This is a genomic window from Edwardsiella ictaluri ATCC 33202 (assembly GCF_000264785.1).
GTDB lineage: Bacteria > Pseudomonadota > Gammaproteobacteria > Enterobacterales > Enterobacteriaceae > Edwardsiella > Edwardsiella ictaluri.
On record NZ_AFJI01000031.1, the window covers coordinates 1 to 41,652 of the forward strand.

The 41,652-nt window shown below is 58.1% G+C and carries 40 protein-coding genes and 4 pseudogenes; 29 read left to right on the top strand and 15 right to left on the bottom strand.

The window, feature by feature from the left end:
* Positions 1-106: 106 nt before the first annotated feature.
* The 4 genes and pseudogenes from tdcC to EIEH_RS20065 all read right to left on the bottom strand — a co-directional run.
* A complete protein-coding gene (tdcC, locus tag EIEH_RS03785) occupies positions 107-1,438 on the bottom strand; it encodes a threonine/serine transporter TdcC (protein ID WP_015870370.1) in 1,332 nt (443 codons plus the stop codon).
* 21 nt (positions 1,439-1,459) lie between these two features.
* Positions 1,460-2,358 (bottom strand): annotated as a pseudogene (locus EIEH_RS03790) (pyridoxal-phosphate dependent enzyme); the annotation flags it as partial.
* A gap of 237 nt (positions 2,359-2,595) precedes the next feature.
* A pseudogene (locus tag EIEH_RS20060) lies at positions 2,596-2,775 on the bottom strand (IS5/IS1182 family transposase); the annotation flags it as partial.
* Positions 2,773-2,900: pseudogene (locus tag EIEH_RS20065) on the bottom strand (IS5/IS1182 family transposase); the annotation flags it as partial. The pseudogenes EIEH_RS20065 and EIEH_RS20060, both read right to left, overlap by 3 nt.
* A gap of 900 nt (positions 2,901-3,800) precedes the next feature.
* Between EIEH_RS20065 and katG the strand changes: the two are divergent.
* Positions 3,801-5,975, top strand: a complete 2,175-nt coding sequence (gene katG, locus EIEH_RS03800; RefSeq protein WP_015870368.1) for a catalase/peroxidase HPI — start codon at positions 3,801-3,803, stop codon at positions 5,973-5,975.
* Positions 5,976-6,101: 126 nt separating this feature from the next.
* On the opposite strand, the gene eseJ is transcribed toward katG, so the two are convergent.
* Both eseJ and EIEH_RS19605 read right to left on the bottom strand, forming a co-directional pair.
* Positions 6,102-10,070: a type III secretion system effector EseJ gene (gene eseJ / locus EIEH_RS03805; RefSeq protein WP_015870367.1), complete on the bottom strand. Its 3,969-nt coding sequence runs from the start codon at positions 10,068-10,070 to the stop codon at positions 6,102-6,104.
* 573 nt (positions 10,071-10,643) lie between these two features.
* A pseudogene (locus EIEH_RS19605) lies at positions 10,644-11,442 on the bottom strand (transposase); the annotation flags it as partial.
* A 449-nt stretch (positions 11,443-11,891) separates the two neighbouring features.
* Between EIEH_RS19605 and EIEH_RS03820 the strand changes: the two are divergent.
* Complete coding sequence (locus EIEH_RS03820; protein ID WP_197541348.1) at positions 11,892-12,521, top strand: two component system response regulator; 630 nt, start codon at positions 11,892-11,894, stop codon at positions 12,519-12,521.
* On the opposite strand, the gene EIEH_RS03825 is transcribed toward EIEH_RS03820, so the two are convergent.
* The 6 genes from EIEH_RS03825 to sctR are packed head-to-tail and all read right to left on the bottom strand — an operon-like array spanning position 12,518 to position 18,678.
* Entirely contained in the window at positions 12,518-15,250 is a 2,733-nt protein-coding gene (locus tag EIEH_RS03825) for a two component system sensor kinase (protein WP_035608748.1), read from the bottom strand. The two genes, EIEH_RS03820 and EIEH_RS03825, sit on opposite strands and share 4 nt — an antisense overlap.
* An 11-nt stretch (positions 15,251-15,261) precedes the next feature.
* The gene (locus EIEH_RS03830; RefSeq protein WP_226092388.1) at positions 15,262-15,921 is read right to left on the bottom strand and encodes a lytic transglycosylase domain-containing protein; all 660 of its coding nucleotides are present in this window, start codon (positions 15,919-15,921) and stop codon (positions 15,262-15,264) included.
* Positions 15,911-16,966 carry an EscU/YscU/HrcU family type III secretion system export apparatus switch protein gene (locus EIEH_RS03835; RefSeq protein WP_015870360.1) on the bottom strand — a complete coding sequence of 352 codons (1,056 nt, stop codon included), beginning with the start codon at positions 16,964-16,966 and terminating at the stop codon, positions 15,911-15,913. The genes EIEH_RS03830 and EIEH_RS03835 overlap by 11 nt, the downstream gene beginning before the upstream one ends.
* A complete protein-coding gene (gene sctT, locus EIEH_RS03840) occupies positions 16,963-17,742 on the bottom strand; it encodes a type III secretion system export apparatus subunit SctT (protein WP_015870359.1) in 780 nt (259 codons plus the stop codon). Before sctT ends, EIEH_RS03835 begins: the two co-directional genes overlap by 4 nt.
* 2 nt (positions 17,743-17,744) lie before the next feature.
* On the bottom strand, positions 17,745-18,014 hold the full coding sequence (gene sctS / locus EIEH_RS03845) for a type III secretion system export apparatus subunit SctS (protein WP_015870358.1): 270 nt from the start codon (positions 18,012-18,014) through the stop codon (positions 17,745-17,747).
* Between the two features lie 16 nt (positions 18,015-18,030).
* The gene (gene sctR / locus EIEH_RS03850; RefSeq protein ID WP_015870357.1) at positions 18,031-18,678 is read right to left on the bottom strand and encodes a type III secretion system export apparatus subunit SctR; all 648 of its coding nucleotides are present in this window, start codon (positions 18,676-18,678) and stop codon (positions 18,031-18,033) included.
* Between the two features lie 179 nt (positions 18,679-18,857).
* Between sctR and EIEH_RS03855 the strand changes: the two genes are divergently transcribed.
* The 27 genes from EIEH_RS03855 (at position 18,858) to guaD (ending at position 39,532) form a co-directional block, all read left to right on the top strand.
* Entirely contained in the window at positions 18,858-19,238 is a 381-nt protein-coding gene (locus EIEH_RS03855) for a type III secretion protein (RefSeq protein WP_015870356.1), read from the top strand.
* Positions 19,222-21,279, top strand: a complete 2,058-nt coding sequence (locus tag EIEH_RS03860) for an EscV/YscV/HrcV family type III secretion system export apparatus protein (protein WP_015870355.1) — start codon at positions 19,222-19,224, stop codon at positions 21,277-21,279. The genes EIEH_RS03855 and EIEH_RS03860 overlap by 17 nt, the downstream gene beginning before the upstream one ends.
* Positions 21,266-22,582, top strand: coding sequence for a FliI/YscN family ATPase (locus EIEH_RS03865; protein ID WP_015870354.1), 1,317 nt, complete (start codon positions 21,266-21,268; stop codon positions 22,580-22,582). Before EIEH_RS03860 ends, EIEH_RS03865 begins: the two co-directional genes overlap by 14 nt.
* On the top strand, positions 22,576-22,944 hold the full coding sequence (locus EIEH_RS03870) for a hypothetical protein (RefSeq protein ID WP_015870353.1): 369 nt from the start codon (positions 22,576-22,578) through the stop codon (positions 22,942-22,944). Before EIEH_RS03865 ends, EIEH_RS03870 begins: the two co-directional genes overlap by 7 nt.
* Positions 22,941-23,420 carry a hypothetical protein gene (locus tag EIEH_RS03875; protein ID WP_015870352.1) on the top strand — a complete coding sequence of 160 codons (480 nt, stop codon included), beginning with the start codon at positions 22,941-22,943 and terminating at the stop codon, positions 23,418-23,420. Before EIEH_RS03870 ends, EIEH_RS03875 begins: the two co-directional genes overlap by 4 nt.
* On the top strand, positions 23,398-24,312 hold the full coding sequence (locus EIEH_RS03880; RefSeq protein ID WP_015870351.1) for a hypothetical protein: 915 nt from the start codon (positions 23,398-23,400) through the stop codon (positions 24,310-24,312). Before EIEH_RS03875 ends, EIEH_RS03880 begins: the two co-directional genes overlap by 23 nt.
* A 303-nt stretch (positions 24,313-24,615) precedes the next feature.
* Positions 24,616-24,963: a hypothetical protein gene (locus EIEH_RS03885; protein ID WP_015870350.1), complete on the top strand. Its 348-nt coding sequence runs from the start codon at positions 24,616-24,618 to the stop codon at positions 24,961-24,963.
* 24 nt (positions 24,964-24,987) lie between these two features.
* The gene (sseB, locus tag EIEH_RS03890; RefSeq protein WP_015870349.1) at positions 24,988-25,584 is read left to right on the top strand and encodes a type III secretion system translocon protein SseB; all 597 of its coding nucleotides are present in this window, start codon (positions 24,988-24,990) and stop codon (positions 25,582-25,584) included.
* 10 nt (positions 25,585-25,594) lie between these two features.
* On the top strand, positions 25,595-26,062 hold the full coding sequence (locus tag EIEH_RS03895) for a SycD/LcrH family type III secretion system chaperone (protein WP_015870348.1): 468 nt from the start codon (positions 25,595-25,597) through the stop codon (positions 26,060-26,062).
* Positions 26,059-27,501: a type III secretion system translocon protein gene (locus EIEH_RS03900; protein ID WP_015870347.1), complete on the top strand. Its 1,443-nt coding sequence runs from the start codon at positions 26,059-26,061 to the stop codon at positions 27,499-27,501. Before EIEH_RS03895 ends, EIEH_RS03900 begins: the two co-directional genes overlap by 4 nt.
* Positions 27,502-27,516: 15 nt before the next feature.
* A complete protein-coding gene (gene sseD / locus EIEH_RS03905; protein WP_015870346.1) occupies positions 27,517-28,098 on the top strand; it encodes a type III secretion system translocon protein SseD in 582 nt (193 codons plus the stop codon).
* Positions 28,099-28,111: 13 nt separating this feature from the next.
* The gene (gene sseE, locus EIEH_RS03910; RefSeq protein ID WP_015870345.1) at positions 28,112-28,495 is read left to right on the top strand and encodes a type III secretion system effector protein SseE; all 384 of its coding nucleotides are present in this window, start codon (positions 28,112-28,114) and stop codon (positions 28,493-28,495) included.
* Positions 28,496-28,651: 156 nt separating this feature from the next.
* A complete protein-coding gene (locus tag EIEH_RS03915) occupies positions 28,652-29,143 on the top strand; it encodes a tetratricopeptide repeat protein (RefSeq protein ID WP_015870343.1) in 492 nt (163 codons plus the stop codon).
* 18 nt (positions 29,144-29,161) lie between these two features.
* A complete protein-coding gene (locus tag EIEH_RS03920) occupies positions 29,162-30,064 on the top strand; it encodes a hypothetical protein (protein ID WP_015870342.1) in 903 nt (300 codons plus the stop codon).
* 48 nt (positions 30,065-30,112) lie between these two features.
* Positions 30,113-30,592, top strand: a complete 480-nt coding sequence (locus EIEH_RS03925; protein ID WP_239642626.1) for a protein EsaB — start codon at positions 30,113-30,115, stop codon at positions 30,590-30,592.
* Positions 30,589-32,073, top strand: a complete 1,485-nt coding sequence (locus tag EIEH_RS03930; protein ID WP_015870340.1) for an EscC/YscC/HrcC family type III secretion system outer membrane ring protein — start codon at positions 30,589-30,591, stop codon at positions 32,071-32,073. Before EIEH_RS03925 ends, EIEH_RS03930 begins: the two co-directional genes overlap by 4 nt.
* A gap of 7 nt (positions 32,074-32,080) precedes the next feature.
* Complete coding sequence (gene sctD, locus EIEH_RS03935) at positions 32,081-33,280, top strand: type III secretion system inner membrane ring subunit SctD (protein ID WP_015870339.1); 1,200 nt, start codon at positions 32,081-32,083, stop codon at positions 33,278-33,280.
* Between the two features lie 10 nt (positions 33,281-33,290).
* Positions 33,291-33,515 carry an EscE/YscE/SsaE family type III secretion system needle protein co-chaperone gene (locus EIEH_RS03940; protein WP_015870338.1) on the top strand — a complete coding sequence of 75 codons (225 nt, stop codon included), beginning with the start codon at positions 33,291-33,293 and terminating at the stop codon, positions 33,513-33,515.
* Between the two features lie 85 nt (positions 33,516-33,600).
* Positions 33,601-34,293: a helix-turn-helix domain-containing protein gene (locus EIEH_RS03945; RefSeq protein ID WP_035608757.1), complete on the top strand. Its 693-nt coding sequence runs from the start codon at positions 33,601-33,603 to the stop codon at positions 34,291-34,293.
* Positions 34,294-34,317: 24 nt separating this feature from the next.
* On the top strand, positions 34,318-34,539 hold the full coding sequence (gene sctF, locus EIEH_RS03950; protein WP_015870336.1) for a type III secretion system needle filament subunit SctF: 222 nt from the start codon (positions 34,318-34,320) through the stop codon (positions 34,537-34,539).
* A gap of 4 nt (positions 34,540-34,543) precedes the next feature.
* Positions 34,544-34,810, top strand: coding sequence for an EscG/YscG/SsaH family type III secretion system needle protein co-chaperone (locus tag EIEH_RS03955; RefSeq protein ID WP_015870335.1), 267 nt, complete (start codon positions 34,544-34,546; stop codon positions 34,808-34,810).
* Complete coding sequence (gene sctI / locus EIEH_RS03960) at positions 34,807-35,058, top strand: type III secretion system inner rod subunit SctI (protein ID WP_015870334.1); 252 nt, start codon at positions 34,807-34,809, stop codon at positions 35,056-35,058. Before EIEH_RS03955 ends, sctI begins: the two co-directional genes overlap by 4 nt.
* Positions 35,055-35,786, top strand: a complete 732-nt coding sequence (gene sctJ / locus EIEH_RS03965) for a type III secretion system inner membrane ring lipoprotein SctJ (RefSeq protein WP_015870333.1) — start codon at positions 35,055-35,057, stop codon at positions 35,784-35,786. Before sctI ends, sctJ begins: the two co-directional genes overlap by 4 nt.
* Positions 35,783-36,337, top strand: coding sequence for a type III secretion system domain-containing protein (locus tag EIEH_RS03970; protein ID WP_015870332.1), 555 nt, complete (start codon positions 35,783-35,785; stop codon positions 36,335-36,337). Before sctJ ends, EIEH_RS03970 begins: the two co-directional genes overlap by 4 nt.
* Positions 36,334-36,987, top strand: a complete 654-nt coding sequence (locus EIEH_RS03975) for a FliH/SctL family protein (protein ID WP_015870331.1) — start codon at positions 36,334-36,336, stop codon at positions 36,985-36,987. The genes EIEH_RS03970 and EIEH_RS03975 overlap by 4 nt, the downstream gene beginning before the upstream one ends.
* Complete coding sequence (locus tag EIEH_RS03980) at positions 36,980-38,005, top strand: HrpJ domain-containing protein (RefSeq protein WP_015870330.1); 1,026 nt, start codon at positions 36,980-36,982, stop codon at positions 38,003-38,005. Before EIEH_RS03975 ends, EIEH_RS03980 begins: the two co-directional genes overlap by 8 nt.
* A gap of 177 nt (positions 38,006-38,182) precedes the next feature.
* Complete coding sequence (gene guaD, locus EIEH_RS03985; protein WP_035608760.1) at positions 38,183-39,532, top strand: guanine deaminase; 1,350 nt, start codon at positions 38,183-38,185, stop codon at positions 39,530-39,532.
* Between the two features lie 137 nt (positions 39,533-39,669).
* Here the strand turns inward: guaD and EIEH_RS03990 are convergent, their stop codons facing one another.
* From EIEH_RS03990 to EIEH_RS04000, 3 genes are read right to left on the bottom strand one after another with little or no spacing between them, the layout of a single operon-like run.
* Positions 39,670-39,963, bottom strand: coding sequence for a pentapeptide MXKDX repeat protein (locus EIEH_RS03990; RefSeq protein ID WP_015870327.1), 294 nt, complete (start codon positions 39,961-39,963; stop codon positions 39,670-39,672).
* Positions 39,964-40,007: 44 nt separating this feature from the next.
* Complete coding sequence (locus EIEH_RS03995) at positions 40,008-40,796, bottom strand: molybdopterin-dependent oxidoreductase (RefSeq protein ID WP_015870326.1); 789 nt, start codon at positions 40,794-40,796, stop codon at positions 40,008-40,010.
* Between the two features lie 9 nt (positions 40,797-40,805).
* Positions 40,806-41,405, bottom strand: a complete 600-nt coding sequence (locus EIEH_RS04000) for a cytochrome b/b6 domain-containing protein (RefSeq protein ID WP_015870325.1) — start codon at positions 41,403-41,405, stop codon at positions 40,806-40,808.
* Between the last annotated feature and the right edge of the window lie 247 nt (positions 41,406-41,652).

Consider the following 41,652-nt stretch of genomic DNA (forward strand, 5'->3'; position numbering starts at 1 on the left):
TCTTATACGCATCCGGATGCGTATAACCGGCGTACCAGCGGGAGTCACTCTATCGGTTAACGCTGATTGGTTCAATAAAGCCACTCCCTATTATCCGATTGCCGAATTACATCAGCTGATAAACAATATTCAGGATGGTAAGCAGGCCGATAATCGTGACAAAATAGTTAGATGCCTTACCCTTATATTTTGCCAGCGCAGGAACTCGCCATACGGCGTACATCGGCAGCAAACACAGCAGCGCAGCAATAATGGGAGCACCCATAGCTCCGATCAGGTCCAGAATATTCGGGTTGATATATGTAATCACCCAGGTAGAGCCCATAATGATAATCATGCTGATCATATTAAGCTGCTTCATCGGGGCCTGCGACTTATCCCCATGGTAGCCAAATTTAATAATCAAACCATTCAACCCCTCCAGGGTTCCCAGGTAATGACCAAAGAATGATTTAAAAATGGCCACCAGAGCGATAATCGATGCGGCATACTCCAAAATGGTGGCATAGCTGGATTTACCACTGCCCAGTGAGCTGAAGTGGTTGGCCAGATAGGAGAGAATGGGAATGTTCTGTTGTTTAGCCTGCGCCATATCCTGCGGCGACAGAGTAAACAGGCAGCTAAAGGCAAAGAACATCACTACCACCACCATCAGTACGCTGGCACGCGAGATAATCTTCGCACACTTTTGCCCGGTATACTCCCGGCCAAACTCCGCCTCATACTCTTCGCGTTTGGAGACCACAAACGACGAAACGATGGGAGAAAAGTTGAAAGAGAACACCATAATTGCGATCCCCAGCCATACGGTTACCAGAATGCCATGGCTGCCAAACAGACTCAGGCTGTGCATGTCAAAATGGGTAAAGATGTCACTCGTCCAGTAGGGGATCAGCGATAGGGAGATCAACACCAGACAGGTAATGAAGGGAAAGACCAGATATCCCATTACCTTAACCATTAAATCCTTGCCGAAATAGATAAAAAACGCCATAACCAGCAGGATCGCCAGCGCCACCACACCGCGATTAATGGCCGGCAGCAGCAGTTGATGTTCCCAAAAAGCAATAAACGTATTGGTAATGGTCACGCCGTAGATCCACAGCAATGGACAGATTGCAAAAAAATACAGGAAGGTGATCACCACGCCACCGACATGACCAAAGTGCTGATCGACGGTATCGGTAATATTATCTGATACGCTGCGCCCAGACAGGCACAGACGAGCCAACGCGCGATGACAAAAAAATGCGATGGGAAAGGCAAGAATGAGCATAAAAATAATTGGCAGCAGCCCGCCGATACCGGCGCTGATCGGAAAGAACAATACGCCGGCTCCGATCGCCGTACCGAACAATCCTAAAACCCAGCGTGTATCCGTCTTGCGCCATGTGGTCACCCTGGTCTGGCCCGCAACGACACTGTCAGTACTACTCATATCTTATCCTCACATAAAAAATCAGACGCCTATCAGCCCGGTGATTTGCGAAGCGCGGGAGAGATCAATATTCCCACCGGAGATGATGCTGACACTTTTGCGCCTTTTACTATTCTGATCGCGCTTGCACTCCGCAGTACGGCAGAAGCTAAGGCAGCGGCCCCTTCGATAATCACCTTATTTTCGCTGGATCAGCGCCACCATACTGGCCCGGATCTCCTCTTCGCTGAGCAGAACCTAGCGTTAACCAGCCTACGGGCAATCTCAAAGGTCAGGTACCCAGGACCAAATCGCTGCCGCCGGCCAGCCTACCGTTCGTACGATGGGCAACAATCTCCCCGGTGTAATAGGATGCCGCCATGCCGTGTACATTTTCCGACCAAATGCCAATGATACGGATGGCCGGATTAACCAATTTAATCACAATGGTGATACCGGTAATCAGAGCAGCGCAACAGCTACAATAACATTATCGGCATCATAGAGATTTTCTAAAATCGCCAAACCGATGGTTCCCTGACCGGTAATCACCCTCGGCTCATCGTAAGCTGGAATAAATATCCACCATTCCATCTCGGCAACCTCACTCACTTTCTCAATAGTTTCGCTAAAATTATTACCGTACAGCACTCCCCTGCCACATAGTCGCTGGTCCCACAAGATTGGATGTTGGCGCGCAAATCGGCATAACGACGTTACCGCCGATCTCCTGCATGGCGCAGGAGAGTGAAGCGCCCTGTGCATGGTTCCCGGTAGAGCCGCTCCCCTTTACGTCGCTTGCGCTCCGTCAGGGCGCTGATCTAATTAAACGCACCGCGAATTTTAAACGAACTGGTACGCTGCATATGTTCAAACGTCACACACATGTCCCCCTTACAGGATTCGCTCAGATAATTATAATGCAGTATCCCTGCCTCATATCTTTCCCGGGTTGTTGCTAATCAAATAGTATCAATAGTAACGGGGAAACATATGTAATATACACGCCCTATCTCTGCAAGAGCTATTTACAATCAAATCCAACGACAACACTGTTTCTACAGGTGTTTTTAATTACCTGCATTCACTAATCCAACGGGCTACTGTTTGGCTTTGATGCTTATGGAATATTTATACTTTTGGAGACTCCCTTGGGCAATGGCGCTTAGAACATATCCCTATAGGATTTTACTCCAGACAATGAGGTCGCATTCAAAACGCAGCCTCGCCTCATCGTTTTCGACCTTCCTTTCCCATCGGGTCAGGATCCGGCAACAGCGATTCATCCCGCTATGCATTATTTCCACGTCCCGGTGATGGGCCTTGAGGTCACTGGTTTTAATTACCTTAGACTCATCTATTGCAGCAAGATTATCAACGCGTTTACGGTGTCTCCCCAACGGGTGGCTGGTTTTGTGTTCCGGGATAAGTGAGCCATTTTTTCCCGGGGTTCATCGCTGATCCGCCATTTACTGCCAGTCATATTTTCGCCTTCAGACATAATCATTGCTTATTAATGACAATTCATTTTGGGATAGGCTCTTACTCTATCAGCGCTGAAAATGAACTCTACTCAATAAGATTGTGGGGGATTTGTTATTACTCACAGCTATCAATGAGAATATTCCAAATTGATATTTAACTCATTAGTTTTATCCAAACAAATAAAAACGTGTTTTTTACGACCGCAATCAAGAAAAAAGAGAGAATAACCTAATATTAGGTCGATGATTTAAACGCAGCGAGAAAATTTATTTTTAAACCGTAACGAGGCTAAAAACACATTGATGCAGATAACTAAAAACATGCCACCAAAATATTATCGCGTCAACCCGGTGGGGATTCCCTGTCCACGCCCCATGCCAGGCGACATCCTATGATGTGGATAAAAACCATTGACAAAATAAAAAACCATAAAATACGCAACATTACAGCATTCATATCTCTCATCACCATCGGCTACGACGTCGCGTTGTCCATCGTCTTAAAAACCGCCTACCTCCTGCGGTGCAACGACTGCTTTGACACGTATTTTATCGGCTACCACCGGATAAACAGCTATATCGCCATGGGCCACGTGCAGTACGGTGCGCCACTGTGCATGTAAAACTTCCCGCCCGACGGCGTCTCCACCGGCGTTGACAATCAACAATCATTGCGTGGAGAGCGTTATTCACATGCTTAAGTAACAGAAATAAGCAATCAATTTTCAATTATAAATCGGTTGTTCCTATTTCAGAAATTGAGCATGCAGGCCAGACAAAAAATCATTAGCACGTATAATCATTGAGGATTAAAGTGAAAGCAGCGATCCATCACACAATGCGTTATCCGCAACAATGACCTGAACAGTACTCCATAAATTTACTGAAGGTGCGATAAAATGGGAAATAACAACGAATTTTCTGGCGGTAAATGCCCCGTCATGCACGGCGGTATGACCTCCGCGGGCATGGCCAGTAAGGATTGGTGGCCGAATGCCCTGAATCTGGACATTCTGCATCAGCACGATACCAAAACCAACCCGATGGGACAGCAGTTCAACTATCGGGAAGCGCTGAAGCAGCTGGATGTTCAGGCGCTGAAAGACGATCTGCGGGCGCTGATGACCGACAGCCAGCCTTGGTGGCCGGCTGACTGGGGTCACTACGGCGGCCTGATGGTACGTATGGCCTGGCACTCCGCCGGCTCCTATCGCATCGCGGATGGCCGCGGCGGTGCAGGCACCGGTAACCAGCGTTTTGCTCCCCTCAACTCCTGGCCCGATAACGTCAACCTGGATAAAGCACGCCGTCTGCTGTGGCCGATTAAAAAGAAATATGGCAACAAAATCAGCTGGGCAGACCTGATCGTACTGGCCGGGACCATGGCCTATGAGTCCATGGGACTGAAAACCTTTGGCTTTGCCTTTGGCCGTGAAGATATCTGGCATCCGGAAATCGATACCTACTGGGGTTCAGAAAAAGAGTGGCTGGCACCGAGCGGCAGCGAAGGCAGCCGCTACTCCGGTGAGCGCGATCTGGAAAACCCACTGGCCGCGGTCATGATGGGCCTGATCTACGTTAACCCGGAAGGGGTGGACGGCCATCCGGATCCGCAGAAAACCGCCAACGACGTGCGCGTCACGTTCGCCCGTATGGCGATGAACGATGAGGAAACCGTCGCCCTGACCGCCGGCGGCCACACCGTGGGTAAATGCCACGGCAACGGCAGCGCCGCCAACCTGGGCGCGGCACCGGAAGGCGCCGATCTGCAGGAACAGGGGTTAGGCTGGAACAACCACACCACCCGGGGCATTGGCCGTGATACGGTCAGCAGCGGGATTGAAGGGGCATGGACCAGCAAGCCGACCCAGTGGGATAACGGCTACTTTGAGATGCTGCTGGGCCATGAGTGGACCCTGACCAAGAGCCCGGCAGGCGCCTGGCAGTGGGTGCCGATTCAGATCGCAGAAGAGGATAAGCCGGTCGACGTGGAAGATCCCTCCATCCGCCTTCTGCCGATCATGACCGATGCCGATATGGCGATGAAGGTCGATCCGGCCTACCGCCAGATCGCCGAGCGCTTCCGTCAGGATCCCGCCTACTTCTCCGACGTCTTTGCCCGCGCCTGGTTCAAGCTGACCCATCGCGATCTGGGGCCGAAATCACGCTATTTCGGGCCGGATGTGCCGCAGGAAGCGCTGATTTGGCAGGATCCGGTTCCCGCCGGCCGCAGCGGGTATGACGTCGCTGCCGTCAAGGCGAAGATCGCCGCCAGCGGCCTGAGCATCGCCGACATGGTCAGCACTGCCTGGGACAGCGCCCGTACCTTCCGCGGCTCAGACAAACGCGGCGGGGCCAACGGCGCCCGTATCCGCCTGGCACCGCAGAACAGCTGGGAAGGCAACGAACCGGCCCGTCTGGCCAAGGTGCTGGCGGTACTTGAGCCGATTGCCGCCGAGTTTAACGTCAGCGTCGCGGATGTCATCGTCCTCGCCGGTAACCTGGGAATTGAGCAGGCCGCCAAGGCTGCCGGCATCGCGATCGAGGTGCCGTTTGCGCCGGGACGTGGTGATGCCACCCAGGCGATGACCGATGAAGCCTCTTTCGAGGTCCTGGAGCCGCTGGCTGATGGCTTCCGCAACTGGCTGAAGAAAGACTACGTAGTGACGGCTGAAGAGATGTTGCTGGATCGCGCTCAGCTGATGCGCCTGACCGCCTGCGAAATGACGGTGTTGATCGGCGGGATGCGTGTGCTGGGTGCCAACTATGGCGGCAGCAAGGTCGGGGTCTTCACCGATCGCACCGGTGTCCTGAGCAATGACTTCTTTGTCAACCTGACGGATATGTCTTACACCTGGAAACCAACCGGCAGCAATCTGTATGAAATCCGCGAGCGCGCTAACGGTGCGCTGAAGTGGACCGCCAGCCGGGTCGATCTGGTCTTTGGCTCCAACTCAATCCTGCGTGCCTATGCTGAAGTCTATGCACAGGACGACAATAAAGAGAAGTTTGTCCGCGACTTCGTCGCTGCCTGGACCAAGGTAATGAACGCCGATCGCTACGATCTGCGCTAAGCCCCGAGGCTACGCCGCCGCCGCCGGCGTGAACTACCAAACGTCCCCGGTTAGTACGGGGGCTTTTGGGGCCTTAACGCCACGAAACCATCCTGCCAAAGCACTTGCCCCCAGATATCTATCCCGCTATATCGCCGGTGCCGCAGTCTCATGCCCACTCAGCGGGCTATGCTGCCACAGCGCCTGCTCTATTTCATCGCGGATTTGTTCTGCCTGTTGCACGTTAAGTCCTGCCTGCACAATCGCTTCTGACTGCATGTTTAACGGCAGGTGTGGCACTGATTCCGACGCCGCCTGCTGCAGCGCAAGATCAAACTGCTCGCCAACCTCCTGAGGTGACAGCGAAGCAAACGTCGCCTGTTGCCGCAGATCTTCCGCCAGGGTATCCAGCCGATGCGTCAGCTGCTGATGACCCTGGCGCTGTATCTCCTCAAGCGCGGGCTGATCGTGCCCGTCGATCTGCGCCAGCGTTCTCTCCATCTGGATCCTCGCCTGCTCGCGCGCCTTTTTCAGGGCCTTCGCCAAAATATCGTTATTCCTCTCCCGCTGAACCCGCTGGGCCAGTCCGGGCATCAGCCAGGATACCATCGTGTTCCACAGGCTGCCGGTTGTCATTGCTCCACTGAGCAGAGTGGCCCCAATGGAGATAATCCCGGCGGGCAGAATGCCCAGCGGCCCCAGCGCCAAAACACCCAGCATTATGCCCCCCAGCAGCGGAGCGGCCACGCTGGCTGCAACCAGCAGCGCTCTCTGGGTGCCGCTGGCGTGTTTCCAGGTCAGGGAGATATCCTGGAACATGCGCCCTATCATGCCCCGCTTCCCCACCTCCGCAATATCGCGGCCCGTCGTGCCCGCACTGCGTAATGCCTCCCGCTGTATGACATACGACGTCATGCGCTGGATACGCTCATTGATGCTTGCCGAGGAGTCCAGCTGCATCCCGCGGAGAACCGCATTGACGAGCACGTTGGCTCGCCGATGCTCAGCCACCTTATCCGCAATCCCCTTCTCTGCCTGTGCCTGAGCCGCCCCTACCACAAACTGCAAAATGGAGGTCAGTGCCACCGTTGCCACGCCGCCGCCAAACAGAGCCCCGCCGATGCCACCGGCCACTACCCCCCCGAGATTCTGACTCAGCACGCCCTTGACGCCGCCGACGGCGTAAGGGGCCCAGTCAGCCATGCTCAACAGCATGATCAGAGCCGGCGGCATCGGCGTCGCGTCCGTCACGCCCACCACCGGTTCGCGCTTGCCAAACAGCGTATCCTGTATCACGCTGGTCGTCGTACCCCGCTGCCAGGCCGTATGAAACATATCGCCGAGGAGCGTAGACGATCCCGTCGCGACCAGCGCGTGGTAGGCATGATCCAAATTACTGGATAGATACGCGAGCTCCTGCGGATACGCACTGGCCCAGGCAAGCAGCTGGCTCGGGGTAAATCCCAGCTCCGTCAGCGCCTGAGAGGGCTCGGTCTTCAGCTTTTGCAGCGCATTCATCAAATCCCGGGAGGCTGCAAAAATCCCTTTTCCGCTCAATGCCAGCTGGTACTGCAGCAGTAAATCCCGCGGCTTGTCCATGCGCTCCCCAAGCAGCGTGGAGACCTTGTCGCCCATCTGCGCGAGCAGCCAGCTGCTCCAGTAAATATCTTTGGGATAACCGCCGCCGGCAGGGCTATCGGCTCGCTGCCGCTCCTGCTGCAACGCCAGAAGATCTACGCGAAAGGCAGCGCTGTTGCTGGCGATACGCTGCTCAAGCCGCGCCAATAGCGATGCGGCGTCGCTCCCGCTCCCCGCCTCCTGCCGCAGCGCATCACGCTGGCGCACCATTTTCTCGGTCTCCGTCGTCAGCGCTCTCAGGGCCGCACTGCGCATCTGATAGACCCGTTGATTGATATTGGCCAGCACGCCGTCAAACGGCTGCGCCGCTGCCTTTACATCCGCCGCCAGCCGGGCAGACTCAGTCGTTTGCACCGCAAGGGTATGTCCCAGCCTATCCACGGCCGCCAGCCTCTTCCCGCTGTGCAGCAGCGCCGCTATCACCCGCCGTTCGGCGTTAATCTCCGTCAACGCCCGACTCAGCATCCCGTGAGGCGCTTCGGTATCGGACAGCAGCGAAGCCAGCTCTCCAACGCGCTCCTGGTAACGCTGCAGCAGCTGATCCCGCTGTTGGAAGAATGCCAGATAGCCCTCAGGATCCGCCATAAACTGTGCCCGTAGCGTTCCCTGTGCTAATGCCTGTGGGAAGTTAACCTCCGGGTTATTATGAAATTCACTATGATAATCAATTTGATGCTCAAGCTGCAGACAGTCGGCAGCGATCAGCTGGGCCCGGGCCTGCGTGGCAGGGTCCAGACGGTGATACTCCCGCCGTACGGCGGCACTCACATCGATATCATCTTCAACGAACGTGTCGTTATCCAGCAGCAGGCGATCGCGGTTAACGGCGGCCGGACCGCTGCGGGCACAAAGATACAGCAGACCTTCCAGATCAGACTCATTTGGGATAGGCGCCGCTGCACCACCGCTATTGTCCACTCCGACGCCCCCGCCGGGCGACCAACGCTGAGAAAAATAGATCTCGAGATCATCCAGCGCCTGGCGGCGCTGTTTAAATGCGCTGAAGTAATCCGGATTATTTTTAATTCCATCCAGATCGCGTTGTAGGGTCTCCTGCGCCTGCTGATTGGCATCGCTGAGCAGCTGCAGTTGCTGCAGGGTACGATCGCGCTCCTGCAGCGTGGTGCGGCGCAGGGCGCTCAGCTGAGAATAGCGCTCCCGATCGATAAGTGGGCTATCCGTCACCGGCAGCGGCGCATCCTCCTCCCGCAGCGGCGCAGCATGGGGATAAAAGGCCGTCAGCAGGCGCTGGGCGACCGCCGTATCCGGCAGGCTCACTCCGCTTTGCATCACCCGGGCAACCGCCTGGCGTAAACGGGTCGCATCGGGGGCTCCCTCTGCTCCCAGCGCCTGCTGAACCAGCGCCAGCCACAGGCGATCGTCTTCGCCGATAGCACCGTCGGAAGACGCTGTGCCATCGCCAAGCTGAGCGCTCACCTGCGCCAGGCGAGTCCGCCATACACCCCGTTCACCCGCGGGGGATTCACTTTGTGCGACGCTATCCATCCTCTTTTCCAGCGCGGCCAGACGATCAGCCGCATACTGTACCTGTGCGCTGATGCGCTGTATCACCGGCACGGTCTCTGGCTTCTCCTCTATCCTCGCGCATTCGGTCAACACATCCTGTAACGCCTGACGGGCCGTATCCAGCATCCTCTGACCCTCAGCAACCGAATCGACAAGATCCTCTGCAGAGGCGATCAGCGTCTCACTCTGCTGCTGTACCGTGGTCAGCGTCGTACGCAGTGCCACCAGTGCATGATTCAGAACCTCAATACGTCGGGACAGCGCCTGATAGGCCGGTTCGATCGGCCCCCCGACCAGCATGTCCTTCACCCGGAACAGGAGATTGAACGTATAGCGTTGCATCTGCAGCAGCGGGCCGGTCTCTATCGGCGCGGGGAGGAGATCATCCAGTTCACCGTCCCGTAGCGGCGCCGGTGGCGGTAGCGTTACCGTCGCGCGCGGCGGTGCCAAATCGGGAATGTGCTGCTCAGCCACCGCCGGGCGCGTATCTGCCAGCGTCGGAAACTGGCGATGCGCTTCAGCCCAGACGTTATCATTAATCTTCGATAGCGGGAGGCGTAGCACCTCTTGGCCGTTGACGGTCAGGATCAGCGACGAGCTGTCATGGGGCGCCAATCGAGCACCCAGCGCCGCCGTTTGATGGGTTGAACCATGCTCTTTTAGCCAACAGAAAAACCGCAGCGGATCGCTAAACAGCGCCAAATACTGCGGGGCCAGCAGGGATGTGCCGTTCTGATTGAGCTGTTCGCGCAGACGGGTATCCCGATGGCGGCTAATGTTCTGTCCATCGATACTGAGAGTGAAATTCTGTGTCGCATCATCATAATCCACCGTCAGCGCACTTTGGCTATCCGCGCGGCACAGCTGGCGCAGCACGGCAGCGGTCTCCAGCGCCGCAAGACAGTCATCTCCCTGGTTAAGCAGCTGGCGATACTGCGCTTCTGCAGCCACACGCCTATCGGCAGGACATAACGCAGCCACCCGGCTAACGCTGTGGGAAAGGCTCTCCGTTGACCCAGATCCTGCGGTATTGCCGCAGGATCTGGGGGATAGAGCAAAAGCATTTACCATGAAGAGACCTCCCAATCGCATAGCACAAGACGCCAGCTGTCAGCTGTTCGCCGGAACATGGTGCGATTTTATCCACACCGCGATTGGGACACCTTCAGGTGTTTACCTGATATTATCACTAAATGAAAATATCAATATAGTAAATGATAACACTTAAGGAAGATAACATGGTGGATAAATTTATTATGATAATTTACCTATGACTTACCACCGCCAGATAAGACCGCCGTCTACCCGGCGGTGTCAATGGAATGGCCGCCGCCCATCTCTTATGCCACAGTGGAACGATAAATCGTCACCCATTAAACGGCACAGACATCATGAACCTTAAAACCAGTGGCATCGATTGGACAAAAGACATTTTCCCACCCCCCGGGGTTGGCAGGCAGGGTACACGGTTATTCAACCAACAGCTCAGGCCGGCACAAATGACCGCCTTTTTTTGCCAGCATCCCCACCCGGCAACGGTTTAACCCGGCATATCACCGTTGCAGCCATCGCGCGGCGGTTATCATCTGCTGTCCATTTCCAGCGGGCATAACTCCCGCTCAGCCGCTGATTCGCAACGGCACGGTTGCGGGAGAGATGGGCGCGCTGATTTTCTTGCGGCGCAGCTTATCCTGACATAGCCGGGTGTCATAAGCGCCGTCCGCTGCGGTTGCGCTGATTTTTCGATGGGTCTGCCGGGTGCCTCCGGGGAGGGCCTCGGCATCTGTGATCTTGTTTTGCGGCGAGCCAGCGCAGGCGATTCTATCGGTATCAGCGGCCAAATGTCGTTTTCGCCAGATACGACAGCGCTCTTTGCCGTGTTTCTTCACTCTCCACTCAGCTTCAGCAAAGACTTTCAGCCTGCCTGAATCCATCACCGGGTACGCAATTTCCCCCCGGAGGGGGAGGAGCGGACATTAACCGACCAGGCCCGCCTGCTGACTCTGCTGTGATCCGGAGCACACCGCGGGACATTATCAGGACAAAATGGACTCCATAAAATCCTGTGCTGCGCGCAGGATCAGGTGAAATACGCGTTTAATCATCAGAACGGTGGCGATGGCAAGGTCAGCGTCGCACCGGGGCCGTGATGAGGCCGTTGCTGACGCATGCCCGGGTGAATCGCCTCGCCATCCAGCCAGAAAGTGGCGGAGCCGCGGTTGACGGGTGCTTGGTCGTCGTTGATCCCGAGGGTCATTTTAAGATTCTGCCTTGCCACGGGATCGACTGTATTGTCAGGATGATACGTGACCTGAGCCTGCAACTCAGTAAAAATTCGATGCATTCCACAAATCCAGTTTACTATTAAAGTAGCAGGCCTCACCCCGGCAAAATGCTATCAATTGGCTCGTATTCGGCATCGTGATTCATCCCAGCGAGGGATATTTACAACGAGGAAATATTTACAGCGGGAAAGAGATTGCAGCATCGCCATAGAAACCTATAGTTATCACAATAAACACAACTGTTTTACTTGACCGTAACGCTGTTTATCCAAAATAATGCTGAAAAACCATGAAACGAACAGATTAAAACTCTCACTCCGAATTTAAATATCGACAAAGACAATACGCTAAAAGGAGTAGAAAAATCTTGGATAACCAAAAAAGCGTTCAGCGGAAGCTGTCTCGTTATTCAAATGTCCCGAGCGATCTGTATGAAGTTTTCAGGCTGCCACTGATTCGGAGTAACCTAAAGATGACTATCTCTATTTTGCCGCTGAGCATTCTGATCGTTGAAGACCATGCCTTGCTGGCCGATGGCATCCGTAATCTCCTGGACAGTCAGCCCCGCTACCGGGTCGTGGGCGCCGTATCGAATGGACTGGCCGTTTATGAGGCCTGCCAGCGCCTCTCGCCCGATCTGGTCTTGCTCGATCTGGGTCTGCCGGGCATGGACGGCGTTGATGTAATCCGTCAGCTGCGGCGCCGCTGGAACGATATGCGTATCGTCGTCGTCACCGCCTCGTCTGAGGCGCGGCGCGGCAGCGACGCCCTCGCCGCCGGCGCGCTCGCCTATGTTCTGAAGCAAAGCCCACAGCAAACCCTGCTGGCAGCAATGCAGCATGCATCACTGGGAAAAACCTTTGTCGATCCCGCCCTCAGGCTGGACTCCCTGGAGGCCTCTTCCGATATAGCTCAGGAACCGCCCCTGACCCTGCGCGAACGGCAAATACTCAAGCTGGTCGCCGAGGGTAATCGCAACCGGGATATCGCTGAGCTGCTGTCCATCAGCCTGAAAACCGTGGAGACCCATCGGCTCAACCTGATGCGCAAGCTGGATGCCCACAACGCGGCGGAGCTGAGCAATTGGGCCCGCCGACTGGGTGTGCTGGAGGTTTAATCCGCCTCAAACTCACTGTGCACCAAACGGGATAGGCTTTCCAGCGCCTTGTCCGGCACCGGCATCCCGCACTCCAGCGCCTGCTCCCAGCGTGCCGCAGCCTCATGTACCAACGTCAGGCCCCCCTGCCCGGCCAACCCCTTTAGCGTATGCAGAATCTGACGCACCTCTGGCTCATCCTGCTGCGCTACCGCCTGCGTCAGCTGCGCCAGATAGTGCAAGACATCCCCCTGAAGACGCCGCCACAGCGCGGGATCCTTCCCGATCAGCGGTATCTCGCCTGCGCTGTTAGACGACAGCTCGATTCCCCGGGTTAACTGTATATCGGCCGTATACTCCAGGGCTCTGGACAGCATCGTGGGGGTCACCGGCTTAGTGAGATACTCATTAAAACCGGCATCCTGCAGCCGCTTACGCTCTCCGGGCTGCGCATTGGCCGTCAGCGCAATGATCGGACAGTCGGGGTCGAGCACGCCATTCACGCTATCCCGCCACAGACGCAGCGTTTCGTCGCCGGACAGCCCCGGCATGCGCATATCCATCAGGACCAAATCAAATATGTGTCCGCGGCCCAGCACCAACGCCTCGGAGCCGCTGGAGGCGGTATACACCTTATGCCCCTGCTGGCGCAGCATACGCCCGACGATATCCTGATTGGTATCGACATCGTCCACAACCAGCACCTGCAGTGACCAGGGCGATACCGGCATCTTCTCCCGCTCACCGGCCACCTTTGTTTCGCCGTCCAGATGCCGCCGCAAACGGCCGGGCAAATAGCTCAGCTCAGGCGCGTCCAGATCGGGGTTATCGCCTGCCTGGGGATGGTATCCCCAGGCAGACAGCTGTGGATGCAGGCAGAGCGGCGCAACAATGCACCCCTTATCCTCCGGCGGCGCAATGGGGACGGTCCCAGTCACCTCCAGCGGCAGCTTCAGGCAAAAACTGGCGCCGATCGCGCTTTTCTCGCAGAATAGCTCCCCGCCCAGCAGATGTGACAGGCTGCGGGCGATCGACAGTCCCAGGCCACTGCCGGCAATATGGCAATCGATCTGATGAAATGCGGTAAAAATATCGTTGACCCGCGCATCATCGATGCCCGGACCGGTATCCTGCACCCGGAAACAGAGCCGATCCTGCTCGCTCCAGCCGTGCAGCACCACCTCACCATGAGAGGTAAACTTGACCGCGTTGCCCAGCAGATTGATCAGGATCTGGCGCAGGCGCAGCCCGTCGGTATACAGCGTCTGCGGAAACGACGGCGCCAACAGGCAGTACAGGGTTAATCCCTTCTCCAGCGCCGGGAGTTGCACCGTCAGCATCGCCTGATCGATCATCAACAGTGGTTCGAGGTACTCCGGGTTCACCACCATTTGCCCCGACTCTATCCGCGAGAAGTCCAGCAGGTTATTGATGATCTCCAGCAGGTGGCGCGAACACTTAAGCCCGGTATCCAGTAAGTCATGCTGCTCCTGCGTACTCTCACCGTTTTCCAGCAGCATCAGCGCACCGATAATCCCATTCAGCGGAGTGCGAATCTCATGGCTGATGCTGTTCAGATGCTCGCTCTTATTGGCGCTGGCGCGCTCGGCATGACGCCGCGCCCGTTCCAGCTCTACCGTGCGCTCGGCGACCCGCGCCTCCAGCTGCGCATACTGCGCCTTGACCGCCGACAGCAGGCGATTATAGACCTGCGCAATGCGCCCCAGCTCATCCTCTCCCGCCACCATCAGGGGCGGCAGATCGGCAACCGGCACGTTGGGCGTCAGACGTTGCATAATCCCGGCCAGCGTACGCCCCAGCGTGCGCTGCAGCACTAAGTACAAGAGTCCCACCAGCGTGACCAGCAGCAGCGCCACCGGCAGATAGCGGTGCAGCGCGGCAAACGCCGCGTCGGTAATCTGGCGGCTCGGCGTAAACAGCAGCAGCCTCCAGCCGACCGGTGCAACCTCGCGACAGATGGAGAAGACCTCATCAAAATTACCCTCCATTGCGTGCTGGCACCTCGGCAGGCTCTGACTCAACGCGGTGGACAGCGGAATTATCGGCTGCCCTTCCCGATCGAGCCAAACGATCGTTTCACCATCCGGGGTTTTCTCTACAGCGTTAAAGGAGGGATGCAGGTTTACCGTCATGCCGACCAGCGCACCGGTGAGTAAATCCCGCTTCGCCGCAATCACCCGCCAGTTTCCACTGACGCTGTGATAGGGTTTACTCCAGATGATGTGGTTGCCGACGGCCTGCTCACGCAGCGCCCGAATCTGCTCAATGTGCTGCGGGGTATCGGTCGGCTGACCACCGGCGCTGGAAAGCACCACGCCGCCGTCCAACAGGACGAAGGTATCCGCCAGATTGCCCAGACCACCGCTGCCGTAGGCTTCGACAAAGGCCTTCGCCCGGCTGAGACGCGGCGCCGGATCCGGCGGCTTGGTCATATCGGGAATGTAGCGCGCCGTCAGATAGTCAGCACCAGAGGCGACGCCGTCGTCAAGGCGCTGCCAACAGCGCATCAGCGTATCCACATCACGGCTGACATCCAACAGCTCAGAGCTCATATCATAGGCCGTGTCGGCCACAGTCGCCGTCAAACGACGCTGTAGCGATGACTTGGTCTGCTCAAAGTTCAGCAGCAGCGTCACACCGGTGCTCAGCAGCCAGAACAGGGCAATGAATCCACTGAGGATCAGCGCCAGGCGGAACGAAAGTGAAGTGCGCCAGATATGACGAGACATAGGGAACTCCTTTATGTGCCGGAGGACGCAGAAGAGTCCGTCGCGCCCGGAGGACCAGAGGTTAACAGATGCCATAGCTGACCGAGGTCACCAACCCCTCCGGACGTATGCACCTCCACTTCTGCCTGTGGCGCTGTCACTGGCGCCGGTTCCTCTGATCGCAGCTGACGATAGTATTCTAACACCCTCTGCACATAGTGCTGCGTTTCAGGATAGGGGGGGATTGTCCCTCCATAGCGCAACACGGCGCCCTCACCGGCATTATAGCCGGCCAGCGCCAAATCAAGCCGCCCATTGAAGCGGCGCAGCAGCGTACTCAGATAGCTCGTACCGGCCTCCAGATTATCACGCGGTTCCAGCAGCGCGAAATGGCCGTAGCGGGCCGCCGTTTCCGGCATCACCTGCATCAGTCCCATCGCTCCTTTTTCCGATACCGAATCATAACGATAGGAGGATTCAGCGGCCACTACCGCCTGGATCAGCTGCGGATCCAGCGCATGCTTTCCCGCCACCTGCCCAATCAGCGACGCATAGTCATCCCCCCTGGGTATCGCCGGTGGCGCCTCAGACGCGACGTGATCCTCACCGGTCACCCGATACCATTTGAGCGGGGCGCCAGCAGATTGCCAGGCCAGCAGCGCCAGCCCCAGCAGAACCCATTTACTCATCATTCTCCTCCTCCTGTGTATCGTCGCGCAGCAGACGCAGGAGCTGAGCTACCGCGGCAAACAGCTCTTCGGGAACGTAATCGCCCGGACGGGTGGTCGCAATCAGCGCGCGCGCCAGCGGAATATTTTCCACCACGGGAATGCGCAGCGCCTCCGCCAGCGTCACGATATGCTGCGCCCGCGCCCCGCGCCCATACTCCACCACCTGCGGCAGCGGCGTCTCCCCCTCGCAATAGCGCAGGCAGACGGCAATATGGGTAGGGTTACGCACCACCACCGAAGCGCTGGCAACGCTATCAGCCAGACTGCCGCTCTGGATCTCCCGGTGCAGCTCCCTGCGTCGCTGCTTGATCTCCGGGCTCCCCTCCGAGTTTTTAAACTCCTGCTTAATATCCTCACGCGACATCATCAGCTGCTTACGCAGATGGCGGTACTGCATGCTGTAGTCGACGACGGCAAACAGCGCCGTCAGCAGCAGCAAGATCCCCCACAACCAGAGGATCATTTTGCTGGTTACCCATAGACCGGCCTCGGCATCGGCGCGCACCAACTGGGCAAATGATTCGGCATAGCTACGGATAAAATAGGTAAAGGTCAGGCCGAGGATCACGATTTTCAGTATCATCTTGCCCAGTTCGAACAGCTTGAGCAGGGATACCATCTGTTTGGCGTTACTCAGTGGGCTAATCCGCTCGGCGGAGGGCATGATGGCTTTCGGTGCAAACAAAAAGCCGGTCTCCACCAATCCGGTTAAGATCAGCGTCACAATCAACAGCATAGCCAGGCCGAAGACAAAGCGAATCATCAGCGTGGCGGCCTCGCCGGTCAGCAACGTCATGGCGTCAAGCAACGGGAGGTTCACCGTGGCCAGCGTCGCATCGATGAAGCCACCGATGGCCGCATACATCCTCGGCCCCTCTGTCACCATCCAGAGCAAAATGACGGCCAGCTGTACGGTCGCACCGATATCCTGGCTCTTGGCGACCTGCCCCTCCTCACGCGCATCGCGCAGGCGTTTATCCGTAGGCTGTTCCGTCTTCTCACTCATAGCGCCTCCACTAACTGGCGCAGCAGTCCGCCGTCAAAGCCGCTGAGCAGCGCCTGCAGGCCAGCCAGGGAAAAAGGCAGGCTGATAATCAGCATCAGCAGTACTATCGCGCTCTTAATTGGCATCGACAGGGTAAATACGTTCAGCTGCTGTACCGAACGGTTAATAAATCCAAGCGCCAGGTCGACCAGAACCATCATCACCATCGCCGGCATGGAAAAGCTCAGCGCCAGGGAGTACAGCAGGTGCCACAGGTGCATAAGCAGGGGAATAAAGCCGCGTCCCCACTGCCAATACTGACCGGGTGGCAAATCACCATAGGATGAAAACAGGGCGGTCAACAGTGCATGAAACCCTCCACCTGCGATAAACAGCACGCCGACCAGCTGGGAAAACAGCACCCCCATCGGCGAGGACTGCTCCCCCAACAGCGGGTTAAACAGCACGGCGATGGAGGCGCCGCGCATGGTGTCGATAATAAAGCCCGCCATATTCAGGGCCCACAGCGGCAACGCCGCTGAAAACCCCAGCAGCAGGCCTACGACTAACTCCCCCAGCAACAGCCCCCCATAGTGCAGCGGCGCCTGCAGAGGACTGGGCAGGACCATGAGCGCCAGATGCGGCAGCGCCGGCAGCGCCGCCATCATCGCCAGCGCATTACGGATCAGGGCTCCACCGAGCATCGCGCTATTGAAGAGGGGCATGATCAGCATGATACCCAGAGGGCGCATCATGGCGATCCCCAACAGCGGCCACCAGTGGGTCAATTCAGCCATAATCAGCCCCCCATCTGTGCGATCATATCCATCGCTCTCCCGGCATAGCTAAACAACGCGCTGCCCATCCAGTGGTAGGTCAACGCCAGCGTAACGCAGGCAGCCACCAGCTTAATGGCGAAAGAGACCGTCTGATCCTGGATCTGCGTCAGCGCCTGCACCAGCCCCACCAGGACGCCGACCAACGATGCGACCAACACCACCGGTAAAGAGAGGATCAGAACCAGCCATAGCAGCTCACTGGCCAATTGTACTAGCTGTGCTGTTCCCATCGCGCCTCCCGGTATCTTAGCGGTACGAAAGCAGCAGCTGGCCCAGTATCTTGTCCCAGCCCCCGACCAAAATAAAAACCAGCAGCTTGAACGGCATGGAGATCGTCATCGGCGACACCATCATCATCCCCATCGCCAGCAGGATATTGGATACGATGAGATCGATGGCGATAAAGGGCAAAAACAGCAGCAGGCCTATCTGAAATGCCTCCACCAGCTGACTGACGGCAAACGCCGGCATCAATAACAGCAGCGAGTTATCGCTGATCTTCTCCCGGACGGAGGCGGGCCAGCTCTTGGTGGCCACCTGGCGAAAAAATTTCAGCTGCTTTGCGGAAGTATGCTGACGCAGAAACTGGCGATATGGGTCGAGCGTATTGTCAGATAACCGCGACAGCAGCGTTGTCTGTGCCTGTGCAGGCGCATCGGCCAACCGCGCCTGCACGGCGGTACCGACCGGCGTCATAATAAACAGCGTCAGGATCAGCGCCAGCCCGTAAAGCGCAAGATTCGGGGGGATCTGCTGTATTCCCAGCGCATTACGCAGCAGGGCAAACACCACAGACAGCTTTAAAAACGATGTACCCATTACGATCAGCAGCGGCAGCAGCGAGAGAGTCACCAGGAGCGCGATTAATTCGGCCGGTTGTTCTGTCAGAGACATGATGGGTTCTCCTCTAGGATCTGCCGACAGTGTTTTCCACTTCCGCCCTATCGCCCATCGGGTAAAGACCTGACCTGTATGGAAAACCGGGGACTCACGCGACATCAGGTATTCACCCTATGCCTTACTGAGTACGGCTCCGCCATGATGAATGCGCCTCACGATCGCGGAGAATATTCATGGACCTACAGTGGCAGCGGCAAACCGAACTTTGGCTACGGCTGATGGGTGCCAGCCCGCAGCCGTCGGCGAACAGCCTTACGCTGAACAGGGGTCGAGACCGTGTTTTTCTGGAGCAGGATCAGGGGCGGGCGCGCCTGACGCTGGCACGCAGCCTACCGGTACCGCAGCGGCAGCCAACGCTGCTGCGCCTGCTGCAGCTATTGCAGCCCGAAGCCGGCGGCGGGATCCCGCTGCGAACCTGGCTGGCTGGCGATGCACTGTGGATTTCAGCGGCAGCACCGCCTGACAGCGGCGCCGAGCAGTGGACTGAGCTGGCACGCCGTCAACGGCGCCTGCTCGATCGCGTGATGGAGAATCCCAATGAAAACGGTCAATAGCTGGCTACACAAAATCACTGCGCGCCAGGATATCATTCTGGCGGCCATGCTATTACTGGCCGTTTTCATGATGATCATTCCCCTGCCGACGCCCCTGATCGACATCCTGATCGCCATCAACCTCACGCTGTCGATCACCCTGCTGATGATGGCGGTCTACATCCGTGAACCCATGGAGTTCTCCGCCTTTCCCTCCGTTTTGCTCATCACGACGCTGTACCGTCTGGCGCTGACCATCAGCACCAGCCGCCTTATTCTGCTGCAGCACGATGCCGGCGAGATCGTCTATACGTTTGGCAACTTTGCCGTGGGGGGCAATCTGGCCGTCGGTCTCATCGTGTTCGCCATCATTACCGTCGTGCAGTTTATCGTGATAACCAAGGGCTCTGAACGCGTGGCTGAAGTCAGCGCCCGCTTCTCCCTCGACGCGATGCCGGGCAAACAGATGAGTATCGACGGTGACATGCGTGCCGGGATCATTGATGCGACAGAAGCCCGTCGCCAGCGGGCCCTGGTTCAAAAAGAGAGCCAGCTCTATGGCGCGATGGATGGCGCGATGAAGTTTGTCAAAGGGGATGCCATCGCCTCGATCATCGTCATACTGGTCAATATTGTCGGGGGGATCTGCGTCGGCGTATTTATGCATGAGATGAGCGCGGGCGATGCAGCGGCAACCTACGCCATTCTGTCCGTCGGCGATGGCCTGATAGCCCAGATCCCGGCGCTGCTCATTTCGATCGCCGCCGGGATCATCGTCACCCGGGTTCCTGGCGAAAACCGGCGTAACCTTGCCAGTGAGCTCACCGAACAGATCCTGCGCCAGCGCCAGGCGCTGTGGATCGTTGCCGCCGTGCTGGCCCTGTTTGCCGCACTGCCCGGCTTTCCTACCCTGATCTTTCTCAGTCTTGGCGCGGGACTGGCCGCTATCGCTTACTCGCTGAGGCGCAAAGAACAGCAACACTCCCCGCATACCGCCAGCCACAGCGCAGCCTCGCGCGACGAGAGTGGGCAGGAGGGCGCACCACTGCTTATAGGCGCAACACCGCTCGCACTGCGCCTGCCCGACGCGCTGGCCCGCGATCCCTCCCTCACCCAGGCGCTGGCCACACTGCGGGCAGAAAAGCTGGAGCAGGCGGGGCTGCCGTTACCGGAGATTCAGATCCAGACAGATAATGGCTTTGGCCCGGATCAGTTTGCCCTGTTGCTGTATCAGGAGCCGGTGCTCGCAATAACTCTTCCCCACCTTGCCCTGCTCGATATTACTGCGCCGCCGCTGCGCCAGGCTGACCACCGGGAGACGCTCCCCTTTGGCGGGATCACGCTACAGTGGCTCTCGCTGGAACAGGCCGAAAGCAGCGCCACCATCGGTGTAAACAGCTATCAGGGCAATGCCCGGATTGCCTATCTCGTCTCTCTGGCGCTGGATCGCTATGGTGCCGAGTTTATCGGCGTCCAGGAGGCCCGTTACCTGATGGATCAGATGGAGCAGCGCTACGGCGAGCTGGTCAAAGAGCTGCAGCGTCAGCTGCCGGTCGCACGGATAGCTGATGTTCTGCAGCGTCTGGTCGCGGAGAGCGTCTCCATCCGCGATCTGCGATCCATCTTTGAGGCGCTGGTCGAGTGGGCGCCGCGGGAAAAGGATCCCGTGATGCTGGCCGAGTATGCCCGGCTGGCCCTGCGCCGCCACATTGTCGGACGCCAGCGCCACGGTCAGCCCTGGGTCAAGGCCTGGCTTATCGGCAGCCATATTGAGCAGATGATGCGTGAGTCTATCCGCCAGACCTCTGCAGGATCCTACTCCGCGCTCTCTCCACAGGAGAATCAGGCGATTCTGGCCGAGATCCACGCGGCGCTGGAGCGCAGCGGCGGCGCCAATACGGCCATCGTGACCGCGATCGATATCCGTCGATTTATCCGCAAACTGATCGAACGTGAGCTGTTCACCACACCCGTACTCTCGTTTCAGGAGCTGGACGATGAGGCAGAGCTCAAGGTATTAGGACACATTGAACTGATAGGAGACACCCATGCGGCTGCCTGACACTCAAAGGATCCTCGACCTGCTCGACTGTCCCATGCTGCCGTCGGTGACGGGAGAGCACCTGGAGGGACGCCTGCTCACCATCGGTGCGACATTATTACGCGCCCATCTGCCGGGGGTTGGGCTTGGCGAACAGTGCACCCTGCCCGACGGTAGCCCGGCAGAGGTGGTCGCTATCGAGGGAGATCAGGCGTTACTCTCGCCCTACCAGCCGCCGCTGGGGCTCGCCAACGGCATGCTGGTGACCCCCCTCGGCGCGCAGGCCTGCATCGGCGTCAGCGAGGCGCTGCTGGGGCGGGTCATCGATGCGCTGGGACAACCGGCGGACGGAAAACCGCCGGCGCAGGCCACACAGTGGCGATCGCTGGATAGCCCCCCACCAGACCCCATGCAGCGGGCACCTATCGATACCCTGCTGCCGATGGGCGTTCGCGCCATCGATGCCACCCTCAGCGTCGGCGTCGGCCAGCGCCTGGGCATATTCTCTCCGGCCGGCTGCGGTAAGAGCACCCTGCTCGGCATGATGGCCACCAATAGCCAGGCCGATGTCGTCATCTTGGCACTGATCGGGGAGCGGGGGCGCGAGGTACGGGAGTTTCTCGAACAGATCATGTCCCCCGAGCTGCGCGCCCGGAGCGTTGTCATCCTGGCGACGTCGGATCGGCCGGCACTGGAGCGGATCAAGGCCGCCGATACTGCGACCGTCATCGCCGAATATTTTCGCGATCGCGGACACAACGTACTGCTGCTGGTCGATTCCCTGACCCGCTATGCCCGCGCAATCCGTGAAATCGCACTGGCCGCCGGAGAGCCGACGGTCAGCGGCGGCTATCCCCCCAGTCTCTACGCCCGCCTGCCCCGACTGCTGGAGCGGGCCGGACCCGCCGCCTGCGGTAGCATTACGGCATTCTATACCGTACTGGTTGAGCAAAAGAGTGACCCGCTGGCCGAAGAGGTCCGCTCACTGCTTGACGGGCATATCGTGCTCTCCCGCCGCCTGGCCGAAGCCAGCCACTATCCCGCCATCGATATTATGGCCAGCATCAGCCGGGTGATGTCTCAGATCGTTACGCCACAGCATCGCCAGGCGGCAAACCGCCTGCGCCACCTCATGGCGACCTGGCAGGAAATAGCGCTGCTGGTGCGGGTAGGCGAATACCGCGCGGGACAGGATACCGACGCAGATGAGGCGATAGCCCGCCGGGAGGCCATCGATAACCTGCTGTGCCAGAAAACCGATGAACACTGCCCGCTGGCCCCCACCCTCAGCGCGCTGTACAGCGCAGTAGGCCAACCATGCTGACACAGCTACGCGATATCAAGCGGCTACGCGAACGCGGCCTGCGCAGTACACTGGCCCAGCTGGCCGATGAGGCTGACAGCGTACAGCAGAGACAGCGGCAGCTCCAGGCGCGGCTATCCGCACTGCAGATCCGCTGGCACGACCTGAATCAGCAGTCGGGCTGTCTGGACCATTTGGCACTGGGACGCCTGCGCAGCGACCTGTCGGCCATGGAGAGCGAATCACAGCGGCTGCGCCATGAGCTGGACGCGCTGGCTGCAGAGCAGGGACGCATCAGCCAACTGCGCGGTGAACACGAGACGCAGTTGCGCCTCAACCTACGCGAACAGGAAAAATTGAAACTGCTGGAGGAGAGCGAATGATTACGCCATCTTATGGACCCGCTTCCGGCCCCGACCACGCCCCGGCCACGGATCGCGACAAACGCCACTCCCGGCGCAACGACGACGCCGATCGTGACGCCGAGCGTTTCCGTCAGCTGCTGGCACAGCCAACGCCCCCCCCTATACACGATGGCATCGCTGACGACGCAACGCCTCCGGAGCCGTCGGGACATAGCACATCGCGCGGCGAAATGCCGTCGGCACTCCCGCGCCCCGTAGCCCTTCCGCTCTCCGCGGAGGGGCTACAGCTGCGGGCGGCAAGCGGTCCCCTCGCCGGACTGATGGTGACGGCGGGATGGCACGGCGGACGGCTGATACTGCGTCTGTCTGCACCCTCCGGCGCCTTGCGCGATCGGCTGGCGCAGGCAGATGATACGCTCGAAGTCACGCTCACCAACCTGCTGGGGATCCCTGTAACCGTGGAGACAGTCGATGAACCTTACCGCTCCCTTTAGCAGTGAGTCGCTGTTTTTTCTCAGCCGTCTCGACGCCAGCGCTGAGATAAACGGTATACAGATCCAGGCCGATCGGCACCAACCCTCAGGATCGGGTCTGCGCCTGGAGAGTCAGTGCGACGATCTCGCTATCACACTGTGGGCCGGTGCAGAGTGGAGTGACTGGCTGGCGCCGCAGCTGGTGGTCCCCGCTCTGGAGCAAATTGAACCCGATCTCCATCCGGCGGTTGCGGGCTGGCTGCTTTCACCGCTGAATGCGTGGCTGCAAGCGGCATCACTGCCCGGATTGACATCGCCAGCGCTGCATCAGGCCGACGCGCCGGAGCGCTGCTGGCGACTCACCTTTACCCGCGCTGACGCCCGCCTGTCGCTCTATATGACGCAAATCGCACCCGATCTCCTGACACGCTGGCTGGCCGCGCTGACGCCGCCGGCACAGCGGGAGCATACGCTGCCTCTGGTCCTCGGCTGGTGCTGGCTCCCGGCAGAAGAGGCGGCCAGGATCACCCCCGGAGATGCGCTGCCGCTGCAGGGAATGGCTCCCCAGCCCGACTGCTTCTGGCTCTCCTCCCCCGATAGCCCCGAGCAGCTGCGCCTCAACGACGCAGAGAGCGGCGTCGTCGTGCGGGCAACGCTGCCGACGGTAGCGCCAACGGCACCCGACGAGATCTGTCTCCTGGCCGAGGCCGGCCGTGTCAGCCTAAAGGCGGAAAGCCTGGGACAATGGGCACCCGGACTGGAAACGTCGCTCAACGCCTGTGCCTACCCGCGCCTGCAGCTCTCCCGGCGGGGAACCCTATGGGCGGAGGGGACACTACTGCAGCTGGACGATGGCTGGGCCGTGCGTATCACCCGCCGGATACCCGCCGTCCCCACTGAGCAAGAAGGATAAATCCGGCGCACAAGACACGGCGCCGCGCAGGGAAAACGGCGCCCCGGCGCCCGCGTAAACAATCGACAGCCGTCGGCACAGGCCTGCGGCACGGGCGCTCATTTGTCCAAATCACAGAATAAAAACAACGTAACTTCAGGTTATTACCCGATATTTTCCGCACGAAACCTGCGCCAATAATAGGTCGGTACAAAAGAGTCCGTACCAAGTGGTCAAACAACAAACGTTATGCAGCTTCTCGAAAGTTCGCGCCATAACGGCGTTCTAGCATCACATTATCGGTCGTCAATAGGAGGTTTCCCTATGAGCCAACACGTCACTAATCCCCTTTTGCAAATAATGCAAGACCTACAGCAGCGTCAGCGCAAACTTGGCAAGCAGATCGATGCCTTTCACACGTTACAGCAAGAGATCGCAACGCTCCATGAACGCGCCCCCCACGACCCACTGGCCCGCCAGCGGCTTGAACGCTTCAGTCGCGCGATGCGGGAGGAGATCGCCCCACTGCGCCAGCAGCTCAACGACTGTATCAGCCGCCTGCAAACGCACTTTACCGCCCTTAACGCCACCCTGAAGCAGGGCAACCGCCCGGCGCCATCACACCCCGATGGCACCGGGCGCTCCCCGGCTATCGGGCATGACTTTATCTAACTCCATCTATCAGAGGAAAGTACTATGGCCATCAATATAGATAACCAAGGTAGTGTAAACCGCGTCGGAAACAACGGCTACGACAACGACTTGGATCGTCTGGCGGGTCAGGGCGACGGCATGATGTCCGAAGGAATCAGCGTGCTGTACAAGTTCATGAATCTATACATCTATCTGGCGCAGGGAAAATTTGAAGTGATGTCTGCAAAGGCTGACAGGGCCAGAAACTCCCAGCAGGCAGCCAATGAGATCGATTCCATCATCGCTCAACTCAAAAAAGCGGGCGACACCGGCGATCTTCCGCCTGATGTGCTCAATTATCTGCGCGAGCACAATATCAATATCACGGTACAAAATGGTGGAAAAAACAGCAATGGTGACATCGACAGTTACCTGAAAAGCATCGGCCACCCTGACGGCAAGGGGCTGGATAAAGGACAGCTTGATGTGATTAAAGGGGCGCTGGAGACCGACTCGGGGCGCTGCTCTGACTTTGTCACCCAGTCCCAGCTGCAGATCCAGAAGCAAATGCAGTCCTATGGTGTCAGCGTCAACCTGATCAACAGCATGCAGACGCTGCTGGCTGAGATGAACAAATCCATTGCCCAGAATATCCGCTAAGGAGACCACCATGACCGAACAGGATGATCTCGCTACGCTGCATGGCTTTTTCAACCAGGGCGGTACCCTGCAGGCGCTGATGGATATTGCCCCCGACGATCTCGACCATGTCTACAGCTATGCCTGCCAGCTATTCGACGCAGAGGACTATGGCGGCGCCAAACGCTTTTACCTGCTGCTGACCCGTCTCTCCCACTGGCAATACGAGTACTGGCTCTCCCTGGGACTGTGCTGTCAGCGCCTGGAGGAGCACGAGCAGGCCGTATCCTGCTTCGGTCAGGCCGGCCTGCTGCGGCTGGACGATCCCCAGCCGGCCTATCTGGCCGGCCTCAGTTATCGACAGATCGGGCAGACGGCGCTGGCCGCTAAGGCCTTCAGCGCGGCGCTGAAATGGTGCGCCGCCAGGCCGCAGCACCAGGCGATAAAGGAGGAAATATTGCGCCAGCTCACACCGCTAACCGAGGAGACACAGCCATGAACCCTATCACAGAAACCCGCTATACCACGCCGCCGCTGGGTAGCAGCGGCCAGAGCGACAGAGTACAACAGCAGGAGGAACAACCGCCGGTTGGCTCAGGCGCGCTGGATCTGCAGCACCCCCTCATTCAGCATCATCAGGGTCAGGGTCAGGACCACAGGGGCGGGTTTCAGCGCCCGCCCGCCCCCCGCCAGCCCGTGACACTGCGCCTTGCGGAGGCCGCACTGAACCGCATTCTGGCTATTTTTGGCCCCCGCGTCGACGGTCATCCGCTGACGGTCAGCGATATCGAGCGCACGCCGATGGACGCGATGGTGCTGGCCGCCTCTCTGCTGGGGGTCAAGGCGCTCGGCGACAATGCCAATCTCAAAGCGCTGGCCCTGAAGATCCGCGAACAAGGCGCCGAAAACCTGCGCCTGCGCCAGAATGAAGATCTGCGAAAACAGGTGGATAAAGCCGTCGAGGATCAGGCAAAGGCCCAGAAGGCGGGGATCTTCTCCGCCATCGTAGACTGGATTGTCTCTATCGCCGAGGTGGTCAGCGGCATTGGCAAACTATTAATCGGCGATTTTGCCGGCGGCGCCATGGACGTGGCGGCGGGATGCTCCGGACTGGTGAAAGCCGCCTGCGAAACCCTCGCGCTGATCGATAAGGACCATGCGGACAAATATCAGGCCATTGCCGACGTCGCCGGCAAGGTGCAGCTGGCCTTCGAGCTCGCCGGCATGGTCGTCGATCTGGTCAGCGTCGGGCGCGGGGTCATGGCGGGTAAGTCTATCGCCAAAGCGGCGGAAACCGCCATGGAGGGAGCGGCCGGTGAGGCGCTGCATAACGCCGTGACCGAAGGCAGCGAGGAGGCGATCAAGGCCGCAGCCAAAGAGATAGGCAAGGAGGTTGCCGGACAGGTCTCCGAAGAGGTCATCCGCAACCTGGCCGAGCAGAGCGGCCGCTTCCTGGGCCAGGGACCTCTCCTGAAGGCCTTAAGCAAAGAGGCCATTGAGAAAATGGTCACGCAGGCGGTAGAAACCGCGGTGAAAAATGCGCTCAAATCCGGCGGCGACATATCGCTCGAAGCGCTGACCAAGCAGGTCGTTAAAGAGGTACAGCGCGCGGTCATCAAAGCCATCATCGGTGCCTGTATCACCAGCGTGGCCAATAACGCGAAGTCGACCACCCGCGCCACCCTGCAGGGCACTAACGGCATCTACCAGGGGGTTATCACCAAGGAGCGGGCCGAGCTCCAGAAGGTTATCCAGCAGCTGATGAATGAGAGCAGCTTTTTGCAGTTCATGCTGGATGAGTTTGAAAAAGTCAAAAAAAATGCCCAAGAGAATATCAGCAACCTGATGGACGGAGCAGGCAAAGCCCTCTCCTCTGCGGCAGACGCCCAGCAAAAGAGCGGCGCCATGCTCAGCAGCATCGCCGCCAATATCGCATGAACCGAGGAGCAGACTATGAATACCATCGACAACGGCAGCCAGGGTGTTAACGGCATCACCTCACCGGACAACCAGGGTTACATTTCGGGGGATCGCGACAATAATGCCATCGGCCAACTGAATGAACTGATGGTTCAGCTTGGAGAGCTGTTTGGGAAGCTGCGCGATGTGCTGCGCCAATATCAACAGGCGCAGCAAAGCAACGCGTTCAAGATGCAAAAAACTGCGTTTGAGACCCGTGTGGACTCCATCGATAAAGACTTTCAGGCCAAACAGGCCCAGGCTGTCGCTCAAATCGTCGGCGGCATCGCCCAGACTGTGGGGGGGGGGTTTGGGGAACACGGGCATACCATCAGCACTGGCCTTAACAACATGACGCAGGGGATTGTCGGCGTCGGCTATGCCAATGATCTGACCCGCCAGTCGCAGGAGGAGCAGGCGCTATCCGACTATCAGCACGGTATGGCTGACCAGCTGCTGAAGCGGGCGGAGGAAACGAAGGAGAAGGCGCTCAAGGTCTCCGGCGATCTGCGCGAGATACTGGCCACCCTGACTCAGGCCCACGAACATCTTTCCAGCAGCGTACGCATATCCTGAAGGAGGTGACACGATGGATGACGTCAGCCGTTTCATGGTGGCAGAGGGGCTACACCCGGCGCCGGCGCACTTCCTGGAGAGTGAGTTTCTCATCGGGCAGCGTATCGAAACCCCGCGTTTTCACCTCACCTATCGGCAGGAGGGGGAGCGTCTGATCCTCTGTGACTTTACCGCCCGCAGTGATGATGGGCAGGCCGTGATCGCTCTTATGGGGCTCCTGCGCCGCCTGATCGGCGCACTTCCCCTGCTGAGCTATATCGATGCCATGATCCTGCCCGCGCCTCACGATCGGGCGCTGGATAAGATGCGACGACGCCTGACGGATGTGATGCTGGCGGAAGGCGCACAGCCCATACGTCTGGATGACGAGCTGTGGCTGCGCTATCGCTGCCACTAACCGCTAAATCAACGCCGGCCAGCGCTTTACCACAGGGGGAGAGTGGCCGGCTCCCCGACATGACAATGCCAAACGCCAAAACCACCCCGCTTTGCCAAAGCTTCGCAGGAAACCTCCTGATAATGTAATAACATATCAGACTCTTTGGAGATCCCCATGACGTCCGTATTGCTCTCTACCCAGGCTGAAAAAGTGGCGCGTCGCTGGCTGGCGCTGCTCGAGGGCAGGGAAACACAGCTGCCCCTTAGCGGCGCCAGCCAGGATGAAATGGAGGCCAGCTATGCGCGCGGCTGCCAGGCCCTGAACGACGGTGATATTCACGGGGCGACGGCAGCATTCGCTTATCTCTCCCTGCAGCAACCGCTGGAGCGGCGCTTTACCTTCGCATTTGCCTGCGTGCTGCAGCAGCAGCAGGAGTATCGCCAGGCGCTGACCCTCTTCAGCTACTCCCTCGCGCTGCAGGCCAACGATCCCTTTACTCCGTTTCATATGGCGGAGTGCCTGTTTGCACTGAGAGAGCCTGACGCCGCCATGGATGCATTGGATGCCACGATTGCGCTGTGCTATGGCCAGGCCGACGACAATCCACACTATACACTGCTGCGCCAGCGGGCACAGAGCCTGCTGGATACGCTTAATCAACCTTAAGACGTTAAGGAGCCCATGATGATCACTGGCGTTTTCACCGAAGCACCGCGGCCACCCGCCGCAATGCAGGGGCCTTCACCCTTACCAAACAGCAGAGATATCACCACCCCGTGCGACCAGCTGGGGATTGAGCCGCCGCGCAGCGATGCGCCAAAAGCCTCTCCTTCACTGGAGGAGCTAAAGGCACAGGCCAAGGAGGCCGAGCAAAAGGCCAAAGATTGCGGCGTCGATATGGCGAAACGCAGCTTTGTCGCCAAAGTGCTCGTGCTGGTCGCCGCCAGTGCCGTGCTGATCGCCGCCGCGCTGATCACCGGGCTCACCGCCGGCGCCGGTATCCCCCTGCTGGCGCTGGCCAGCGTCGGGTTTGCCATCGCCGTCGGCGACGTCGCCTGCGCGGCCTATGACTGGCACAACAAAAAAAATGGCGGCGAGGGGCTTCCCATGGGCAGCGACGCTATCGGCAACGCGATCTACGGTCTGGGGAAAACCTGTGGTGCCAGCGATGAAAGGGCCCGCCAGGTCGCCACCTATGGCTCACTGCTGGCGCGCAGCGCCATTACCCTCGGAACCATTGCCGTCGGCGGATTCCTCCCCGTCGCCGCTCCTCACGCCCTGCAAACTGTGATCCCGGCGCTGACCCTGGGCAGTATGGCGCTCGAGAGCGGCGCCAGCGCGGTTAGAACCAACGAGATGCGCCATGGCATCACTCGGCACGGCCATGAGATCAATGCCGGCAGGGCCAGGGGCTGCGTTGAGACAGCCGAGCACGAACACGAACGGATGGCTGAGCTCGAAGCCACAGGGCAGAGGATATCCCAACAGCGGGAGACGCTGGATAAAGCGCGCGAGTTTCTCGTCCAAACCCTCAGTCAAAACAGCGCCGGGCCTGCTCCACTGACACGACGCCACAGCTTTGCCTGAGCCAGTCTACCGCCTCATGGACATACCGGCTGCGCTATCGCGGCCGGTATGTCCGCGCTTCTCGTACTCATCAATTCAGGTATGCACCCGATACGCAAGGGGATGCCGTCGCTTTACCCTAATGTCATGAACAGAAAACTGAATCCCCGTCAGGCGCTTCAGCAGCTGGCGATGTATCTCAACCATACCGACTGGTCCGTAGGGCAGCAGAGCCTCACAGGCACCCTACAGGATCGGCATCTGAAAGGACGCTATTTTGCCAGCGGTATATGTGTGGCGATAACGATCGCATGGCCGCTGGCACAGGCAAGCCAGGCGTGTCTGCTGCTGGCGGCGAGTCCGGAAACGCTGGACGATGCGCTCTATGTTGAGCAGCAGCAGTTCTGGCTACTGCGCCGCTACCCGCCGGTACTGACGGAGGCAGAGTTCGATCTTTTACTGCAGCAGCAGCTGGCGATGGCGGGGCTGCTGACGCCCCCGGTTCGGGAGACGCATCCCGGAAGCCCGTTCATTGGGAGGTATGCATGAGAATCATCGTTCTACTGATCTTACTCTGCTGTGAATTTTCCGCCGTCAGCCTGGCTCAGCCTATCCCCTGGCGAGGTGCCCCCTTTTTCGTCTCCAGTCAGAGCGTCACACTGGCCTCAGTGCTGCGCGATCTTGGCGCCAACTCCGGCGTGCCGGTGGTGGTTAGCCCCCACATTACCGAGTCCTACGTGGGAGAGCTTCGTGATTCACCACCCGGCACGATACTGGCCGAGCTAAGCCGACTGTACCAACTGCTGCCCTACTACGATGGCAATACGCTGTATGTCTATAAGGCCCAGGAGGTGGAACAGACCACGCTGGCGCCCAGTTACCTGGCGGGATCGGTACTCAAACGCCTATTGCAGCGCAGCGGGTTGCTGGACGGCTATGCCTGCCAGGTCCGCCAGGTTGCGGCCGCCAATGCCCTACAGGTTAACGGCGTCCCCGCCTGCCTAAGCCAGGTGACGACTCTGGCCAAACAGCTGGACGAGCAGGATCTTAACCAGGAACAAAACCGTGAAACCGTCGAAGTCTTCCCGCTCAAGTATGCCAACGCCAGCGACACCAGCTACACCTACCGCAACCAGAGCGTCGTCGTCCCAGGACTGGTATCGGTACTGCGCGAGATGGCACAGGGGCACGCCATGCCGCTTCCTGACAGTAAAAGCAGCACGCCTCCCAGCAACAGTAGCGGCCTGCCCACCTTCTCGGCTGACCTGCGCCAAAACGCGGTATTAATCCGCGATCGCAAACAGAATATGGCGCTCTACCGCCAGCTGATCCAACGGCTGGACAAACGCCCGACCCTGATTGAAATCTCCGTGACCATCATCGACGTGGATGCCGGGGATATCAACCAACTGGGCATTGACTGGTCCGCCTCTGCGCGCATCGGCGGCGGCCAGGTCAGCTTCAACAACGGCGGCAGACTCAACAGCGACAGTTTCTCTTCACTGATCTCCAACTCCGGCAGCTTTATGGTGCGCCTCTCCGCCCTGGAGCAGCAGTCTAAGGCCAAGATCGTGTCACGCCCCTCCGTCGTCACGCTGGACAATGTGCAGGCGGTGCTGGATCGCAGTATCACGTTCTATACCAAGCTCAGCAGCGAGAAAAACCCCAAGCTGGAGGCGATTACCTCGGGGGCCCTGATGCGTGTTACGCCGCGCCTTATCCGGGAAAACGGCGGGAATAAGGTATTACTGATCCTCAATATCGAGGACGGACGTCAAGGTGCACCGCTCAGCCAGACGGAGTCCCTGCCTCAGGTACAAAACGCAGAAATCGCCACCCAGGCGACCCTGAATCTGGGACAGGCCCTGCTGCTGGGTGGCTTTGTGCAGAATGAAAATACGCAGGGCGTTCGCAAGATTCCGTTGCTGGGTGACCTTCCCCTGATCGGCGGACTGTTCCGCAGCACCGATCGCAATACACTCAGCGTTGTACGCCTATTCCTGATTAAAGCCGAGCCCCGCCAGATGTGAGGTAACTATGGAGACCTGTTTCAAGCTTACGTTGCTCAATGGCCCCCTGCGGGGACAGGCGCTACGGCTTCCCACAGGTGAATTTACCCTTGGCGAGGACGAAGAGAACGATCTGCATCTGGCACTGGAGAGCGGCGCGACTGCCGCACTATCGGCCAGCGAACAAGGCATCAGCCTCACTACGCCTACCCCCTGCTGGGTAGGCGGCCGCCCCTGGCACGGCGATCACCTACCGTTAAATCAGGGGATCGATCTCGCCGGGATCCACTTTGTCCTGACCGACAGCGATAGCGATGCACCGCTGCCGAAGATAGTCAAACGCCGCACCAAGAGCCGCGCCATTCTGCTATATGTCCTTTTCGGCACGCTGCTGCCGACGCTTGGGATCATCGGCTTCTTTGGGTACACCGCGGCGCCGTTGCCCCCCACGCCCCCTACGCCGCGTTCATGGCTGCCACAGGCACTGAAAAATGAGCCGGGGCTACAGGCCATCTGGCAAAGCAACGATGAGCTGCTGCTGCGCGGTCACTGCCAGGATAGCGGACACCTGGCAGCACTGAGCCAGCGCCTGCAGGCCAGCGGCGTCCATCTGCAGCAGGAGGCCGTCTGCAACGATACGCTACGCCAGGCACTACGGGCACTGCTGAATAGCTATGGCTATCAAAATATGATTATCACACTGCAGGATAACGGCGACGCCACCATCGACGGTGATATCCAGGGGAATAGCACTCCCTTGGCCCAGGCGCTGGATCAGCTGCCTGGCCTGGGACGCTGGCAGTTTACGGACAGCGGCGCCCAGACGCTGGAGCGGCTGATTAATGCCCTGCAAACGGAGGGGCTACTGGAGGGCATCAGCGCACGGCGCACCGAGCACGCCTGGCTGCTGTCAGGACACATTACGCCGCCGCAGCAGGAACGCCTGAATGATTTACTTCAGCGCCTCAACCATCAGGGCGGGGCTAATACGCTCCCCCTCCGCTTTATCGGCATGGCGGGGGGATTAGGCACCGAGGATCTCCTGCCCGCGCCGATCGCGGGCGTCGGCGGCGCCGACAACGCCCTATACCTGCAGTTGAGCAACGGCATGCGGCTGCTTCCCGGCACACCGCTCAGCCAAGGCATGCGTATCGTCCAGATTACGCCTGACGGCGTCTCGTTGGCGGGCCGACTGCGCCTTGTTTTTATCCCCCTACACTCCAGTTGAGAGGCACCCTATGCCAACCCTGACGCATCTTGAAGATTCGCTTCGACACGACCCGCACGGACACCAGCGCCAGCGCCTGATCGACTGCCTCAATGACGCCGCGCTGCGCCTTGCCCAGGCCTTGCGCCAGCCACACAGTGCCGACGAGTACGCCCGCCTTGAGCGTCAGCGTCAGTCATGTCTGGCCGCGATACGCGTCATCGATACCGTGTGGACGCTGAATCAAAACGCCTGATCGCCGCCAACTCAGGTGATGACCCGATAGGGGGAGATTTATCCGGCCGCTATGATGATTCAAGAACCTCAGCCAGGAGCATATCATGCCCAATTTGCATCTACTGCTCGTCACCGGTCCAGATAACATCGCGTCTCTTCCTGAGCCCGGCGTACTGCTGATCGCTGACTCACGACCGCCAGGCATCGCGTCGACCCGGCATACCAGGCTATTTAGCTATCCATGCAATCTTCTGCACGGCATATGCCGTGATTTACAGCACCTGATGTACAGTGGTCCGGACCCTATATCTCCCCCTCAACCGTTGCCCATCACCATGGCGCCGGGCCTGCTGAAAACACTGCTGCGGCTGGCGGATGCCGACGATGAAACCATGCTCAGGCTGGTATTGGCCTACAGCCTGACCCTGGAGTGTCAGCGGACATCCACTCTGCTGCGATCGCTGTTAACTGCCGATGCCGACCTGTTCGACACGCTCTATCGCCATCGGCTCGAACCCTGGCCGGTGGCGCGCTATGCCGATCTCTTCGGTCTGTCACAGCGTAAATTCAACCAGCTGTTCAACGAAAAGTTTGGGATGGCGCCGAAACGCTGGCTGCTGCGCCAGCGTCTGGGACATGCCCGTCAGCTGCTCGAAACCACCTCCAAAAAGGTGATCGACGTGGCGCTGGAGTCCGGATTCTGTAACGCCGCCCATTTCTCTGACTGTTTTCGGCGCCACTTCAGTCAGTCGCCAAGCGAAGTGCGCCGGGCCAGTCATCACCACCGCGCCGCCTAAACATGGTCACGGTAAGGAGCCTATATGAACATTGAGGATATTGTCTCTCAGCTGGACAATCAGGTTTCCCGTATATCCAGCGATGCAAACTCCGTCATCACCTCTGGCAACGTCAACAACAATCCAGAGGCCATGCTGAAAGCCCAGTTTGCCATGCAGCAGTACTCCGTGATGATCGGCTATCAAAGCTCGATCATGAAAACCGTCAAAGACATGATGATGAGCATCATCAGTAAAATAGGATAATGCCATGGATATGCTGTCTGTTCCCCGCCTCGTCGTTGAGGCGGGCTTTGCCGCCGTTAACTGCGGGATGCGGGCCGAAATGCACGATATTCTCAATGCGCTGCCCGACTGGCTCGACGATCCCGACCAGATTGCCCGCTGCGAAGCCATTCTACTGTTCGGGCTGGGGCGCCAGCGAGCGGCCACGGCCCGTCTGGCGATGTTACCGCCGAACGACTGCCTGCCGCTGCGCGCACTGATTACGCCCCCAACTCAGGAGAAAACAGTATGAATATTGATGCCATTAACGCAATCGGACAGACGCTGATGGGGGGGACGTCAGAGGTGAAAGAGCCGGTTTCACTGCCTGCCCAAGAGCGCTTTGCCGCCCTGATGAACACGCCGCAGGCTGGCGACTCGCCGAATACCATGCTGGCGGTCCAGGGCACTATGAATGATCTGGTGGTCGGGGTTGACCTGACCGCCAAGGTCGCGGGCTCCGTCGCCCAATCCATCAATAAGCTGGTGAATATGTCATGAAAATCACTCCATGGATACTGCTATTCAGCATGCTGCCCCTGTTGAGTGGATGTAAAAGCGAGCTCTACAGCAAGCTGGATGAGAAAGAGGCTAATCAGATGATGGCCCTGCTGATCTACAACAAAATTCCGGCCGATAAGCGGATGGAAAAAGATGGGGTGACCCTATTGGTCGATCAGGATCGCTTTGTCGATGCCGTCGAGGTACTCCGCCAAAACGGCCTGCCGCGCCCTCAAACCGTCACCATGCAGGAGTTATTTCCCAGCGGACAGCTGGTTACCTCCCCAGAACAGGAGGAAGCCAAACTTAACTATCTTAAAAGCCAGCAAATTGAAAAGATGCTTAGTAGCATGGATGGCGTCATTAATGCCGAAGTCTCGGTAGCTGAACCGCGCGCCATCGTAGGCGAGGCGCCGCCCCTGGCCTCCGCGGCGGTATTCATTAAATACAGTCCCGACGTCAATCTCCCCGCCAGAGAGGCAGAGATCAGGGCCCTCATCAACAATGGTATTCCCGGGCTCGCGCCGGATCGCATCAGTGTGACCCTACAGCGGGCCGAATACCGTTATCAACCCCCGGGTGCCGTCGCAGCAGAGGATCATAAAATCATTCTATATGGATACCCGCTGCCTTTGGAGGCGCTGATCGCCGCGGCCTGTACCCTCCTGTTTGGCCTGCTCATTAGCCTGACCCTATGGCTACGCCGCCCCAGGAGGAGCACGCCATGACACCCGCCAGGCAGCATCTGTATCAGGTCTGGCACCAGCCTGGGCACATCATCGATCCCGCATGGTGGGGAGCGCTGGGGCTACACTGCTGGCAGTCGATCTACCGTGACGGTCCGCTGGCGCGGCCTGCGCTCGATACGTTGCTACGCCAGCGGCTGGGACAAAGCGGTGCACCACCCACGCTGACCCCGCTATCCAGCGATCTGCTGGCCAGCGCTGAACGCCGCACGATGCTGCTGCTGGCTATGGGACTCTGGGCCCTGGAGGCCGGTGGGCTGCTGCTGCTAAAACCGTACCGTGAGACGCTCGCCGACACGTTGGACCCCCTCAGTATCGGACAGTTACAGGTACTGCTACCCTATGGCGCCGCGCCGCAGCCTCTACCGCCCGCATCATTATATCAGCGGGCGATGGATCTCGGTATCGCCTGGCTGAGCCAGGCGCCAGATCCTGCACTGCGCGCCTGTCGGCTTTACTCCCCCCCATCGCAGGGCGCAGCACCCACGGGATCGCCCATCCCCATACTGCAAAAGCTGGCGAGGTGGCTATGAACAATCCGCTGCATCTTCCGTTTACGACCCTGCCCGGCGCCTTACCGAGCCAGGGATATCTCACGGCACACAGCCTGCACGAGCGGGAAGAGATGCAGTGCGCTATCGCCGCATCGCTGCACCAGGCCGAAGAGCAAGCCTGTGCGATACGGGCCGCAGCCGATGATCTCCTGGCCCAGGCCAGGGTGCAGGCGCAACAGATACGGGAACAGGCACAGCAGGAAGGAGAGCGGTTAGCCCGGCAAAAGCAGGAAGAGGCCATCGCCGACGCCGTACAGTGGCTGTGTCAGGAGCAGGATCTGGAACAGTATCTTGCCAACCAGCTCGCGCAACGCTGGCGCCAGCTGACGGCTCAAGTCATCGAGGAGCTCTTGGGTAAACAGGAGCAAAATGCGCTGCTCATCCGTAAAGTCCATCAGTTAGTGGTCAGTCGCTTTGCTCAGGGGCGCCTCACCCTCAGCGTCTCCCCCCCGGCTCTGGCGCATGCCCAGGCCGCCTGGGCCGATAACCAACGGATTACATTAACCGCCGATCCCTCCCTGCGGGAGGGTCAGGCGCTGCTGGATAACGGGCTACTGCGCATTCACGTGGATAGTCAGGCCCAGCAGTCGCGTCTGCTGCAACTGCTCAGGGATACCGCCTATGCTTAACATTAACCCGGCCTCACAGATCCCCACCGAACGGCCCACGAGCGTACCGCATACTACGCCAGGCCCAGAAAACAGCGCATCCGTCATCGCACAGGCGATGGTAGCGCTGAGCGAAACCCAGAGCGAGACCCTAGAGGAGACCCAGGAGGATCTGAGCTTTGCGCTGGGGGGACGCCTGCGCGAACTGCGCAATGGCAAAGAGCATGAATCAAGCAGCCGTGGACGGGTGCTGATGCACAAGCTGGTGGCAGAAGTGGCGATGATTGCGGAGGAGGATCTCAGCGATCTGAACGACGACGGCTGGCAGCAGTCGCCTCAAATGCTGAGCGCCCTACAGGCGCAGTACCCGGCGCCCGGTGCGGCCGCCCTGCATCTGGCCGCCTGGCTGGCCCACCGACAACCGGGCGCCAGACTGCGCAGCAGAATGGAGGAGGCACTGGCAAGCCTGATGGCGGACGACCAAACGGCCATCGATCTATTTGCTACGCTGGAGTTCGGTACCGTAACGCCGGGCCTACGCCAAGAGCTGCGCCAGCTCTATCATCGTGCACTGGCCCCCCGCCGCCAGATCTCCCAATGGCTAAACATGTTGGGAGAACGGCAACAGCGCCACAAAAAAATACGCACCATGCTACACCTCTTGGCCTATGAGCTTTCTGCCAGTGGCCAGCCGATCGTTGGCAGCCATCTGGCCGCTGTTATTGACGACCTGCGCCAGCTACTGCGTCTGCTCGGCCTGGAGGATTATTGCGATCGCGCCGCTGCGGCGCTGGGTGTGTCGGCCATTAGCGGCGAAGGACTCATGCTGCTCGTAGTACAGCTGATCGAGCAAATCTGGCTTAACGCCGATACACTGGAAGAAATGTTGCCGCCGCAGGCCGAGCTGGATCGCTATCGGCTCCTACAAGCGCTGGGCAAGTTGATACAGATGCTGCCGGATACATGCTTTAACGACGCGGACCATCGCCTACAGCTAGATGAAGCCATTCATACTCTTAGCGATAGTATCGTCTCCTGATATATTCTTATATCGTCCGACCTCTCTCTGCCGCACGCTAAAAGCGCTGTTGCCTTGTATGCACGCATCAACAATAATCGTGTCGGCGCACCAAAAATAGATTCAACACCGCAGAAATACACAGAAGATAAACAAGCTACAAATATCATACACAATCAGCTAAAAACCCCTCAACCAATGCTATTATTGTCGGCCCCAATAAATAATAAAGAGGCTATACTGGTGCACCAAGAAATATCTGCCATTCGCTCCAGCTTTCTTCACTTCTTCAGTAATCCGGCCAAATCAGCCCCTCTCAGCGATTCATTTGAATTTATTGAGGATGGCTTACTTATTATTAAAGAGGGTAAAGTCGTTGAGTGCCGACCCTACCATCATAGCGATGTGCATAATTATAAAAATATTGATAATAAAACCGGTTGTCTGATTACCCCAGGGTTTATCGATACCCATATTCACTATCCACAGAGCGAAATGATCGGTGCCTATGGTGAGCAGTTACTAGAGTGGCTAGAAAAATACACGTTTCCGACAGAGAAAAAGTTTGCCGATCCAGCCTATGCCCAATATATTGCACATATCTTCATCAATGAGCTGCTCAGAAATGGTACTACGACCGCCCTGGTCTTTGGCACCGTGCACCCACAGTCGGTAGATGCACTGTTTGAAGAGGCCCTGAGCAAAAATATGCTGTTGATCTCTGGCAAGGTCATGATGGACAGAAACGCCCCCGACTATCTGCTTGATACCGCAGAATCGGCCTACCAAGACAGCGAACGGTTGATTCAAAAATGGCATAACAGAGGCCGCCTGAAATATGCGATTACACCACGCTTTGCCCCAACCTCTACGCCAGAGCAGCTGCGTCTGGCCGGAGAGCTGAAAGAAAAATATCCAGACACCTATGTACACACCCACCTCTGCGAAAACCGCAGTGAGATTGCCTGGGTTAACGAACTGTACCCCGAGCAGAAAAGCTATTTCCAAGTTTACCGCCATTATGGACTCGCGGGGAAAAAATCGGTATTCGCTCATGCGATCCACCTCAGCGATACAGAATGGGACGGTATCGCTCAAACAGATTCGGCTATCGCATTCTGCCCGACCTCCAATCTATTTTTGGGCAGCGGCCTGTTCAATCTGGCTAGAGCACAAAATCATCACATTCGGGTTGGCTTAGGCACAGATATCGGTGCAGGAACCAGCTTTTGCCAATTAGACTCATTGAGTGAAGCCTATAAAGTCACCCAGCTAGCGGGCGGTACCCTATCAGCATTTATGGGGTTTTATCTGGCAACTCTCGGCGGCGCGGTTGCCCTCAGCCTTGATACACAGGTGGGGAATTTTACCGCGGGGAAAACTGCCGACTTTACGGTTATCGATTGGTACACCGATGAGATACAAAGGCTGCGTATGGATAATACCAATACATTAGAAGACAGGCTGTTTGCACTGATGATCCTGGGGGGTAAACAGAATATTAGAGAGACCTATATTGCCGGTGAAAAGCAATATCAACGCGCGTAATATATTCCGTCAAACGACGCAAGGGATCACACAGCGACACAGCAAAAGATACCCATAAAAAAACGCCCTATTGCCGGGGGAGCAATGATAGGGCGTAACAGAAAGGCACCGGATAAAATAAAGACGCTGACGCGGGGTTACATACCTTTATTCACCTCATCCTTAGCCATGTCATCTTTTTTCATACTCTCTTTCTTCATACCATCCTTAGCCATACCGTCGTAAGACATTCCCTCTTGCGCCATCCCGTCATGGGCTATCATTTTTTTCTTCTTCATGCCATCTTTACCAATATTATCATGAGACATCGCGCGCTCTTTCTGCATGCTATCATTGCCCATATTATCTTTAGCCATACTGTCTGCAGCATAGACTGCGGTGAATGCCATCATCAGAGAGCTGGCCAGTACTGTTGCGATTACTTTTTTCATTTTTCCATCCTTATCTTATTGAGGAAGTACTGCATTAAAAAAGATCAGCTGCCGCCAAACCAGTTGTAGCCCTGATCTTCCCAATAACCACCGGGGAATCGGTTGGTTATTTCTATGGAAACGATATGCTTTGGATTTTTATAGCCCAGCTTGGTCGGAATACGCAGCTTCATCGGATAGCCATACTCCGGCGGCAGCCGCTGCCCATCCCAGGAGAGCGCCATAATGGTCTGCGGGTGCAGCGCGCTCGCCATATCAATGCTGGTGTAATAGTCATCGGCGCAGCGAAAGCCAACGTATTTCGCCTGGGTCTGTGCGCCGATCAGCCGCAGGAAGTCAGCGAAGCGCACGCCGCCCCAGCGCCCGATGGCGCTCCACCCCTCAACGCAGATATGGCGGGTAATCTGCTCATGCTGCGTCAGCTGATACAGCTCCGCTAGGCGCCAGCTCCGGGTGTCCCGCACCAGCCCGCGAACCTCTAGCCGGTAGTCATCTCCCGCGATGTCGGGAATCTCCTCCTCGCCATAAAACGCATTAAAGGGAAAGGGGCGCGTTATCTCGCTCGGCGTATACTCCGGCGCCAGGCGCTGCCCGCTGAATAGCCAGCCCTGTACCCGATCGTTAAACCGAGACATACGGTTGAGAACGCTCTCTACGTCGGGATTTTCGCTGAGATCGCACCCGGTCAGCAGGGCGATGCCGCCCAGCGTCAAGCCTTGCTGCAGAAAACGGCGGCGCGACGATCCGCCCAGGCGGCGGGCAACCAGACGCTGCGCCTCCTTCACCAGCGCATCACCATCACCGACGGATAAATCGATGTTGCTCTTCTTCATCGTCGCTCCTTAGCGTCCGCGTAACATCGCCAGCAACGTTTTAGGAACCAGTGCCACCATCACCACATGCACCACGAGGAAGGCGCACACGAATGCCATGGCATAAAAGTGGATATAGCGCGCCGTCTCATACCCGCCCAGCAGCCCACGCAGCAGCGGAAACTGCACAGACTTCCACAGCACCAGACCGGAAAGCAGCAGTACGATGGCGGCGCCGATGGCCGACAGATAGGCACACTTCTGCACCGCGTTATAATGGCGCGGATCGTCATGGGCCAGGCGGCCGCGCAGCGCGTCTGCCATATCCTGCCACAGCTGCCGCAGCGATATCGGCCAAAAGCGCCGACGAAAACGGCCGCCGATCACGTTGATGGTCAGATACACCACGCCATTAAGGGCAAACAGCCACATGGCGGCAAAGTGCCACTGCAGGGCACCGCCCAGCCATCCCCCCAGGGTGTATTGCTTGGGAAAATAGAAATCAAACAGCGGTGAGGCGTCATAAATCCGCCATCCGCTCAGGATCATTAAAAAGATGGCGATGGCATTAATCCAGTGACACAGCCGTAGCCATAGCGGATGGACATTCACTACCTTTGCGCCGCTCATCCGGTCGCTCCTGCATGTAGGGGAATAGTTGCAGTCTACCCCACGGCGAAAAGTTAAATCCTTAAACAAAAAGTTATAGGTTTGCGTACTGAAAACGCGATCGATTGTATTATGGTTTCGCAATCTGTGGCGTTATACCTTATCGTATTCACAATATGAATTAAAACGCCGATGATTATCATTTATTGATAGGATAACAAGTAGATAAATAATAAAGCGATGCGTAAATGGGAAAGATACGGAAGGG

Coding starts and splice junctions, on each gene's coding strand:
- tdcC (WP_015870370.1), bottom strand. CDS start 1,438: ATGAGTAGTACTGACAGTGTCGTTGCGGGCCAGACCAGGGTGACCACA.
- katG (WP_015870368.1), top strand. CDS start 3,801: ATGGGAAATAACAACGAATTTTCTGGCGGTAAATGCCCCGTCATGCAC.
- EIEH_RS03825 (WP_035608748.1), bottom strand. CDS start 15,250: ATGTCTCGTCATATCTGGCGCACTTCACTTTCGTTCCGCCTGGCGCTG.
- EIEH_RS03830 (WP_226092388.1), bottom strand. CDS start 15,921: ATGATGAGTAAATGGGTTCTGCTGGGGCTGGCGCTGCTGGCCTGGCAA.
- EIEH_RS03835 (WP_015870360.1), bottom strand. CDS start 16,966: ATGAGTGAGAAGACGGAACAGCCTACGGATAAACGCCTGCGCGATGCG.
- sctT (WP_015870359.1), bottom strand. CDS start 17,742: ATGGCTGAATTGACCCACTGGTGGCCGCTGTTGGGGATCGCCATGATG.
- sctS (WP_015870358.1), bottom strand. CDS start 18,014: ATGGGAACAGCACAGCTAGTACAATTGGCCAGTGAGCTGCTATGGCTG.
- sctR (WP_015870357.1), bottom strand. CDS start 18,678: ATGTCTCTGACAGAACAACCGGCCGAATTAATCGCGCTCCTGGTGACT.
- EIEH_RS03855 (WP_015870356.1), top strand. CDS start 18,858: ATGGACCTACAGTGGCAGCGGCAAACCGAACTTTGGCTACGGCTGATG.
- EIEH_RS03860 (WP_015870355.1), top strand. CDS start 19,222: ATGAAAACGGTCAATAGCTGGCTACACAAAATCACTGCGCGCCAGGAT.
- EIEH_RS03865 (WP_015870354.1), top strand. CDS start 21,266: ATGCGGCTGCCTGACACTCAAAGGATCCTCGACCTGCTCGACTGTCCC.
- EIEH_RS03870 (WP_015870353.1), top strand. CDS start 22,576: ATGCTGACACAGCTACGCGATATCAAGCGGCTACGCGAACGCGGCCTG.
- EIEH_RS03875 (WP_015870352.1), top strand. CDS start 22,941: ATGATTACGCCATCTTATGGACCCGCTTCCGGCCCCGACCACGCCCCG.
- EIEH_RS03880 (WP_015870351.1), top strand. CDS start 23,398: ATGAACCTTACCGCTCCCTTTAGCAGTGAGTCGCTGTTTTTTCTCAGC.
- EIEH_RS03885 (WP_015870350.1), top strand. CDS start 24,616: ATGAGCCAACACGTCACTAATCCCCTTTTGCAAATAATGCAAGACCTA.
- sseB (WP_015870349.1), top strand. CDS start 24,988: ATGGCCATCAATATAGATAACCAAGGTAGTGTAAACCGCGTCGGAAAC.
- EIEH_RS03895 (WP_015870348.1), top strand. CDS start 25,595: ATGACCGAACAGGATGATCTCGCTACGCTGCATGGCTTTTTCAACCAG.
- EIEH_RS03900 (WP_015870347.1), top strand. CDS start 26,059: ATGAACCCTATCACAGAAACCCGCTATACCACGCCGCCGCTGGGTAGC.
- sseD (WP_015870346.1), top strand. CDS start 27,517: ATGAATACCATCGACAACGGCAGCCAGGGTGTTAACGGCATCACCTCA.
- sseE (WP_015870345.1), top strand. CDS start 28,112: ATGGATGACGTCAGCCGTTTCATGGTGGCAGAGGGGCTACACCCGGCG.
- EIEH_RS03915 (WP_015870343.1), top strand. CDS start 28,652: ATGACGTCCGTATTGCTCTCTACCCAGGCTGAAAAAGTGGCGCGTCGC.
- EIEH_RS03920 (WP_015870342.1), top strand. CDS start 29,162: ATGATCACTGGCGTTTTCACCGAAGCACCGCGGCCACCCGCCGCAATG.
- EIEH_RS03925 (WP_239642626.1), top strand. CDS start 30,113: ATGTCCGCGCTTCTCGTACTCATCAATTCAGGTATGCACCCGATACGC.
- EIEH_RS03930 (WP_015870340.1), top strand. CDS start 30,589: ATGAGAATCATCGTTCTACTGATCTTACTCTGCTGTGAATTTTCCGCC.
- sctD (WP_015870339.1), top strand. CDS start 32,081: ATGGAGACCTGTTTCAAGCTTACGTTGCTCAATGGCCCCCTGCGGGGA.
- EIEH_RS03940 (WP_015870338.1), top strand. CDS start 33,291: ATGCCAACCCTGACGCATCTTGAAGATTCGCTTCGACACGACCCGCAC.
- EIEH_RS03945 (WP_035608757.1), top strand. CDS start 33,601: ATGCCCAATTTGCATCTACTGCTCGTCACCGGTCCAGATAACATCGCG.
- sctF (WP_015870336.1), top strand. CDS start 34,318: ATGAACATTGAGGATATTGTCTCTCAGCTGGACAATCAGGTTTCCCGT.
- EIEH_RS03955 (WP_015870335.1), top strand. CDS start 34,544: ATGGATATGCTGTCTGTTCCCCGCCTCGTCGTTGAGGCGGGCTTTGCC.
- sctI (WP_015870334.1), top strand. CDS start 34,807: ATGAATATTGATGCCATTAACGCAATCGGACAGACGCTGATGGGGGGG.
- sctJ (WP_015870333.1), top strand. CDS start 35,055: ATGAAAATCACTCCATGGATACTGCTATTCAGCATGCTGCCCCTGTTG.
- EIEH_RS03970 (WP_015870332.1), top strand. CDS start 35,783: ATGACACCCGCCAGGCAGCATCTGTATCAGGTCTGGCACCAGCCTGGG.
- EIEH_RS03975 (WP_015870331.1), top strand. CDS start 36,334: ATGAACAATCCGCTGCATCTTCCGTTTACGACCCTGCCCGGCGCCTTA.
- EIEH_RS03980 (WP_015870330.1), top strand. CDS start 36,980: ATGCTTAACATTAACCCGGCCTCACAGATCCCCACCGAACGGCCCACG.
- guaD (WP_035608760.1), top strand. CDS start 38,183: ATGCTATTATTGTCGGCCCCAATAAATAATAAAGAGGCTATACTGGTG.
- EIEH_RS03990 (WP_015870327.1), bottom strand. CDS start 39,963: ATGAAAAAAGTAATCGCAACAGTACTGGCCAGCTCTCTGATGATGGCA.
- EIEH_RS03995 (WP_015870326.1), bottom strand. CDS start 40,796: ATGAAGAAGAGCAACATCGATTTATCCGTCGGTGATGGTGATGCGCTG.
- EIEH_RS04000 (WP_015870325.1), bottom strand. CDS start 41,405: ATGAGCGGCGCAAAGGTAGTGAATGTCCATCCGCTATGGCTACGGCTG.